The 57,470-nt window shown below is 71.9% G+C and carries 51 protein-coding genes, 1 pseudogene and 1 riboswitch (2 of these 53 cut by a window edge); of the genes and pseudogenes, 13 read left to right on the forward strand and 39 right to left on the reverse strand.

Translation table 11 applies throughout. The features are described from left to right. The 5 genes from ABZ990_RS03520 to ABZ990_RS03540 form a co-directional block, all read left to right on the forward strand. Nucleotides 1-490 carry the 3' portion of a glycerophosphodiester phosphodiesterase gene (locus ABZ990_RS03520; RefSeq protein ID WP_361224608.1) on the forward strand. It extends 200 nt beyond the left edge of the window, so only the last 490 of its 690 coding nucleotides appear in the window; its start codon lies off the left edge, out of view; it ends in the stop codon at nt 488-490. Continuing rightward, nucleotides 487-1,266 (forward strand): SAM-dependent methyltransferase, encoded by a 780-nt coding sequence (locus ABZ990_RS03525; protein ID WP_361224611.1) that lies wholly within the window; start codon nt 487-489, stop codon nt 1,264-1,266. Before ABZ990_RS03520 ends, ABZ990_RS03525 begins: the two co-directional genes overlap by 4 nt. Nucleotides 1,267-1,325: 59 nt before the next feature. Beyond that, the gene (locus tag ABZ990_RS03530) at nt 1,326-2,468 is read left to right on the forward strand and encodes a histidine kinase (protein WP_361225060.1); all 1,143 of its coding nucleotides are present in this window, start codon (nt 1,326-1,328) and stop codon (nt 2,466-2,468) included. Further along, a complete protein-coding gene (locus ABZ990_RS03535) occupies nt 2,465-3,184 on the forward strand; it encodes a response regulator transcription factor (RefSeq protein WP_361224614.1) in 720 nt (239 codons plus the stop codon). The genes ABZ990_RS03530 and ABZ990_RS03535 overlap by 4 nt, the downstream gene beginning before the upstream one ends. Before the next feature lie 99 nt (nt 3,185-3,283). Then, complete coding sequence (locus tag ABZ990_RS03540) at nt 3,284-4,492, forward strand: serine hydrolase domain-containing protein (protein WP_361224617.1); 1,209 nt, start codon at nt 3,284-3,286, stop codon at nt 4,490-4,492. Here the strand turns inward: ABZ990_RS03540 and ABZ990_RS03545 are convergent. From ABZ990_RS03545 to ABZ990_RS03560, 4 genes are all read right to left on the reverse strand, one after another. Then, a complete protein-coding gene (locus tag ABZ990_RS03545) occupies nt 4,458-5,009 on the reverse strand; it encodes a hypothetical protein (RefSeq protein WP_361224620.1) in 552 nt (183 codons plus the stop codon). The two genes, ABZ990_RS03540 and ABZ990_RS03545, sit on opposite strands and share 35 nt — an antisense overlap. A 109-nt stretch (nt 5,010-5,118) precedes the next feature. Further along, nucleotides 5,119-5,511, reverse strand: a complete 393-nt coding sequence (locus ABZ990_RS03550) for a hypothetical protein (RefSeq protein WP_361224622.1) — start codon at nt 5,509-5,511, stop codon at nt 5,119-5,121. Next, nucleotides 5,508-6,671 (reverse strand): spermidine/putrescine ABC transporter substrate-binding protein, encoded by a 1,164-nt coding sequence (locus tag ABZ990_RS03555; RefSeq protein ID WP_361225062.1) that lies wholly within the window; start codon nt 6,669-6,671, stop codon nt 5,508-5,510. Before ABZ990_RS03555 ends, ABZ990_RS03550 begins: the two co-directional genes overlap by 4 nt. Nucleotides 6,672-6,839: 168 nt before the next feature. Continuing rightward, the gene (locus tag ABZ990_RS03560; protein WP_361224624.1) at nt 6,840-8,276 is read right to left on the reverse strand and encodes a gamma-aminobutyraldehyde dehydrogenase; all 1,437 of its coding nucleotides are present in this window, start codon (nt 8,274-8,276) and stop codon (nt 6,840-6,842) included. A 192-nt stretch (nt 8,277-8,468) separates the two neighbouring features. On the opposite strand from ABZ990_RS03560, the gene ABZ990_RS03565 reads away from it, so the two are divergent. The 5 genes from ABZ990_RS03565 (at nt 8,469) to ABZ990_RS03585 (ending at nt 13,556) form a co-directional block, all read left to right on the forward strand. Further along, nucleotides 8,469-8,975 carry an Lrp/AsnC family transcriptional regulator gene (locus tag ABZ990_RS03565; RefSeq protein WP_361225065.1) on the forward strand — a complete coding sequence of 169 codons (507 nt, stop codon included), beginning with the start codon at nt 8,469-8,471 and terminating at the stop codon, nt 8,973-8,975. Next, on the forward strand, nt 8,960-10,348 hold the full coding sequence (locus ABZ990_RS03570) for an aspartate aminotransferase family protein (protein WP_361224627.1): 1,389 nt from the start codon (nt 8,960-8,962) through the stop codon (nt 10,346-10,348). Before ABZ990_RS03565 ends, ABZ990_RS03570 begins: the two co-directional genes overlap by 16 nt. 310 nt (nt 10,349-10,658) lie before the next feature. Beyond that, complete coding sequence (locus tag ABZ990_RS03575; protein ID WP_361224629.1) at nt 10,659-11,399, forward strand: ATP-binding cassette domain-containing protein; 741 nt, start codon at nt 10,659-10,661, stop codon at nt 11,397-11,399. Further along, nucleotides 11,381-12,472 (forward strand): hypothetical protein, encoded by a 1,092-nt coding sequence (locus tag ABZ990_RS03580; RefSeq protein ID WP_361224632.1) that lies wholly within the window; start codon nt 11,381-11,383, stop codon nt 12,470-12,472. The genes ABZ990_RS03575 and ABZ990_RS03580 overlap by 19 nt, the downstream gene beginning before the upstream one ends. Nucleotides 12,473-12,539: 67 nt before the next feature. Then, complete coding sequence (locus ABZ990_RS03585; protein ID WP_361224635.1) at nt 12,540-13,556, forward strand: hypothetical protein; 1,017 nt, start codon at nt 12,540-12,542, stop codon at nt 13,554-13,556. A 17-nt stretch (nt 13,557-13,573) separates the two neighbouring features. On the opposite strand, the gene ABZ990_RS03590 is transcribed toward ABZ990_RS03585, so the two are convergent. The 9 genes from ABZ990_RS03590 to rpsB form a co-directional block, all read right to left on the reverse strand. Then, nucleotides 13,574-14,593, reverse strand: a complete 1,020-nt coding sequence (locus tag ABZ990_RS03590) for an ABC transporter ATP-binding protein (protein ID WP_361224638.1) — start codon at nt 14,591-14,593, stop codon at nt 13,574-13,576. Then, nucleotides 14,593-16,209 carry an iron ABC transporter permease gene (locus ABZ990_RS03595; protein WP_361225068.1) on the reverse strand — a complete coding sequence of 539 codons (1,617 nt, stop codon included), beginning with the start codon at nt 16,207-16,209 and terminating at the stop codon, nt 14,593-14,595. Before ABZ990_RS03595 ends, ABZ990_RS03590 begins: the two co-directional genes overlap by 1 nt. A gap of 146 nt (nt 16,210-16,355) precedes the next feature. Further along, nucleotides 16,356-17,441 carry a thiamine ABC transporter substrate-binding protein gene (locus tag ABZ990_RS03600; protein WP_361225071.1) on the reverse strand — a complete coding sequence of 362 codons (1,086 nt, stop codon included), beginning with the start codon at nt 17,439-17,441 and terminating at the stop codon, nt 16,356-16,358. Nucleotides 17,442-17,533: 92 nt separating this feature from the next. Continuing rightward, nucleotides 17,534-17,655: riboswitch (TPP riboswitch) on the reverse strand. A gap of 130 nt (nt 17,656-17,785) precedes the next feature. Continuing rightward, entirely contained in the window at nt 17,786-18,898 is a 1,113-nt protein-coding gene (rlmN, locus tag ABZ990_RS03605) for a 23S rRNA (adenine(2503)-C(2))-methyltransferase RlmN (RefSeq protein ID WP_361224641.1), read from the reverse strand. Between the two features lie 109 nt (nt 18,899-19,007). Beyond that, nucleotides 19,008-20,192, reverse strand: coding sequence for a phosphatidate cytidylyltransferase (locus ABZ990_RS03610; protein ID WP_361224644.1), 1,185 nt, complete (start codon nt 20,190-20,192; stop codon nt 19,008-19,010). A gap of 388 nt (nt 20,193-20,580) precedes the next feature. Beyond that, a complete protein-coding gene (gene frr, locus ABZ990_RS03615; RefSeq protein WP_361224647.1) occupies nt 20,581-21,138 on the reverse strand; it encodes a ribosome recycling factor in 558 nt (185 codons plus the stop codon). Nucleotides 21,139-21,268: 130 nt separating this feature from the next. Continuing rightward, the gene (gene pyrH / locus ABZ990_RS03620; protein ID WP_361224650.1) at nt 21,269-22,033 is read right to left on the reverse strand and encodes a UMP kinase; all 765 of its coding nucleotides are present in this window, start codon (nt 22,031-22,033) and stop codon (nt 21,269-21,271) included. A gap of 160 nt (nt 22,034-22,193) precedes the next feature. Then, nucleotides 22,194-23,030 (reverse strand): translation elongation factor Ts, encoded by an 837-nt coding sequence (gene tsf / locus ABZ990_RS03625; protein WP_361224653.1) that lies wholly within the window; start codon nt 23,028-23,030, stop codon nt 22,194-22,196. A gap of 113 nt (nt 23,031-23,143) precedes the next feature. After that, a complete protein-coding gene (rpsB, locus tag ABZ990_RS03630) occupies nt 23,144-24,046 on the reverse strand; it encodes a 30S ribosomal protein S2 (protein WP_361224656.1) in 903 nt (300 codons plus the stop codon). Between the two features lie 253 nt (nt 24,047-24,299). Here rpsB and ABZ990_RS03635 point away from each other — a divergent pair, with 253 nt between their 5' ends. Then, entirely contained in the window at nt 24,300-24,887 is a 588-nt protein-coding gene (locus ABZ990_RS03635) for a M23 family metallopeptidase (RefSeq protein WP_361224659.1), read from the forward strand. A 490-nt stretch (nt 24,888-25,377) separates the two neighbouring features. Here ABZ990_RS03635 and ABZ990_RS03640 read toward each other — a convergent pair whose 3' ends face one another. From ABZ990_RS03640 to ABZ990_RS03740, 21 genes and pseudogenes are all read right to left on the reverse strand, one after another. Beyond that, nucleotides 25,378-25,938 (reverse strand): helix-turn-helix domain-containing protein, encoded by a 561-nt coding sequence (locus tag ABZ990_RS03640; RefSeq protein ID WP_361225074.1) that lies wholly within the window; start codon nt 25,936-25,938, stop codon nt 25,378-25,380. 57 nt (nt 25,939-25,995) lie between these two features. Continuing rightward, nucleotides 25,996-26,832, reverse strand: coding sequence for an RNA polymerase sigma factor WhiG (gene whiG, locus ABZ990_RS03645; protein ID WP_361224662.1), 837 nt, complete (start codon nt 26,830-26,832; stop codon nt 25,996-25,998). Between the two features lie 248 nt (nt 26,833-27,080). Then, nucleotides 27,081-28,373, reverse strand: coding sequence for a DNA-processing protein DprA (gene dprA / locus ABZ990_RS03650; RefSeq protein ID WP_361224665.1), 1,293 nt, complete (start codon nt 28,371-28,373; stop codon nt 27,081-27,083). After that, nucleotides 28,370-29,977, reverse strand: a complete 1,608-nt coding sequence (locus tag ABZ990_RS03655) for a YifB family Mg chelatase-like AAA ATPase (protein ID WP_361224668.1) — start codon at nt 29,975-29,977, stop codon at nt 28,370-28,372. Before ABZ990_RS03655 ends, dprA begins: the two co-directional genes overlap by 4 nt. Continuing rightward, nucleotides 29,977-30,435, reverse strand: coding sequence for a YraN family protein (locus ABZ990_RS03660; protein WP_361224671.1), 459 nt, complete (start codon nt 30,433-30,435; stop codon nt 29,977-29,979). The genes ABZ990_RS03655 and ABZ990_RS03660 overlap by 1 nt, the downstream gene beginning before the upstream one ends. 309 nt (nt 30,436-30,744) lie before the next feature. Further along, entirely contained in the window at nt 30,745-31,053 is a 309-nt protein-coding gene (locus ABZ990_RS03665; RefSeq protein WP_359880697.1) for a DUF2469 domain-containing protein, read from the reverse strand. A 55-nt stretch (nt 31,054-31,108) separates the two neighbouring features. Then, entirely contained in the window at nt 31,109-31,621 is a 513-nt protein-coding gene (locus ABZ990_RS03670) for an NUDIX hydrolase (protein ID WP_361225077.1), read from the reverse strand. Between the two features lie 128 nt (nt 31,622-31,749). Next, nucleotides 31,750-32,502, reverse strand: coding sequence for a signal peptidase I (lepB, locus tag ABZ990_RS03675; protein ID WP_361225080.1), 753 nt, complete (start codon nt 32,500-32,502; stop codon nt 31,750-31,752). A 204-nt stretch (nt 32,503-32,706) separates the two neighbouring features. Next, the gene (lepB, locus tag ABZ990_RS03680; RefSeq protein ID WP_361225083.1) at nt 32,707-33,675 is read right to left on the reverse strand and encodes a signal peptidase I; all 969 of its coding nucleotides are present in this window, start codon (nt 33,673-33,675) and stop codon (nt 32,707-32,709) included. Next, nucleotides 33,617-34,640, reverse strand: a pseudogene (gene lepB / locus ABZ990_RS03685) (signal peptidase I); the annotation flags it as partial. The gene lepB (ABZ990_RS03680) and the pseudogene lepB (ABZ990_RS03685), both read right to left, overlap by 59 nt. A 13-nt stretch (nt 34,641-34,653) precedes the next feature. Then, on the reverse strand, nt 34,654-35,598 hold the full coding sequence (gene lepB / locus ABZ990_RS03690) for a signal peptidase I (RefSeq protein ID WP_361224674.1): 945 nt from the start codon (nt 35,596-35,598) through the stop codon (nt 34,654-34,656). A 39-nt stretch (nt 35,599-35,637) separates the two neighbouring features. Beyond that, the gene (gene rplS, locus ABZ990_RS03695; protein WP_361224677.1) at nt 35,638-35,988 is read right to left on the reverse strand and encodes a 50S ribosomal protein L19; all 351 of its coding nucleotides are present in this window, start codon (nt 35,986-35,988) and stop codon (nt 35,638-35,640) included. Between the two features lie 127 nt (nt 35,989-36,115). Beyond that, nucleotides 36,116-36,937 (reverse strand): tRNA (guanosine(37)-N1)-methyltransferase TrmD, encoded by an 822-nt coding sequence (gene trmD / locus ABZ990_RS03700; protein WP_361224680.1) that lies wholly within the window; start codon nt 36,935-36,937, stop codon nt 36,116-36,118. After that, nucleotides 36,937-37,575: a ribosome maturation factor RimM gene (gene rimM, locus ABZ990_RS03705; RefSeq protein WP_361224683.1), complete on the reverse strand. Its 639-nt coding sequence runs from the start codon at nt 37,573-37,575 to the stop codon at nt 36,937-36,939. Before rimM ends, trmD begins: the two co-directional genes overlap by 1 nt. Before the next feature lie 76 nt (nt 37,576-37,651). Then, nucleotides 37,652-37,891, reverse strand: a complete 240-nt coding sequence (locus ABZ990_RS03710) for an RNA-binding protein (RefSeq protein WP_361224686.1) — start codon at nt 37,889-37,891, stop codon at nt 37,652-37,654. A gap of 2 nt (nt 37,892-37,893) precedes the next feature. After that, nucleotides 37,894-38,337, reverse strand: a complete 444-nt coding sequence (gene rpsP / locus ABZ990_RS03715; protein WP_361224689.1) for a 30S ribosomal protein S16 — start codon at nt 38,335-38,337, stop codon at nt 37,894-37,896. A 157-nt stretch (nt 38,338-38,494) separates the two neighbouring features. Next, nucleotides 38,495-39,088: a hypothetical protein gene (locus ABZ990_RS03720; protein WP_361224692.1), complete on the reverse strand. Its 594-nt coding sequence runs from the start codon at nt 39,086-39,088 to the stop codon at nt 38,495-38,497. A gap of 454 nt (nt 39,089-39,542) precedes the next feature. Further along, on the reverse strand, nt 39,543-41,471 hold the full coding sequence (ftsH, locus tag ABZ990_RS03725; protein WP_361224695.1) for an ATP-dependent zinc metalloprotease FtsH: 1,929 nt from the start codon (nt 41,469-41,471) through the stop codon (nt 39,543-39,545). 359 nt (nt 41,472-41,830) lie between these two features. Then, complete coding sequence (gene ffh, locus ABZ990_RS03730; protein WP_361224699.1) at nt 41,831-43,381, reverse strand: signal recognition particle protein; 1,551 nt, start codon at nt 43,379-43,381, stop codon at nt 41,831-41,833. Between the two features lie 144 nt (nt 43,382-43,525). Further along, nucleotides 43,526-45,013: an ammonium transporter gene (locus tag ABZ990_RS03735; RefSeq protein ID WP_361224702.1), complete on the reverse strand. Its 1,488-nt coding sequence runs from the start codon at nt 45,011-45,013 to the stop codon at nt 43,526-43,528. 398 nt (nt 45,014-45,411) lie between these two features. Continuing rightward, complete coding sequence (locus tag ABZ990_RS03740) at nt 45,412-46,881, reverse strand: hypothetical protein (RefSeq protein WP_361224704.1); 1,470 nt, start codon at nt 46,879-46,881, stop codon at nt 45,412-45,414. Between the two features lie 433 nt (nt 46,882-47,314). Here ABZ990_RS03740 and ABZ990_RS03745 point away from each other — a divergent pair, with 433 nt between their 5' ends. Beyond that, entirely contained in the window at nt 47,315-47,980 is a 666-nt protein-coding gene (locus ABZ990_RS03745) for a bifunctional DNA primase/polymerase (protein ID WP_361224707.1), read from the forward strand. A gap of 95 nt (nt 47,981-48,075) precedes the next feature. Here ABZ990_RS03745 and ftsY read toward each other — a convergent pair whose 3' ends face one another. The 5 genes from ftsY to ABZ990_RS03770 all read right to left on the reverse strand — a co-directional run bounded on the left by ftsY (nt 48,076) and on the right by ABZ990_RS03770 (nt 56,685). Then, nucleotides 48,076-49,320, reverse strand: coding sequence for a signal recognition particle-docking protein FtsY (gene ftsY, locus ABZ990_RS03750; protein ID WP_361224710.1), 1,245 nt, complete (start codon nt 49,318-49,320; stop codon nt 48,076-48,078). Nucleotides 49,321-50,053: 733 nt separating this feature from the next. Continuing rightward, nucleotides 50,054-51,487: a sugar porter family MFS transporter gene (locus ABZ990_RS03755; RefSeq protein ID WP_361224713.1), complete on the reverse strand. Its 1,434-nt coding sequence runs from the start codon at nt 51,485-51,487 to the stop codon at nt 50,054-50,056. A 201-nt stretch (nt 51,488-51,688) separates the two neighbouring features. Next, on the reverse strand, nt 51,689-55,312 hold the full coding sequence (gene smc, locus ABZ990_RS03760; RefSeq protein WP_361224716.1) for a chromosome segregation protein SMC: 3,624 nt from the start codon (nt 55,310-55,312) through the stop codon (nt 51,689-51,691). Between the two features lie 470 nt (nt 55,313-55,782). Then, entirely contained in the window at nt 55,783-56,001 is a 219-nt protein-coding gene (locus ABZ990_RS03765) for a hypothetical protein (protein ID WP_361224719.1), read from the reverse strand. A gap of 402 nt (nt 56,002-56,403) precedes the next feature. Continuing rightward, nucleotides 56,404-56,685, reverse strand: coding sequence for an acylphosphatase (locus tag ABZ990_RS03770; RefSeq protein ID WP_361224722.1), 282 nt, complete (start codon nt 56,683-56,685; stop codon nt 56,404-56,406). Between the two features lie 190 nt (nt 56,686-56,875). Here ABZ990_RS03770 and ABZ990_RS03775 point away from each other — a divergent pair, with 190 nt between their 5' ends. Next, nucleotides 56,876-57,470, forward strand: partial view of a CAP domain-containing protein gene (locus ABZ990_RS03775; RefSeq protein WP_361224725.1) — the 5' portion only. The gene runs 401 nt beyond the window's last position; 595 of the gene's 996 nt are visible here — the first part of the coding sequence; it begins with the start codon at nt 56,876-56,878; its stop codon lies off the right edge, out of view.

Raw genomic sequence — 57,470 nt, forward strand, 5'->3', positions numbered from 1 at the left:
GGTCACGGCGGACGAGTTGGCGGAGCTGACCTTCGACGGGGTGCCGACGCTGCGCGAGGCGCTGGCCGCCGCCGGGGAGCGGCGGCTGCTGCTCGATCTGCCGGGCGGCGACGAGCGGACGGTCCGCGCGGTCGCCGGCACGGTCGCCGAGTGCGGGGCGCGCGAGCGGGTGGCGTACTGCGCGGGCGGCGCGGCGATGCTGCGGGTGCGGGCGGTGGAGCCGGGCGCGGAGATCGCGCTGACCTGGAATTCGCTCGCCCCGCCGCGCCCGGTGCTGCTCGACGCGCTGCGTCCGAAATGGCTCAACTACCGTTTCGGGCTGGTCGGTCCGGACTTGGTCGCCCGTGTCCACCGGGACGGACTGCTGGTCTCGGTATGGACCCCGGACACGAAACGGAGCATGCGTAAGCTGATCATGAACGGGGTCGATTCGATCACCACCAATCGGGTCGACGCCCTCGCCGCCGTACTGCGAAAGGGCCGCACATGAACGACAGGATCCGCACCGACATCGCGCACAACGCCCGCGTGTGGAACTACTGGCTGGGCGGCAAGGACAACTATCCGGTGGACCGGGCGGTCGGCGACCAGGTGACGTCGCTGCACCCGAGCATCGGCGCGGTGGCGCGTGCGGACCGGGCGTTCCTGGGGCGGGTGGTGACGCGTCTCGCCGCCGAGGCCGGGGTGCGCCAGTTCCTCGACATCGGCACGGGACTGCCGACCGTCGACAACACCCACGAGGTGGCCCAGCGGGTGGCCCCGGACTCGCGGATCGTCTACGTCGACAACGACCCGATCGTGCTGACGCACGCGCGGGCGCTGCTGACCGGGTCGGCCGAGGGTGCCACGGAGTACGTGGACGCCGACGCCCGCGACCCGCGAGGGATCATCGAGGCGGCGGGCAAGACGCTGGACTTCTCCCGGCCGGTCGCGGTGCTGATGCTGGGCATCCTCAACTTCGTCCCGGACACGGACGAGGCGCGCTCGATCGTGCGGACGGTGATGGCGGCGGTGCCCTCGGGCAGCTATCTCGCGCTGACGCATCCGACGGAGGACCCCGAGGTGGGCGGCGAGGCGAACGCGGCGGCGATGGCGTTCTGGAACGCCAACGCGACCCCGCCGATCAAGGCCCGCGGCCGGGCGGACGTCGCCTCCTTCTTCGAGGGTCTCGACCTGCTGGAGCCGGGCCTGGTGTCGTGCGCGCGCTGGGGCGCGCCGAAGGCGGCGGACGTGGCGCAGTACGGCGCGGTGGGCCGCAAGCCGTAATGCGCGACGGGGGGACGGTACGGATACGGGCCTGGTGGGAGGCGCGGGGCCTGAACGGGATGCGGCGGAGGCTCGCCGCGTGGGGTGCGGCGCATCCGTGGGTGCTGGACGCCGGGATCGCGCTGCTCGTGCAGGCGGCGATGACGATGCCGTTCGTGGTGCCGCGCCCGCCCGAGCTGTCGCCGGCGACCTGGCCGGCGTACGGGCTGACGACGCTGACCGCGGTGCCGCTGATCTGGCGGCGGCGGGCGCCGTTCACGGTGCTCGTCGCGGTGCTTGCGACAAGCGGGCTCTACCGGCTCGCGCTGGAGGGGCCGGGGCAGCCGCTGCCGTACACGGTCCTGGTCTGTCTGTACACGATCGCCATGCTGTCGCCGCCCCGCGTGCGGTACGCGGCAGCGCTGATCGTCACGCTCGCGGTGCCGGTGTCGGTGTGGCTCAACACCCAGGAGCTGCGTGAACTGACCTTCTCCCTCTTCGTGTTCGGCGCGGCTTACGCGTTCGGCCGTCTCGCGGACGCCCGGCAGCGGGAGCAGCGGGCGGCGGCGGAGCGGGCGACCGCCCGTGAACGGGCCCGCATCGCACGGGAGATGCACGACATCCTGTCGCACGCGGTGAGCCTGATGATCGTGCAGGCGGAGGCGGGTCCGGTGGCGGTACGGGTGGCGCCGGAGCGCGCGGAGGCGGCGTTCGAGGCGATCTCGGCGGCGGGCCGGGACGCGATGGTCCAACTGCGAAGCATGCTGGGCGTGTTGCGCGAGGAGGGCCCGCGGGACGGAGCCGCCTCGTCCGCCGTGCCGCCGCGTGCGCCGCAGCCGGGGCTCGGTGAACTGCCGGAGCTGCTCGCGCGGGTACGGGGCGGCGGTCTCGACGTGGGGTACGCGGTGGAGGGCGCCGAGCGGCCGCTGCCGGCGGCGTTGGAGGCGACCGTGTTCCGGATCGTCCAGGAGGCGCTGACCAATGTGGTCAAGCACGCCCGGGCCCGGTCGGTGCGGGTGCGGCTCGATTACGGGCCGAAGGACCTCGCGGTGCGGGTGACGGACGACGGGCGCGGGCCGCGCGGCGGCGAGGCGTCCGGCGGGCACGGCCTGACCGGGGTGCGCGAGCGGGCGGCGGCGCACGGCGGCTGGGCGGCGGCCGGTCCGGGGCCGGACGGGCGGGGGTTCGAGGTGCGGGTGGTTCTTCCTTTGGAGGCGGGATGACGGTCCGGGTGGTGGTGGCGGACGACCAGGAGCTGGTGCGCAGCGGGTTCGCGCTGATCCTCGGCATGCAGGAGGACATCGAGGTCGTCGCGGAGGTCGGGGACGGGGCGGAGGCGCTGGAGGCGGTGCGGCGGCTGCGCCCGGACGTGGCGCTGCTCGACATCCGGATGCCCCGGATGGACGGCATCGAGGCCTGCCGGGCGATCAGCGCGGAGACGGACTGCCGGACGGTGATGCTGACGACCTTCGACACCGACGCGTATGTGTACGAGGCGCTGCACGCGGGGGCCAGCGGGTTCCTGCTGAAGGACGTACGGCGGGACGATCTGGTGCACGCGGTCCGGGTGGTCGCGGCGGGCGAGTCGCTGCTCGCGCCGTCGGTGGCCCGGCGGCTGGTGGAGCAGTACACGGCGGCGGCTCCCCGGCAGGGCGGCCCGGGGCGGGACGACGAGCGCCTGTCGGTGCTGACCGTACGGGAGCGGGAGACGCTGGTGCTGCTCGCGCGGGGGCTGTCGAACGCGGAGATCGCGGCGGAGCTGACGGTCAGCGGCCACACGGTGAAGACGCATGTGGGCCAGGTGCTGGCCAAGTTGGGGCTGCGGGACCGGATCCAGGCGGTGATCTGCGCGTACGAGACGGGCCTGGTCACGGCGGGCGATCCCCCGGTCGGGGGAGGCGGGGGCGCGGGTTCCTCCCCCGGGCGGGCGAGCCGATAGGGCGGTGAGGACCGCCGGTGCGGGCGATCCGCTCGGCGCCGCGGGTCGACAGGATGGAGCCATCGACAACGACGGCTTTCCCTTCAGGAGTTGACCTTCATGCGTGGCATCCGAATCCGCACCCTGCTCACCGCGGCCGTGGCCGTGGGCATCGCGGCCGGCCCGGTGGCCTTCCCCGCCGCGGCCGCCGGCCCGGCTCCCGCCGCCACCGCCCACAGCACCCACAGCACCCACAGCACCCAGGTTTCTGACCCCGCCGGGCCGGTGCTCGCGAAGGTGATCGCCGGACTGCCGTCGAAGGACGCGACGGCCGCACTGGTCCGGGTCGGCGGCACCGAGGGTGTCTGGCGGGGCTCGGCGGGGGTCCACGACCTGGAGTCGGGCCGCCCGGCCGATCCGGACGCCCGCTTCCGGGCCGGCTCGGTGACGAAGGTGTTCACGGCGGCGGTGGTCCTCCAGCTGGCGTCCGAGGGCCGGATCGATCTGGACCGCCCGGCCCGCGCGTACCTCCCGGACCTGATCCCCGCGAGCTACGGGACGGTGACGGTACGTCAGCTCCTCAACCACACCCATGGCATCCCGGCGGCCCAGACGCCCGGCGACACCGTCGAGGAGTGGTACGAGAACCGGATGGAGATCCGCGACCCGCGCGCCATGGTGCGGTCGGCGACCTCGCAGCCGCGCGAGTTCGCGCCCGGCACGGAGCAGCACTACCTGAACATCGGCTACACGATCGCCGCCCTGATCGTGGAGCGGGTGACGGGCGACTCGTACGAGCACCAGCTGAAGACCCGTGTCCTGCACCCGCTCGGCCTGCGGAACACCTACTCCCCGGGCACCAGCCCGCTGATCAAGGGGCCGCACAACCACGGTTACCAGACGATGCGTCTGGAGGACGGGACCGAGAGACTGCGGGACGTGACGGTGTGGAGCCCGACGGACGGCTGGGCGGCCGGGGACCTGATCTCGACGACGGCCGATCTGGAGCGTTTCACCCGGGCCCTGTTCGCGGGCCGGGTGGTGCGCGGGCCGCTCCTGGAGGAGATGTTCACCCTGCCGAAGGTGGCGGACCACACGTCCGGCGAGCCGGCGGCGTTCTCCGCCGGCCTGTCGATGAAGGTCCTGGGCGGGCGCGAGGTGTGGGGCAAGACCGGTGGCCGCTGGGGCTACAACACGGCCATCGCCTCGACCCGCGACGGCGCGCGGACCCTGGTCTACAGCGTCAACTCCACGGACGCGAAGGGCCAGGACATGAACCGGGTGGCGATGGGCCTCATGCTGGCGACGTTCGGTGCGCCGTCGTCGTGACGGCGGGGCCGGTCAGTGCTTCGAGGCGCTTGATCTGGCGGCGTACGACGAGCAGCGGCAGGATGCCGAACACGCCGAACGCCATGTCGATGACCGACCACCAGAAGGGGATGCCGCGGACCGGTCCGCAGATCAGGGCGAGCGGGATGACGCCGACGCAGGCGATCATGCCGAACTCGATGATCCAGATGTTGCGGACGGGGTCGCGGTAGGGGCCGTAGAAGGCGACGGCGATGACGAGGTGGGCGAAGGCCAGCCAGTCGGTGCCGTACAGCATGTAGGGGGCTTCGGCGTCGGTTCCCTCGATGCCCGTGCGGACCCGGGCGATCCACTCGGCGAGACCGGGGAAGGCGTCGCCGAGCGGAGCGGCCCAGGAGGCCAACGCCTCGTCGACCAGGCGGAGTTCGGTGACCAGCGGGAACGCGGTGGCCCCGCTGAGCACCAGACAGACGATGAAGACGACCAGCCAGACGCGAATGCGCGTGAGAAGGGCCCGAGGCCCGTTCGTGTCGCTCATGAAGGCAGCGTACGCCTCTCATGAACATGTTCAAAAGTGGGTGGCGATCTTCCGTCCCACGGTGTGCGGGACGGCGGTCGCGCACCGGGCGATCACCCCGTGCCGCGACTCACGGCGCCCCGCGCATCCCCCGCTCCAGAGCCGCCCCACCGGACGCGACCACGACCGGCCATCCGCTCGACTCCCGTATGTCCGCCGTGACTTGGGCGGCGGCGCTCGCCCGGTGGACGAGGAACGGGCCGCCGGGCACGACCAGGACGGCGCCCAGGCGGTCGAGGAGTACGGAGAGCAGGTCCATGACGCCGGCGCCGCCGAACCGGTGGAAGGTGACGCAGTCGGCGCGCACCGCCACCTCGGCCTTCCCGCCGCCCGATGTCCGGACGACGAGCGACTCGCCGTCCCGGGCCACCGTGCACGGGTCGAGCACCTCGCGCACGACGGCCCGGTCGAGCGGCACGGCCCCGCCGTCCGCGAGGCGCATGACGAAGACCTCGAAGCTCACAGCCCGACGATCGAGTTCCACCGCTTGGCGAACACGGCCCGCTCCTCGGCGGTGATGTCCCGGGCGATCGCCAGCCGCTTGCGCATCGCGTCGTCGGGGAAGATCAGCGGGTCCTCGGCGAGCGCGGCCAGTTCCTCGTCGCCGGAGTCGGCGAGGACGTCCCGGGCGGCGGGCACGGGGCACACGTAGTTGACCCAGGAGGCCAGTTCGGCGGCGACCTCGGGCTCGTAGTAGTAGTCGATCAGCGCCTCGGCGTTGGCCTTGTGCTGCGCCAGGTTGGGGATCATCATCGACTCCGCCCACAGTTCGGCGCCCTCCTCGGGCACGACGAACTCGATGTCGGGGTTGTCGGCCTGGAGCTGGATGATGTCGCCGGAGTAGGCCTGGCAGGCGAGTACGTCGCCGGTCGACAGGTCCTTGATGTAGTCGTTGCCGGTGAAGCGCCGGATGTGCTTCGTGTGGACGAGCTTCTCGATGCGGTCGCACAGCCGGTCGAAGTCGGCGCCGGTCCAGCGGGTGACGTCGGCTCCGTCGCCCAGCATGAGCAGCGCGAAGGACTCGTCGAGCCCGGACAGCAGGGTGACCTTGCCGCGCAGGTCGGGCGCCCACAGGTCCTGGGTGGAACGTATCTCCCGGCCGAGCTTCCTGCGGTTGTACGCGATGCCGGTGATCCCGGACTGCCAGGGCACCGAGTGGGTACGGCCCTGGTCGAAGGCGGGCGTGCGCAGCAGCGGGTCCAGGTACTTCGCGACGTTGGGCTGCTTCGCCCGGTCCATCTCCTGGACCCAGCCGAGGCGGACGAAGCGGGCGGCCATCCAGTCGCTGATGACGACGATGTCGCGGCCGGTCTCCTGGTGGTTCATCAGCGCGGGGCTGATCTTGCCGAAGAACTCGTCGTTGTCGTTGATCTCCTCCTTGTACTGGACGGAGATCCCGGTGCGCTTGGCGAAGGCGTCCAGGGTGGGCCGCTTCGACGTGTTCTTGTCGTCGGTGTCGATGTAGAGGGGCCAGTTGGCGAAGGTCAGCACCCGGTCCCGGGCGGACAGGTCGCGTCCGGCCCGGTCGGCCGGTGCGACGTACGCCGGAGGCACTCCGCAGCCGGCGAGGAGCGCCGCGGCGCCGGTACCGCCGATCCCCCGCAGCAGGGCGCGGCGGGGCATGGTCTTCCTGAGGGTCGCTGTCACGCGGACAGCTTCACGGCGGGTGCCGAGGCGGGGCAATGGACGCTCCGTCGACTCGAAGGGCGCGGCCCCGACACCCTGTCGATCAGGGTGTCGGGGCCGCGGGGGCAGAGATCCCCAGGCGGGGCCTGGGGAGGGGTGGTCGGCTCAGCCGAGCGACGTCATGACGTGCTTGATGCGCGTGTAGTCGTCGAAGCCGTAGGCCGACAGGTCCTTACCGTAACCGGACTTCTTGAATCCGCCGTGCGGCATCTCGGCGACGAGCGGGATGTGGGTGTTGATCCACACACAGCCGAAGTCGAGCGCCTTGGACATGCGCATGGCGCGCGCGTGGTCCTTGGTCCACACGGAGGAGGCCAGGGCGTACTCGACGCCGTTGGCGAACTCCAGGGCCTGGGCCTCGTCGGTGAAGGACTGGACCGTGATGACCGGGCCGAAGACCTCGTTCTGGACGATCTCGTCGTCCTGCTTGAGGCCGGAGACGACGGTCGGGGCGAAGAAGTAGCCCTTGTCGCCGACCCGGTGGCCGCCCGCCTCGACCTTGGCGTGGGCGGGGAGGCGCTCGATGAAGCCGCTGACCTGCTTCAGCTGGTTCGCGTTGTTCAGCGGGCCGTAGAGCACGTCCTCGTCGTCCGGCTGGCCGGTCTTCGTCTCGGCGGCGGCCTTGGCGAGGGCGGCGACGAACTCGTCGTGGATGGACTCGTGGACGAGCACGCGGGTGGCGGCGGTGCAGTCCTGGCCGGCGTTGAAGAAGCCGGCGACGGAGATGTCCTCGACGGCCTTGGCGATGTCGGTGTCCTCGAAGACCACGACCGGGGCCTTGCCGCCCAGCTCCAGGTGGACGCGCTTGACGTCCTTGGCCGCCGACTCGGCGACCTGCATGCCGGCCCGGACCGAGCCGGTGATGGAGGCCATCGCCGGGGTCGGGTGCTCGACCATGGCGCGGCCGGTCTCGCGGTCGCCGCAGACGACGTTGAAGACGCCCTTGGGCACGATCTGCCCGATGATCTCGGCGATGAGGACCGTCGAGGCGGGAGTGGTGTCCGAGGGCTTGAGGACGACCGTGTTGCCCGCGGCGAGCGCCGGGGCGAACTTCCACACGGCCATCATCATCGGGTAGTTCCACGGCGCGACCTGCGCGCAGACGCCGACCGGCTCGCGGCGGATGATGGAGGTCATGCCCTCCATGTACTCGCCGGCGGAGCGGCCCTCCAGCATCCGGGCGGCACCCGCGAAGAAGCGGATCTGGTCCACCATCGGCGGTACTTCTTCGCTCGCGGTGAGGGCGACCGGCTTGCCGGTGTTCTCGACCTCGGCGGCGACGAGTTCGTCGGCCCGCTCCTCGAAGGCGTCCGCGATCTTCAGCAGGACCTTCTGGCGCTCGGCGGGCGTGGTGTCGCGCCAGGCGGGGAAGGCGGCCGCGGCGGCCTCCATGGCGGCGTCGACGTCGGCCTGGCCGGACAGCGGGGAGGTGGCGTACACCTCGCCGGTGGCGGGGTTGGTCACCTCGATGGTGCGGCCGTCCGCCGCGTCCCGGAACTCCCCGTTGATGTAGTTACGCAGCCGGCGCAGCTCGGTGGTCACTGGCCACCCCTCCTGTCACGTTCCGTACCCCGCACGCCTTCGTGCGGTGTCCCGTTGGGCGGGATGGACGAAGCCTAGTCGGTCCACTGTCGCTTTCAACAGACCCAACGCCCAGTACCTACGGATTCAGTGCCCGATGACCCTCAAGACAACGAATTTCATCAGTTTGGGGTTGCCAGACCGCGCGGTTCGGTGCACAGTGAGGACGTGGCCAGTCGTAGCGCAGACTCGAGAACCGGAACCGGTTCGTCCCCGACGATCGATGCCGTCTCCCTGGCGATCATCGAACAGCTCCAGGAGGACGGCCGCCGTCCGTACGCCGCCATAGGCAAGGCCGTGGGCCTGTCCGAGGCCGCCGTACGGCAGCGCGTTCAGAAGCTGCTCGACCAGAACGTCATGCAGATCGTCGCCGTCACCGACCCGCTCACCGTGGGATTCCGGCGGCAGGCGATGGTCGGCGTGCACGTCGAGGGTGACCTTGATCCGGTTGCCGAGGCGCTGACGGCCATGGCCGAATGCCAGTACGTGGTGATGACCGCGGGCTCGTTCGACCTGATGGTGGAGATCGTCTGCGAGGACGACGACCACCTCCTGGATGTGATCAACAGACGCATCCGCACCCTCCCCGGGGTGCGCTCCACCGAGAGCTTCGTCTACCTGAAGCTCAAGAAGCAGACCTATATGTGGGGAACCCGATAGCCGTGAGCAACTCCCGCAGCGACCTCTCCAAGTCCGCCTACGACCACCTGTGGATGCACTTCACCCGCATGTCGTCGTACGAGAACAACCCCGTCCCCACCATCGTCCGCGGTGAGGGCACCTACATCTTCGACGACAAGGGCAAGAAGTACCTCGACGGCCTCGCCGGCCTGTTCGTGGTGCAGGCCGGCCACGGCCGCAAGGAGCTGGCCGAGGTCGCGCGCAAGCAGGCCGAGGAGCTCGCGTTCTTCCCGGTGTGGTCGTACGCCCACCCCAAGGCCGTCGAGCTGGCCGAGCGCCTCGCCCACGAGGCCCCGGGCGACCTCAACAAGGTCTTCTTCACCACCGGTGGCGGCGAGGCCGTCGAGACCGCGTGGAAGCTCGCCAAGCAGTACTTCAAGCTGATGGGCAAGCCCACCAAGTACAAGGTCATCTCGCGTGCGGTCGCCTACCACGGCACCCCGCAGGGCGCCCTGTCCATCACCGGTCTGCCCGGCCTGAAGGCCCCCTTCGAGCCGCTGGTCCCCGGCGCGCACAAGGTGCCGAACACCAACATCTACCGCGCGCCGCTGTTCGGCGACGACCCGGAGGCCTTCGGCCGCTGGGCCGCCGACCAGATCGAGCAGGAGATCCTGTTCGAGGGCCCCGACACCGTCGCCGCCGTCTTCCTGGAGCCGGTGCAGAACGCCGGCGGCTGCTTCCCGCCGCCGCCCGGGTACTTCCAGCGGGTCCGCGAGATCTGCGACAAGTACGACGTGCTGCTCGTCTCCGACGAGGTCATCTGCGCCTTCGGCCGCCTCGGCACCACCTTCGCCTGCGACAAGTTCGGCTACGTGCCGGACATGATCACCTGCGCGAAGGGCATGACCTCGGGCTACTCCCCGATCGGCGCGTGCATCGTCTCCGACCGGCTCGCCGAGCCGTTCTACAAGGGCGACAACACCTTCCTGCACGGCTACACCTTCGGCGGCCACCCGGTCTCCGCCGCGGTCGGCCTCGCCAACCTCGACCTGTTCGAGCGGGAGAAGCTGAACCAGCACGTCCTCGACAACGAGGGCAACTTCCTCTCCACGCTGCAGAAGCTGCACGACCTGCCGATCGTCGGCGACGTCCGCGGCAACGGCTTCTTCTACGGCATCGAGCTGGTGAAGGACAAGAACACCAAGGAGTCCTTCAACGCGGAGGAGACCGAGCGCGTCCTGTACGGCTTCCTCTCCAAGGCGCTCTTCGAGAACGGTCTGTACTGCCGTGCCGACGACCGAGGCGACCCGGTCATCCAGCTGGCCCCGCCGCTCATCTCGGACCAGTCGACGTTCGACGAGATCGAGCAGATCCTCCGCGCCACGCTGACGGAGGCCTGGACCAAGCTGTAAGCGAAGGTCCCGGACCGGGCTCGCCTCGGTCCCACGCGCGCCACGCCGCCCTCACGGCGTGACACCCCGGCCCGGACCTGCCGCCATCCGAGTGGATGACGGCGGGTCCGGGCCGTGTGCTGTCCGTACCACCCGATCCCAGTCCCTACGGTGCGAAGCGGTGCCCTGGCCCGGGGCCCGGCCCCGGGGTGCTCCCCACCCCGGTGACCCACCGGCCCGCCCGGTCGTTCCCCGTACCGGGGGGGTGCCCACCCACGGCACCGACCGGCGCAGACCGGCACCGACTGGCTCCGACATCGAGGTGTACACGATGGCCCCACCGGACAACGACGTGCTCTGGGCGCGTTCCCTGCGCTGCACCCTGGGCGGCCGCCAGGGCGCGACCGATGTGCTCACCGGCGTCAGCGTCAACGTGCGCGAGGGCGAGATCCTCGCCGTCGTCGGACCGCGCGGCAGCGGCAAGACCACCCTGCTGCGCTGCCTGTCCGGGCAGCAGGTCGCCCAGGAGGGCGAGGTCTGGTTCAACAGCGTGCCCGTGCACACCATGAACCGGGTCCAGCGCGACCTGCTCCACCGGGACCGCTTCGGCTGGATCGGCACCGAACCCGGCCTGGTGCCCGAACTCACCGCCTGGGAGAACACCGCCCTGCCGCTGATGCTGCGCGGTGTCCCCCGCCGCGCCGCCAAGACCGCCGCGGCCGAATGGCTGGAGCGCCTCGACATCGGCGCCTCGGCCCGCAGCCGTCCGCACGCCCTCACTCCCGCGCAGTGCCAGCGGATCGCCACCGCCCGGGCCCTGATCACCACCCCCGACGTGCTGTTCGCGGACGAGCCGACCGCCACCCTGTACAGCGGCGACGCCGCACAGGTGCTGCGCACCCTCACCGCCGCGGCCCGCACACACGGCATCACCGTGCTCCTGGCGACCCACGACCTCGGCGTCGCCGCCCTCGCCGACCGTACGATCGCGCTCCGCGACGGACGACGCGTCGGCACCCCGGCACCGGCCAACGGGGCGGAGGGCGTCACCGCGTGCTCGCTCTCCGTCTAGTCCGCGGGGCCCACCCGCTCGTCCAGCTGCGCCGTCTGCTGGTCGCCACCGCCGCCGCGGGCGTCGGTTTCCTGCTGCTGTGCGCCCTCGGGTACGCGGTCGGCCACCCCGCCCGCTCCTCGGACGCCGCGCTGCGGCTGCTGTGGTGCCTGCCGCCGCTCGTCGCCACCACGCAGCTGGCGGTGGCCGTGGCCCGTACCGACCCGAGCACCCGGCCCCGGCCCGGCCTGTCCGCGATCGGTCTCGGCCCCGGCCGGCTCACCGCGGTCGCCGCCACCTCCACGGCCGTCTCCTGCACCCTCGGCTCCCTGCTGGCCCTCCTCCTGTTCCTGCATCTGCGCGGCGACATCACCGGCCTCCCCTTCGACGGCGCCGCGTCCGGACTGCTCGCCGCGGGCAAACCGATGCCACTGGCCGCCACGCTCACCCTGCTCGCCCTCGTCCCCCTCACCGCCGCCACCGCGGCCGGACTCGCGCTCCGCCCGAACCGGCCCGCGCCCCCCGCCACCGGCCGCTCCGCCACCGCCGGGCTGCCCTGGGGCGTGGCGCTGCTCACCGGTGGACTCGCCGTGGAGACCTACGCGGCGCGCGGCGAGGACGGTGGTGTGTTCATCGGATGGTTCCTCACGGCGATCGGCCTGGCCATGACGGGCCCCGCACTCGTCCACGGGTGCGGCCGGCTGCTCCAGACGCTCCGTCCGGGCGCGCTGCGGCTGCTCGCCGGACGCGTCCTGATGACCGAGGCCCACCGCATCGGCCGCCCGCTCGGAATCCTGAGCGCGGTCGGCTCGGCCGGGGTGGCGGCGGCCGCGTACTACGGAGGGGCGGTCTTCGGCCCGCTCACCTGGCTGGGCGCGGTGCTGGTCGTCGGCTGCACCACGGCGACCCTGGTGACCGCGGCCCTCGAATCCCGCCGCTCCCGCGCCCGCACCACCGCCGCCCTGCTCCGCCTCGGCGCCCCGGCCTCGATGCTGCGGACGACGGCGCTGCTGCGGGCGGGCGTGCTGCTCGCGGTCTTCGTCCCGCTGACGTGGGTGGTGGGGACGCTGGCGGCGGCGCCGCTGCGGCGGTAGCGGGCACGGCTCCGACCATGGAAAATCCCGCGCGGGCCCGGGCCCGCGCGGGGCAGAATCCACGGCGATGGATGTGTTCGAGTGTACGAAGTGCGGGGCCGCGCTGACGGCGCCGGTCGCACGGGTCCCGCTTCCGCCGGAGGCCCATGGCGGTTACGGGCACGATGCCATGCCGCCGCTGATGGAGCCGGGGACGTACGCCGTGGATCCCCTGCCGTCGGGCTTTCCCTACCGTCTCTGGGCGGACGTCGAGAAGGCGGATGCCGAGGCCCAGGGGGTCTTCGCGCCGGTCCGCTCGGTGTCGTTCGGCCCGGCGGGCCGGATCCTGATCGCGCCGGGCGACACCCGCGGCACCGTGCTGATACCCGAGCACTCCGGCGACTCGTGCCTGGGGATGTGCGCCGGGGAGAAGCCGAACATGGCGTGCGCCGCGTGCGGATCCCTGGTGGCGTCCCGGGAGGACGACTGCGGGATGTGGCAGGCGGTCTGGATGGAGCCGGACGCGGTACGCCGGGTGCCGACCGGACGCCCCGCCCCGGCCCCCGTCTTCATCCCCCTCCCGCCGGAGAGCCCCGGCGGCGGGTGGAGCGACCGCTGGTCGGGCGCGGCGGGAGCGGCGCTCGCCCATCTGCTGGCCGCCTCCGGGGGTGACCGGGTGGAACTGCCGGGCGGGTACGCCGAGCTGATGTTCGCGCGAGTGGTCGAGGCGTTGCTCCCGTCGGACGGGCCCGCGCGCCGGGTGGGGGTGGCCGGACCGGGAGTGCCGGCCGACGGGAACCTGGACATCGCGCTCGTCCCGGCCGGCGCGCCCGACGCCGCCGGCGGCGCGCTGCCCGTACCGCTGCCCGACGGGGTCTGGGCCTGCCTCGCGCTGCCGGGGGAGACCTCACCGCTGCCCGCGACGGGCGTCCTGCCGGGCGGGGTGCTGCGGGACGACTACCCCGTGCCCGACCGCCCCGGGTGGCTCTTCGCCATCGACTACCGCGTGTTCTTTCGCACGCTGTCCCGGCTGCCGGAGGTCCGGCAGCCGTGGCTGCGCGCGCTGTACGACGAGCTTCGGTCGACGCACCCCTGGTGGTGGTAGCGCCCGGTGGCCGGCCGTCACCCGCCGAGAATCACCACGTCCTCCGCCTCGAACACCACGCCCGTCTCCGCGCCTTGGTCCGGCGCGTCCCGCAGGCCGAACTCGGCCTCCAGCGGCGGGCCTTCGGTCGGCCGGAGGGTGACGGCGACCCGGGTGCCCCGGAAGGTGCGGGCGGTGACCCGGCAGGCGAGGCCGTCGCCGGGCGGGGCGAGGCGGACGCCGGCGGGGCGGACGAGGAGGTGCCGTTCGCCCTGCGGGGAGCCGTCGGGGACGGGGATCTTGCCCCAGACGGTGTCGGCGGCGGCGCCGGTGACCGTGGCGGGGACGATGTTGTCGAAGCCGAGGAAGCGGGCGACGAACTCGTCCGCCGGCGCCCGCCATACGTCGAGCGGGGTGCCGGACTGGGCGATCCGTCCGTCGCGCATGACGACGATCCGGTCGGCGAGCGCGAACGCCTCGCCCTGGTCGTGGGTGACGGCGAGCACGGTCGTCCCCAACGTACCGAAGAGCGCGCGCAGTTCGACGACCAGCCGTTCGCGCAGACCTCGGTCGAGCTGGCCGAGCGGTTCGTCGAGCATGAGCAGCCGAGGGCGGGGCGCGAGGGCGCGGGCGAGGGCCACGCGCTGCTGTTCGCCACCGGAGAGCGCGGACACAGCACGCCGACCGGCGCCGGGCAGACCGACGAGGTCGAGCAACTCCTCGACCCGGGCGGCCTGTTCACCCTTCGCCACCCCGCGCATCCGCAGCCCGAAGGCGACGTTGCCGGCGACGTCGCGCTGCGGGAACAGCTGGTGGTCCTGGAACATCAGGCCCACACCGCGCCGGTGCGTGGGCACCGCCGTCTGGTCGACGCCGCCGAGCAGGACCCGCCCGCCGTCCAGCGGCTGGAGTCCGGCGACGGCCCGCAGCAGCGTCGACTTGCCGCTGCCGCTGGGCCCGAGCACACACACGATCTCGTGCTCGGCGACCTCCAGGTCGACCGCGTCGAGGACGGCCCGGCCGCCGAACCGTACCGTCGCACCGGCGAGCGTCAGCATCAGAACTCCCCCGTCGTCCGGTCGGAGCGCAGCCGTTCGAGCAGCAGCAGGGACACCGCGCACACCACCATCAGGATCGTCGAAAGGGCCATGGCCTGGCCGTAGTTGAGGTCGCCGGGCCGGCCGAGCAGCCGGGCCACGGCGACCGGCAGGGTCGGGTTGTCGGGGCGGGCGATGAACACCGTCGCGCCGAACTCGCCGAGCGACACCGCGAACGCGAACCCGGCGGCGATCAGCAGCGCCCGCCGCACCAGCGGCAGATCGACCTCGCGCCACGCCCGCCACGGCGACGCCCCGAGCACGGCGGCGGCCTCCCGCAGCCGGTCGTCCACGGCCCGCAGCACCGGCAGCATGATCCGTACGACGAACGGCACCCCGACCAGCGCCTGCGCGAGCGGGACGAGGATCCAGCTGGCCCGCAGATCCAGCGGCGGCTCGTCCAGGGTGATGAGGAACCCGAAGCCGACGGTCACGGCGGACACCCCGAGAGGCAGCATCAGCAGCGCGTCGAAGCCGCGCACCAGGCGCCCGGAGCCGCGCCGGGTGAGCGCGGCGGCGGCGAGACCGCCGATGGCGACGGCGATCGCGGTCGCGGCGAGCGCGTACTGGAGGGAGTTGACGAGAGTGTCGGTCATCGGCACGAGGAAGGTGCCGCTGTCGTCGACGGACTGCAGCGCCCGGTAGTAGTCGAGCCCGTACCCGTCCGGGGTGGCGAAGGAACGCTCGACGAGAACGGCGAGCGGGGCGAGGATCAGCAGCGCCACCGACAGCAGGACGCCGCCGAGCAGCGCCCGCTGCCCGGCGCCGCGCGGCCGGCGCGCGGTCCGCTCCGCCGGGACCAGCCGCAGCGCGGTCTCCCGGCGCCGCACCATCCGGGCGTGCACGGCGAGGATCGTGCCGACGGCCGCGAACTGCACGAGGGTGAGGACGGCGGCCGTGGACAGCTGGAGCCGGTCGGCGGTCTGCCGGTAGATCTCGGTCTCCAGCGTCGAGTACGCGGGGCCGCCGAGGATCTGCACGATGCCGAAGGAACTCGCCGTGAACAGGAACACCATGAGCGCGGCGGAGGCGACGGCCGGTCCGAGCGCGGGCAGGGTCACCCTCCGCCAGGCCCCGAACCGGGACGCGCCGAGAACCCGCGCGGCCTCCTCCTGGCGCGGGTCGAGCTGCGCCCACAGACCGCCGACGGTGCGGACGACGACCGCGTAGTTGAAGAAGACATGGGCGAGGAGGATCGCCCACACCCCGTTGTCGAGCCGCAGGCCCCACAGCTCGTCGAGCAGTCCGCGCCGGCCGGCCAGAGCGAGGAACGCCGTCCCCACCATCACGGTCGGCAGCACGAACGGCACGGTGACGACGGCGCGCAGCAGCCGTTTGCCGGGGAATTCGAGCCGTGCGAACACATACGCGCCGGGCAGCGCGACGAGCAGGGTGAGCGCCGTGGAGGCGACGGCCTGCCACAGCGTGAACCACAGCACGTCGAGGATCTCCGGCCGGGTCAGCGTCTCGCCGAACCCGCCGAACGCCCACGCGCCGTCCGGCCGGAGCCCGCGCCCCACGATGGAGGCGACGGGCCAGGCGAAGAACAGCGCGAAGAACGCGACGGGCAGCAGCATCAGCCCGAGCCGCGCCGCGTTGCCCCCACCGCCCCCGCGCCCCGGGCTCGCCGGGGCGGTGGGGGTGACCGGAATCTCCGGGGCCGCCGGAGCCTCGGAGGCCGCCTGGCTCTCCGGGCTCTCCGGGCTCATCGGCCTCTCCGGGGTTACTTCAGGACGAGCGAGGTCCACTGCTGAATCCACGGGTCGCGGTGGTCGGCGATCTTCTTCGGGTCCATCGTCTCCGGCTTGTCGACGACCGCGCCGTGCTCAGTGAACAGGGCGGGCAGCGTCGCGTCCTTGGCGACCGGGTTGACGAACATCTGGAGCGGCATGTCGTCCTGGAACTTCTTCGAGATCAGGAAGTCGAGGAGCGCCTTGCCGCCCTCCGGGTTCCGCGCCCCCTGGAGCAGACCCGCGAACTCGGTCTGCCTAAAGCAGGTGCCGGTGGACACCCCGGTCGGCGCGGTCTTCGGCCGCGGGTCGGCGTACAGCACCTCGACCGGCGGGGAGGAGGCGTAGGAGACGACGAGCGGGCGGTCGCCCTTGGCCTTCTTGCCGCCGGCGGAGCCGGAGAACTCCTGGTTGTAGGCGAGCTCCCAGCTGTCGACCGTCTTCACGCCGTTGGCCTTGAGCTTCTTCCAGTAGTCGGCCCAGCCGTCGTCGCCGTAGCGGGCGGCGGTGCCGAGCAGGAAGCCGAGGCCCGGGGAGGACCGCTCGGGGTTCTCGATCACCAGCAGATCCTTGTACGCGGGCTTCGCCAGGTCGTCGAAGGTCTGCGGCGGCGCGAGCTTGCGGCCCTCGAAGTACGCCTTGTCGTAGTTGACGCAGACGTCGCCGGTGTCGATCGGGGTGACCCGGTGCTCCGCCTTGTCGAGCTGGAGCGCGTCGGGAATCCGGTCCAGGCCCTTGGCCTCGTACGGGGTGAAGATGCCGTTGTCGAGGGCGCGGGACAGCAGGGTGTTGTCGACGCCGAAGAAGACGTCGCCCTGCGGGGAGCCCTTGGTCAGGATCTCCTTGTTGACGGCCGCGCCGGCGTCGCCGCTCTTGAGGACCTTGACCGTGTAGCCGGTCTGCTTCGTGAACGCGGCGAGCACCTCCTTGGAGGCGCTGAAGGAGTCGTGGCTGACGAGCGTGACGGTCTTGCCGGCCGTACCGGCCCCGTCCTCGGTGGTGTTCCCGCCGCACGCGGCGAGGGTGGTGACCCCGAGCGCGCTCACGAGCGCGACGACGGCCGGCTTCCGGCTGCTCATCTTGGTGTGCACTGGTTTTCCTCCTGGGTGTGACCAGGAAGAGACGCGGCCCTGCCCGCTCCGGGGATCCGGGCGCGGGCAGGGCGCAACAGCTCGAGTCTCGTCCGAACTTCCTACCCAGAATGACCTGGGCGAGGTTCAGAGGGTCTGCGGTCCCCCGGCCGTCGGCCGGTCACCGCACTCTCAGCGCTGTGGCGCTCCCCTGTCGGAATATGCAGATGTGTTCGAACCCAGCGTACTAGGCACGTTCCCCGCCGGGGCGGGAACCCGGACATGAGCCCGAGCCGGAATCCGGACCGGGGTTCGGACCTGGGGACCTGGACCCTGGCGGCCCGCGCGGGGGCTCAGCGCTCGGAGGCGGCGAGCTGCCCGCAGGCGCCGTCGATCTCCTGGCCGCGGGTGTCGCGGACGGTGACCGGCACGCCGTGGGCGGCGATGGCCTCGACGAAGGCCCTCTCGTCCTCGGGGCGGGACGCGGTCCACTTCGAGCCCGGCGTCGGGTTCAGCGGGATGAGGTTGACGTGCACCCGCTTGCCCTTGAGCAGCCGGCCCAGCAGGTCGCCGCGCCACGCCTGGTCGTTGATGTCGCGGATCAGCGCGTACTCGATGGAGATCCGGCGGCCGGACTTCTCCGCGTACTCCCAGGCCGCGTCGAGGACCTCGCGGACCTTCCAGCGGGTGTTGACGGGGACGAGGGTGTCGCGCAGCTCGTCGTCGGGCGCGTGCAGCGACACCGCGAGGCGGCACTTGAAGCCCTCGTCGGCGAAGCGGTGCATCGCCGGGACGAGACCGACGGTGGAGACGGTGATGCCGCGCTGCGACAGGCCGAGGCCGTCGGGCTCGGGGTCGGTGAGCCGGCGGATGGCGCCGACGACCCGCTTGTAGTTGGCGAGCGGCTCGCCCATGCCCATGAAGACGATGTTGGACAGCCGGGCCGGTCCGCCGGGGACCTCGCCGTCGCGCAGGGCGCGCATGCCGTCGACGATCTGGTGGACGATCTCCGCGGTCGACAGGTTGCGGTCGAGTCCGGCCTGGCCGGTGGCGCAGAACGGGCAGTTCATGCCGCAGCCGGCCTGCGAGGAGATGCACATGGTGACCCGGTCCGGGTAGCGCATCAGGACCGACTCGACGAGGGTGCCGTCGTGCAGCCGCCACAGGGTCTTGCGGGTGGTGTCGTCGTCGCAGGAGACGTGCCGGACCACCGACATCAGGTCGGGCAGCAGCTCCCCGGCCAGCTTCTCGCGGGAGGCGGCGGGGATGTCGGTCCACTCGGCCGGGTCGTGCGCGTACCGGGCGAAGTAGTGGGTGGACAGCTGCTTGGCGCGGAACGGCTTCTCGCCGATCGCGGCGACCGCTTCCTTGCGCTCGGCGGGCGACAGGTCGGCGAGATGCCGCGGGGGCTGCTTGGCCCCGCGGGGGGCGGTGAAGGTCAGTTCTCCGGGAAGTGGACGGGCCACGGCGGGCGTCTCCTCAAGACGACGAGGTCCGACGTCCCCACGGTGGCGGGGAGTACGAAGGGCCCGCGGCGACACGCCACAGGCCCTTCCAGCGTACCGCTGTCGTCCGTCAGCCGGTGCCCACGAAGAGCGCGAGCAGCAGCCACACCACCGGCGCCGACGGCAGGAGCGAGTCCAGCCGGTCCATGATGCCGCCGTGCCCGGGGAGCAGGGTGCCCATGTCCTTGATACCGAGGTCCCGCTTGATCATCGACTCGCCGAGGTCGCCGAGCGTGGCGCTGGCCGCGACCGCGAGGCCGAGCAGCAGGCCCTGCCACCAGACGCCGCCGTCGATGAGGAACTCCATGCACAGCGCGCCCGCCGCCATCGTGAAGCCGATGGCACCGGCCAGGCCCTCGCGGGTCTTGCCGGGGCTGATGCGCGGGGCGAGCTTGTTCTTGCCGAAGCGCCAGCCGACCGCGTACGCGCCGGTGTCGCTGACCACGGTGAGCAGCAGGAAGGTCAGCACCCGCCACGGGCCGTCGTCCGGGGTGAGCAGCATCGTCACGAACGTGGCCAGGAAGGGCACGTAGAACAGGGCGAAGACGCCCGCCGTGACGTCCTTCAGATAGCCCTCGGGCGGTTCGGTCATCCGCCAGACGAGGACGGCGAGCGCCGTGAGGGCGGTCGCCACCCAGGCGCCTTCGGCACCCCGCACGTATCCGGCGACCACCATGGCGGCGCCGCCGACGGCGAGCGGGATCAGCGGGGCCTTGATCTCCTTGCGTTCCTTCAGCCGGGAGGTCAGTTCCCACAGGCCGACGACGACCGCCAGGGCGACGACGCCGACGAAGACCGGCTTCCAGATGAAGAGGGAGGCGATGATGACGGCGCCGAGGCCGACGCCGACTCCTATCGCCGCGCCCAGGTCACGGCCCGCGCTCTTCTTCTGCCGCGGCTGCCGCCGGGGCGGGGGCGTGGCCGCCGGCGGCTGGGAGGGGCTGGACATGGGCTCCTGCGGGTGCTCGTGCGCCGGCGGCGTCTGGTCGTGGAACGCGGGCTGGTGGAACCCCGGCTCTCCGGGATCCGGCTCGGGCGGCGACGCGTGCGCGTAGGCCGGTGCCGGCTGCGCCGGATCGTACCGGTGTCCCGGCGCGTGGCCGGGCCCGGGTCCGTATCCGGGGCCGTATCCGGTGCCGTATCCCGGTCCGGGGACGTACCCCGACTCCTGGCCGTGGCTCCGTCCGTGACCATGACCATGACCGTAGTCGTGGTCCGAGCCGTGGCTCTGGTCCTGGCCGTAGCCGTGGGCCATGGCCTGGCCGTGGCGCTGTTCCGGTGCCCGGCCCGTTCCCTGGGCGGGTCCGTACGCCGGCCCCGGTCCCGTTCCCCGAATGACCCCCGGCTCCTCGGGGAACGCCGGACTCCCGGGGAATCCGGCTCCCTGCGGGAGACCGTGGCCGTGCGGAGCGGCGGGGGCCGCGTACGGGTGATCGGCCGCCGGGGGACCGCTCGGGTGAGCGGTCCCCCGGCCGTGAACGTCCTGGTCGTCGCCGGCGGGCGCCCCCGACACGACGGGCAGCTGCCGCGTCCGTGTCGTCGGGTGCGCCTCGTGGGCGTGGGCGGGACCCGCCGGGGCAGGCCCCTGGCCGGGCCCCGGTCGGCCGTATCCGGCCGGGGCCCTCCAGGATGAGTCGTTCACATCAGACCTCGAGGAGCTCGGCTTCCTTGTGCTTGAGCAGCTCGTCGACCTGCGCGACGTACTTCGCGGTGGTGTCGTCGAGCTCCTTCTCCGCGCGGCGGCCGTCGTCCTCGCCGACCTCGCCGTCCTTGACGAGCTTGTCGATCGTCTCCTTGGCCTTGCGGCGCACGGAGCGGATGGAGATCTTGGAGTCCTCGGCCTTGCCCTTGGCGACCTTGATGAACTCCTTGCGGCGCTCCTGCGTCAGCTCCGGGAAGACCACACGGATGATGCTGCCGTCGTTGCTCGGGTTGACGCCGAGGTCCGAGTCGCGGATGGCCTGCTCGATGTTGCGCAGCGCGCTCTTGTCGAACGGGGTCACCACGGCCATGCGCGGCTCCGGCACCGAGAACGACGCCAGCTGATTGATCGGGGTGATGGCACCGTAGTAGTCGGCCACGATCTTGTTGAACATCGCCGGGTGCGCACGGCCGGTGCGGATCGCGGCGAAGTCCTCCTTGGCGACCACGACGGCCTTCTCCATCTTTTCCTCGGCCTCGAGGAGGGTCTCTTCGATCACCACTTGCTCCTGCGTGTCGTCGCGTTGTGTCCTGCACGGTGTACGACCGGCAGGGCTCTGTCCATCCCCCTCGCGGGGACCGTCCCCCTCATGGGGGTCAGTCCCCTCGCGGGGTGGTTCCCGGTTCGGGTCAGGCCCGGGTGCCCTGGTCGCTCACGAGCGTGCCGATCTTCTCACCCTTCACCGCGCGGGCGATATTGCCTTCGGTGAGCAGCTCGAAGACGAGGATCGGAAGGTTGTTGTCCCGGCACAGGGTGATGGCGGTGGCGTCGGCGACCTTCAGGTCGCGGGACAGCACCTCGCCGTACTCCAGCGCGTCGAACTTGACCGCGTCCGGGTTCTTCTTCGGGTCGGAGTCGTAGACACCGTCCACGCCGTTCTTGCCCATGAGCAGGGCTTCGGCGTCGATCTCCAGGGCACGCTGGGCGGCCGTGGTGTCGGTGGAGAAGTACGGCATGCCCATGCCCGCACCGAAGATGACCACGCGGCCCTTCTCCAGGTGGCGCACGGCGCGCAGCGGGATGTACGGCTCGGCGACCTGGCCCATCGTGATGGCGGTCTGGACGCGGGAGTCGATGCCCTCCTTCTCCAGGAAGTCCTGGAGGGCGAGGCAGTTCATCACGGTTCCGAGCATGCCCATGTAGTCGGAGCGTGCCCGGTCCATGCCGCGCTGCTGGAGCTCGGCACCGCGGAAGAAGTTGCCGCCGCCGATGACGATCGCGATCTCCGCGCCGTCGCGCACGACCGCGGCGATCTCGCGCGCGATCGCGTGCACCACATCCGGGTCGACTCCGAGGCCGGTGCCTCCGGAGAATGCCTCTCCGGACAGCTTCAGCATGAAGCGGCCGGCCTTCTTACCGTTCTTGTCGTCGCCCTGGGCGGCGCCCTGATTCATGGAGATCTCCTCGTGCACATACGAAGAAGGCCATTGCCTGGGGTCCTTGCGGCTTCCCGTACGGCAATGGCCTCCTCGTCAGATCTGCGGCCGTCCCGCGCGAGCGGATACGGCTGCCTCAGACCCTACCGGGTCCGTTGTCCGTCGCGTACGGACGGACTCAGATGCCGACCTTGATGCGGCTGAAGCGCTTCAGGGTGACACCGGCCTCGTCCAGGATCTGCTGGACGGTCTTCTTGTTGTCAAGGGCGTACGGCTGACCGAGCAGCGTGGCGTCCTTGAAGAAACCGTTGAGGCGACCCTCGACGATCTTCGGCAGCGCGGCCTCGGGCTTGCCCTCGGCGCGGGTGGTCTCCTCGGCGACGCGACGCTCGGTCTCGACGACCTCGGCCGGGACGTCGTCCTTGGAGAGGTACTTCGGGGCGAACGCGGCGATGTGCTGCGCGACACCCTTGGCGACCGCGGCGTCTTCCTTGTCCAGCTCGACGAGGACACCGATCTGCGGCGGCAGGTCGGGCATCGTGCGGTGCATGTACGCGGAGACGAAGCCGTCGGCGTACTGCGCGAAGCGGTCGAGGACGATCTTCTCGCCGAGGTTGGCGTTGGCCTCGTCGACGAACGCCTGCACGGTCTTGCCGGCCTCGATCTCGGAGGCGAGCAGCGCGGCGAGGTCGGCCGGCTTGGTGGCGGCGACGTGGGCGGCCAGCGCGTCGGCGACGGCGAGGAACTTCTCACCCTTGGCGACGAAGTCCGTCTCGCACTTCAGCTCGACCAGGACACCGGAGGTGTTGTCGTCGGCGATGAGGGAGACCACGGCGCCGTTCTCGGCGGAGCGGCCCTCGCGCTTGGCGACACCCTTCTGGCCCTTGATGCGCAGCGCCTCGACGGCCTTGTCGACGTCGCCGGCGGCCTCGTCCAGGGCCTTCTTGCAGTCCATCATGCCGGCGCCGGTGAGCTCGCGGAGCTTCTTGACGTCAGCGGCGGTGTAGTTCGCCATGAGTCTGTTTCTCTCTCGAAGTCTGAAAGATCGGGCGGGTCCAGCGGGGGACGGCGGGGGCCTCGTGGGCCCCCGCCGTCGTCACCCGATGGTCCTCAGGGTCCTGAAGAGGATCAGGCCTGCTCGGCGTCCGCGGCCGGAGCCTCGGCCTCGGCAGCGGGGGCCTCGACAGCCTCGGCCTCGGCGGCGGGCGCCTCGGCAGCGGCCTCGGCCGGCTTCTCGGCCTCGTCGGCCTTCTTCTCACCCTCGAGCAGGTCGCGCTCCCACTCGGCGAGCGGCTCGCCGGCGGCCTTCTCGCCCGGCTTCGAGTCGCCGGTCGCGGCGCCGGAACGGGCGATGAGGCCCTCGGCGACGGCGTCGGCGATCACGCGGGTGAGCAGGGTGACGGAGCGGATCGCGTCGTCGTTGCCCGGGATCTTGTAGTCGACCTCGTCGGGGTCACAGTTGGTGTCGAGGATCGCGACGACCGGGATGTGGAGCTTGCGCGCCTCACCGACGGCGATGTGCTCCTTCTTGGTGTCGACGATCCAGACGGCGCTCGGCACCTTCTGCATCTCGCGGATACCACCAAGGGTCTTCTCCAGCTTGGCCTTCTCGCGGGAGAGGACCAGGAGCTCCTTCTTGGTGAGGCCGGAGGCGGCCACGTCCTCGAAGTCGATCTGCTCGAGCTCCTTGAGGCGCTGCAGACGCTTGTAGACGGTCGAGAAGTTGGTGAGCATGCCGCCCAGCCAGCGCTGGTTCACGTACGGCATGCCGACGCGGGTCGCCTGCTCGGCGATGGCCTCCTGGGCCTGCTTCTTCGTACCGACGAACATGATGGAGCCGCCGTGCGCGACGGTCTCCTTGACGAACTCGTAGGCGCGGTCGATGTACGACAGCGACTGGAGCAGGTCGATGATGTAGATGCCGTTGCGCTCAGTGAAGATGAAGCGCTTCATCTTCGGGTTCCAGCGACGGGTCTGGTGACCGAAGTGGACGCCGCTCTCCAGCAGCTCCCGCATCGTGACGACGGCCATGGCCATCTCCTTGGGTTTCTCGGTTGTTTTCCTGACGCCCCGACGCGCCATGCCACAAAGGACCGAAAGGCGCTGCCACCCGTCACGAGGACCGGTGGCGGGGCGTGCGAAGTCGACCCGGTGACCCGGGTCGCCATGGAAAGTGTACGGGACCGGGAGAGCAGCGGGTGACGGAGCTGTCCACAACCGGGTGGTTATCCACAGATTCCACTGTCGCCGGCCACGGCCCCGCCCGCTCGGGCACTCTCGAACCATGCACATCGTCACCGCGACGGCACTGTCCGTGATCCTGCCCTGGGCCCTGCCCCTGACCCGGCCTTTCCCCTCGCCACCCCATCCTCCGCCACCGCACCTGCTGCCCCTGACCGCACCCCCGCCCGCTCCCCCACCCGCTCCCGTGCCGCCGTGGCGCGCCTCCTGGCCGCTGGGACCACCGCGCCCCGAGATCGTGCGCGGCTGGGAACCGCCACCGGGCCCGTACGCGGCGGGCCATCGCGGTGTCGACCTGGCCGCACCGCCGGGCACCCCGGTCCACGCCCCGGCCGCCGGCACGGTCGCGTTCGCGGGACAGGTCGGCGGCCACGGCGTCCTCACCCTGACCCTCGCAGGGACGGGCTTGCCGCCCCTGCGCACCACCTACGGACCCGTGGACCCACTGCTCCCGGCCGGCGCCGCGGTGCGCGCGGGCGACGTCCTCGCGTACGTCACCGACGGCGCCCACTGTCCACGGACCTGTCTCCACTGGGGCCTGCTGCGCGGCGACACCTACCTGAACCCGCTGCGCCTCCTGGGCACGGGCCCGTCCCGCCTGCTGCCGCTCTGGAGCCGCGCCCCGGACTGATCGAACCGGCGCACGCACACACGCACGACCACAACGAAAAACGGTGGGAGGGGGAGGGGGGAGAGGGGGTGGGGGAGAGGGGGTGGGGGGCGGGGGGGAGGGGCCCCTCCCTGTGGCAACCGGATACGGGAGCCCGGCGCACGAGCCCGGTACGGGAGTCCGGTGCGGGGAGCCCCGCTCGGGAGCCCGCACGGGAACAGCTCAAGGAGCCGCTGCGGGTCCCGGAACAAATGCCGGTTCAGGCACCGGGCATCCTGCGGGCACCCCACCGAAACCGGCGCGGGCGCGCGCCGACTCCGGCCCGAGCAGCAGGGCCGGACGACGCAGACGAGCCGGGACAGGGCAAGACGCGCCGCCCCTCAGGCAGGGCCGAACGAAGATGGCGAGCCAGGGCGCGGCAGGCGCGCCGGCCCTCGGCCAGGACGGGGTGGGGCAGGGTGGGGCGGGGCAGGGACATGCCACCCCTCAGGCCACGGCAGAGCGGGGCGGCTCAGACGCCGCGGATACCGCCCAGGGCCATGGAGACCGCCGCGTCCGTGATGGCGGCGGGGTCCTCGGCGGCGCCGAGTTCGAGGCGGCGGACGGCGGCGTCCACGACGCCCTGGAGCAGCATGGCCTCCAGGCGCGGCCGGGGGCGGCCCAGGGCCGTGAGCGCGTCGACGATCATGGTGACGAGGCCGCCGTGGGCGGCGCGGATCTTCTCCCGGGCGCCGTCGTCGAGTTCGCTCGCGGAGATCGCGACGACCGCGCGGTGGCGCCGGTCCCCCACCAGTTCCAGCTGCTTGCGGACGTACGCCTCGACCTTGCCCTCGGCGGTGTCGGCGCCGGCCATGGCGACTTCGACCTCGGCGGCCCAGACGGGGAAGTCGACGGCGCACAGCTCCTCGACGACGGCCCCCCGGGACCGGAAGTACTCGTAGACCGAGGAGCGGGCCAGGCCCGTGCGCTCGGCGAGGGCGGGGAAGGTCAGCGCCTCCGTCCCGCCTTCGGACAGCAGGGAGCGCGCGGCGTCCAGGAGGGCGCCGCGCTGCATGGTCCGGTGCTCGGCCACGGAGGCCGCTCGAATCCTGGGCACGGATCCACTGTACGACCGGACGGACGCGAAGGGTCAGCGGCCCACGTCGGCCAGTTTGGCGCGGAGCTGGAGGACGGACTTGGTGTGGATCTGGCTGACCCGGCTCTCGGTGACGCCGAGGACATGGCCGATCTCGGCGAGGGTCAGGCCCTCGTAGTAGTAGAGGGTGACGACGGTCTTCTCGCGCTCGGGAAGGGTGTTGATGGCGCGGGCCAGGAGCCGGCGCAGTTCGCGGTCCTCGGCGACCTCGACCGGGTTGTCGGCGGCGGTGTCCTCAAGGGTGTCCATGAGGGAGAGCCGGTCGCCGCCCTCGCCGCCGACGTGCAGGAGTTCTTCGAGGGCGACCACGTTGGCCAGGGACAACTGGCTGAAGACAGTGTGGAGTTCTTCGAGCGGGATGCCCATCTCGTCGGCGACTTCGGCTTCGGAGGGGGTGCGCCGGAGTTGTGCTTCGAGGGTGGCGTAGGCGCGTTCGACGTTGCGGGCCTTCTGGCGGACGGAGCGGGGGATCCAGTCGAGGGCGCGGAGTTCGTCGATCATGGCGCCGCGGATGCGGGTGATGGCGTAGGTCTCGAACTTGATGGAGCGCTCGACGTCGAACTTCTCGATGGCGTCGATGAGTCCGAAGACTCCGGAGGAGACGAAGTCGGCCTGCTCGACGTTGGAGGGGAGGCCGACGCTGACGCGTCCGGCGACGTATTTGACGAGCGGTGAGTAGTGCAGGATCAGCTGTTCCCGCAGCCGTTCGTCGCCGGTGTCCTTGTACGAGCGCCACAGCTCGTCGAGCGTGGTGGGCGCGGGCGGTCGCACGGTGCCCCGGGCTGCTGGGGGCACCGCAGCGCGGTCAGACCCGGAGGTGTGCTGGGGCATGCGTTGCCTTGAGCCGTTCTGCTGTCGGGTGCGGAGGGGGCGGTTCGGGGGTCGGGCGGCGGGGGAACTTCGTGAGCGTAGCGTGAGTGCGCGGTCGCGGTGTGCGCACAGCGGTGGATGCGGCCGGTCCGGGTCGCCGTCGTCGTCCAGGTCTTCGACGGGGGGCCGTGGCGCGGGTCGGCCCCTCGGGTGCGGCCGGGAGAACTCGCTTGCTCATCGACGTCACCTTTTCACCCGAATGCTCCGGGTCAAGTACCGCCATGCCGGGCGTTCGAGGGTTCGGTTCGCCTGTTCGTCAACCGCCATTCGTCCTGCTGTCGTTCGACGAACCCGAGGGAGTGGAGTTCGTACAGTTTGGCGAGGGTGTGGTCGGGGTGGGTGCCGGCGCGGGTGGCGATGTCGGCGAGGGGCGCGGCGCGGTGGCCGGGGAGGGCTTCGAGGACGCGGGCGGTGTCGGGGGCGAGGAGGTCGCGGGGCAGGACGGGGCCCCGTCGGGGTGGGGCGAGTTCGCCGATGTCGCCGACGAGTTCGATGACGTCGGCGGCGTCGGTGACGAGGGTGGCTTCGCCGCGCAGGAGTTCGTGGACGCCCGCGGAGAGTCCGCTGGTGACGGGGCCGGGGACGCCCATGGTGTGGCGGCCGAGGCTCGCCGCGGCGCGGGCGGTGACGAGGGAGCCGCTGCGGTAGGGGGCTTCGACGACGACGGTGCCTCGGGTGAGGGCGGCGATGACCCGGTTGCGCAGGACGAAGCGGCTGCGGGTGGGGTGGCCGCCGGGTGGGAGTTCGCCGACGACGAGGCCCTGTTCGGCGACGCGGGCGAGAAGCTGGGCGTGGCCTCGGGGGTAGGGGACGTCGACTCCGCAGGCGAGTACGGCGACGGTGGCGCCGCCGGAGCCGAGGGCGCCTCGGTGGGCGGCGGCGTCGACTCCGTAGGCGGCTCCGGAGACGACGACCCAGCCGCGTTCGGCGAGTCCGGCGGCGAGGGTGGCGGCGACGTGGGCTCCGTACGGGGTGCAGGCGCGGGCGCCGACGACGGCGACGGAACGCAGGGCCCAGGTACGGAGGTCGGCGGGGCCGCGGACCCAGAGGCCGAGGGGGCGGGTGTCGCCGAGGTCGTCGAGTTGACGGGGCCATTCGGGGTCGCCGGGAATGAGGAAACGTCCACCGGCGCGGGCGATGTGGTCGAGGTCGCGTGCGGGGGCGGCGGTACGGGCGCGGCGGCGCCAGCCGGCGACGCGCCGGGGGCTGATGCCGGGGAACTCGCGCTCGGCGCTTGGTTCGTACGCCGGTCCTGGGCCCGGATCCGCGCCTGCGCCTCGGCCTGGACCTGTCTCCGGGTCCGGGTCCGCGCCGGTACCGGGGTCGGGGCCCGGACCGGGGAGCTGGGGCTGGTCCGGTGGCTCGGTGAGGAGGCGCAGGAGGTCGACGGGGCTGTGGTGGCGCAGGGCTCGGCCGGCGTGTTCGTCGCCGGGTTCGACGATGTGGGTGAGGGCGGCGCGGGCGAGGCGTTCCGCCTCGTGGTGGTGCCGGTTGATGGTCATGTCCGCTCCCCTGCGGCGGCGGGCACGCCTCGGGCGATGCCGGTGCGGAGTTCGAGGGCGAGCGCGAGGTCGTCGGCGGTGGGGCGGTCGTGTCCGGCGAGGTCGGCGGCGGTCCAGGCGACCCGGAGGACCCGGTCGAGTCCGCGGGCGGTGAGCAGCCCGCGTTCGAGGTCGTGTTCGACGGCGGCGAGGGCGCCCGGGGCGGAGTGGAAGCGGGTGCGCAGTGCGTGGCCGGGGATGGCGCTGTTGACGGTCCACGGGGTGTCGGCGAGGCGGACGGCGGCCCGGTCGCGGGCTTCGCGGACGCGGGCGGCGACGGTGCTGCTCGGTTCACCGCGGGGACCGTGGGCGAGGAGGTCCGAGCGGGTGACGGGTTCGGCTTCGACGCGGAGGTCGACGCGGTCGAGGAGCGGGCCGGAGAGCCGGGCCTGGTAGCGGCGGATGACGGCGGACGGGCATTCACAGCCGGTGCCGTGGCGGGTGTGGCGTCCGCAGGGACAGGGGTTGGCGGCGAGGACGAGGAGGAAGCGGGCGGGGAGGCGGACGACGCCGGCGGCGCGGGCGACGATGACATGGCCGGATTCGAGGGGCTGGCGGAGGGCGTCGAGCGCTTTGACGCTGAACTCCGGGCACTCGTCCAGAAAGAGCACGCCGTTGTGGGCGAGGGAGACGGCGCCGGGACGGGGCAGTCCGTTGCCTCCGCCGACCAGGGACTGCATGGTCGCGGAGTGGTGGGGTGCGCAGTAGGGAGGGTGGCGGACGAGGGGTTCGCCGGGCGGCAGGATGCCGGCGACGGAGTGGACGGCGGTGGCTTCGAGGGATTCCTGGCGGGTGAGGGGCGGCAGGATGCCGGGGAGCCGTTCGGCGAGCATGGTCTTTCCGGCGCCGGGTGGGCCGCTGAGGTAGAGGTGGTGTCCGCCGGCGGCGGCGATTTCGAGGGCGCGGCGGGCGGTGTGCTGTCCGGCGACGTCGGCGAGGTCGGGCCGGGTGTCGGCGGCGAGGCCGGTGCCCGCCCCGGCGCCGGGAAGGAGGAGTCCGGCGAGCATGGGGTCGGGTCGGCCTTCCTCGCGGGGTGCTTCGTCGGGGACGGGCTCGCCGGTGAGGACGGCGATGAGCTGGCGCAGGCTGCGGATGCCGAGGACGGAGACACCGGGGACCAGGGCGGCTTCACCGGCGGTCTGTTCGGGGACGACGACCTGGCAGTAGCCGGCCTCGGCGGCGGCGAGGACGGCGGGCAGGATGCCCCGGACCGGGCGGACCCTGCCGTCGAGGCCGAGTTCGCCGATGAGGACGAGGTCGGCGATGGCGTCGGGGTCGATGCGTTCGGCGGCCGCGAGCAGGGCCGTGGCCACGGCAAGGTCGAAGCCGGAACCCGCTTTGGGTACGGAGGCGGGGCTGAGCCCCACGGTGATCTTCTTCTGCGGCCATTCGGCCTCGGAGTTGACGATGGCGGCGCGGACGCGGTCGCGGCTCTCGCTGAGGCTCTTGTCGGGGAGTCCGACGAGGGTGAAGGCGGCGACACCGGGTTCGAGGTCGGCTTGGACCTCGACGACGACGCCTTCGACGCCGACGAGGGCGACGGAGCAGGTGCGGGCGAATCCCATCAGGCGATCCCCCGGGCGTGGGTGACGACGGGTGCGCCGCGGCGGGGCAGGACGACACCGACCAGGTCGATACGGACGGACCCCACACCCGCACCCGCACCCGCACGGGCACCGGTCGAGAGCCCACCGGCCGGATGTCCGGCCGGAGTTCCGCGCGTGGTGCCGGGCGCGGGCGGTGTGCCCGGGGGCGCGCCGTGCCGGTGGAGCCAGCAGGCGGCCAGGTGGCGCAGCCGTTCGGCCTTGCGCGGCGTGACGGCCGCCATGGGGTGTTCGAATGGGCCTTCGCGGCGGGTCTTTACCTCGCAGACGACGAGGGTGTCCCCGTCGCGGGCGACGATGTCGATCTCCCCGGTCCGGCCGCAGCGCCAGTTCCTGGCGAGGACGTGCAGGCCTGCCGTGGTGAGGGTGCGGGCGGCGAGTTCTTCTCCGTAACGCCCGAGTGCTTGGGTCGCGTTCATGCGGTACCACCTCCGGCACCGACTGTGACGCATTGTGACGTTGCGTGTGCGCGGCTGTGGACAGGTGGCCGGTTGTGGAAAACCTGGTCACTCACACGGGTGGACCGGGGCGGTGCTCGGCGACGGTGAGAACGGCGTACGGGCAGGCCGGACGGCCCGGTTCCGGCCCGGTTCCATCCCGGAAGCGTCGGGCCACCGGGCCGCCGGGCCACCAGATCCCCCGGTCACCAGGTCACCTGGCCAACAGGTCACTTGGCCGGACGGGTCACTTGGCCGGACGGGTCACCGCTCGCGCGGCCCCACCGCAGCTCAGCTGCCGGGGAGTTCGAGGTCGCTCTTGTTGAGTTCCTCGATGTTCACGTCCTTGAAGGTCAGGACGCGGACCTGTTTCACGAAGCGGGCCGGCCGGTACATGTCCCAGACCCAGGCGTCGGCCATGGAGACCTCGAAGAACACCTCGCCCTGGACGGAGTGCACCTGCATCTCGTAGTCGTTGGTGAGGTAGAAACGGCGCTCGGTCTCGATCACGTAGGTGAACAGGCCGACGACGTCGCGGTACTCCCGGTAGAGCTTCAGCTCCATCTCGGTCTCGTACTTCTCGAGGTCCTCGGCGCTCATGGCATGTTCCCCTTCAGCCGTGCGTCCCCCTATTGTGCGCCAGTCTCCCCTGTCCCTAAACGATTTCGGGGGCGAGGACGATCGGCGTACGCGGGGGTCCTTCGTCGAGCAGCCGCTGCAGCAGCTCGGCGAGTCTGTCGGGGTACACCGTCTCATGGGCCGCCGACAGTTCGGCGGAGGTCCACCAGCGCAGGCCGTCGACGCTGCGGACCTCCAGTTCGGTGAGAGCGGTGAGGGCGGTGGCGGTCTGCGTGGTGCGGGCCAGGTAGTACCACTCGTCCTGGTCCCAGCGGCGGCCGTCGAAGGGGAAGGAGCAGCGGCGGCGCCAGAGCACGGGGCCGAGCCGGACATCGGTGACCCCGGTCTCCTCGGCGAGTTCGCGCAGCGCGGCCTGCTCGTGGTTCTCGTCGCCCTCCAGGCCGCCACCTGGGGTGAACCACCAGGTCAGAGTGGGGTCGGCGGGTTCGTGGCCGTGCAGGAGCAGGATGCGGTCGGCGGGGTCGAGGAGGATGACCCGGGAGACCCTGCGGGCGCCCGCGGCACCACCCGTGTCCGGGTCCGCGCCCACGACCGCCCCCGGGCCGGTGCCGGCACCGGCGCCCGTCCCCGAGCCTCGGCCACTCGCGGCGCTCGCGGCGCCGCCTCCGGCGCCCGGACCGGAACCGTCCGGGAGCACGCCGTCCGCTGGTGACTCCGTCATGTCCTCACCACCCCCTCGCCGGGACGCCCCTCCCCCGTCGCCCTCTGCTTCGGGCCGAAGAGCTTGGCCAGCGGCCCGTACGCCGCCCCTGCCAGAATCAGTACACACCCTGCGACGACCGCGTAGAAGAGCGAGGCGACGGGTCCCGGCCGGGAGATGCCGCCGGGCAGGGCCTCGAAGCCGGTGGGCGGGGCCAGGACTCCCTTGGCGGGCCATACGACGGCGTCCACGCGCGCGGTGACGGCGGAGACGGCCACGGTGCCCTGGCCCGCCTCCTCCAGGTGCGCGCGGGAGTCGAGGGAGGTGCGCCGGTCGTCGCCGAGGAGGAAGAGTTTCCCGGCGGGGACGGTCACGGAGAACGGCTGCCCGGTCGAGGGCAGGGTGCCGGGAGCCAGGTACGGCTCGTCGACGGGGGTGCCGTTGACGGTGAGGCGGCCGCCCTTGCCGCAGCAGGCGACGGTGTCGCCGCCGACCGCGACGACCCGCTTCACCATGGGGACGTTCGCCCACAGCGGGTCGTCGAAGACGACGACGTCGCCGCGGCGGATGTCGGTGCCGTCGACGCGCTGGGCCAGGACCTTGGAGCCGACGTCGAGGGTCGGGGTCATCGAGTCCGTGGGGACGGAGTACGGCCGGTAGAGGAAGGCCGCGACGGCGAATCCGCCGAGGAAGAGCACGCAGCCGAGGGCCACGGCCAGTCCGGACAGCACGCTGCCGAGACGACCGTGGCCGTTGCCCGTACGGTTCACAGGACTCGTGCGGTTCGCGGGATTCGTACGGTTCACGGGGCTGCTCGTACGGTCGGCGCGCGGAGGGGCACTCGTACGCGAAGGGGCACTCGCGCGCCCCTCGCCGGCGCTCGTGGGCGGTGTGTCGCTCATGGGCATGGCACCTCGGATGGTCCGCCGGACCGTCCGTGCGACGGTCCGGGACGGCACCCTACCCGCGGGTCACTACTCGGCGGTATGGCCGACGGTGCGCTTCTTGCGCCGCCACAGCACCAGCGGCAGCGCTCCGGCGAGGCCCAGGGCGCCCGGGGTGGCGGCGGCCAGTGCCTTGTCGAGGCCGGGCTGGTCGTAGGTGGCCGGGATGGGCAGCGTGGACCAGCGGTTGACCGGCCAGGCGATGACCACGGCGCGGCCGACGACCTCGTCGTTGGAGACGGTGCCGCCACCGGGGAGTTCCATGTGGAAGCGGGAGTCGAGGGAGTTCTGCCGGTTGTCGCCCATGACCCAGATGCGGTCCTTGGGGACGTGCACCGGGCCGAAGGCGGGGTCGCAGGGCACGGTGCCGGGGCGGAGGTAGGAACTCTCGTCGAGCTCCTTGCCGTTGAGGACGACCTTGCCGCCCTCCTTGCAGGAGACGGTGTCGCCGCCGACCGCGATGACCCGCTTGATGAGGTCCTTCTCCTCGGCGGACGGCATGAGTCCGATGAAGCTGAGGACCTTCTGCACGGCGTTGGGCTCGGGGGTGTCGGCACCCTCCAGCCAGCCGCCCGGGTCGTGGAAGACGACGACCTCGCCGCGTTCGGGCTTGGAGCCGAACCACGGCGTGAGCTTGTCGACGAGGACCCGGTCGCCGCGCTGGAGGGTGTTCATCATCGAGTCGGAGGGGATGGAGAACGCCTGCACCAGGAAGGTCTTGATCAGCAGCGCGAGGACGAGCGCGATGCCGATGAGCAGCGGGAGTTCCTTCCAGAACGAGCGCGGCTGGTTCCGGTCCCGGTCACCGCCGCTCTCCTCGTTCTCCCGGTCCTCCCGGTTCTCCTGGCCCTCCCGGCCCTTCTCGCTCCCGCCGTCCTCGCCCTCGGCTCCGGGGCCGGGCTGCCCCGCGGGGTCGGAGGTCATGGCCGCCACCGCCGGGTCGGGCCGCTCCGGCCTGTCCTCGGGCTCGCCGTGTCCGGGTCGTGCGCCGACGGCCACATCCCCCACATTCCACTCCTCAGTCCATGCGATCGCCTGCCCCAGGACAGGGACAGGCCCACCACTCCCATAACGAGCAGAAGTTCCGCCGGGGTCGGGAGCCCGGGTATTCCGTTGACATGTCGCGGGGACACCGGGGACACAGTATGCGACACCCCGGGTGACGGCGCGGTCGCCGCCTGCGGCACGGAGTCGAAGGTCGAAGGCCGTTCCAGTCGCCGCCAGTGGCCGATCGGCCAGGCGATGACGACGGCCCGGCCGACGACCTGTTCCTCGGAGACGGTGCCGTGTTCCGGCTCGTCGAGGTGGTAGCGGGAGTCGGCGGAGTCGCCGCGGTGGTCGCCCATCACGAAGATCCGGCCCTTCGGGACCGTGACCTCGAAGGGGATCTTCGAGGGCGCGTTGCCCGGATGCAGATACGGCTCGTCCAGCGGGACGCCGTTGACGGTGATCCGGCCGTCTTCGCCGCAGCACTTCACGGTGTCGCCGCCCACCGCGACGACCCTCTTGATCAGGTCGCGCTCGTCGGCCGACGGCATGAGCCCGATGAAGGTCAGGGCCTGCTTGAGCTGCTTGACGCCGACCGGGTCGGCGGACGGGGCGGTCTCGTGGCCGAGCCAGTCGCCGGGGTCCTGGAAGACGACGACGTCGCCGCGCTGCGGCGTGGAGCCGAACCACGGGGTCAGTTTGTCGACGAGGACCCGGTCGCCGATCCGGATCGTCTGTTCCATGGAGCCGGACGGGATCACGAACGCCTGCACCAGGAAGGTCTTCAGGACCAGGGCGATGAGGACGGCGACCCCGACGAGGACCGGGATCTCCCGGACGGTGGAGCGCTGCCGGCGTCGCTGGACCTTGCGGGCGACGCGCCGGCGCTCGGCGCGGCCCGGTGGCGTACGGCTCTCGTCCTCGGCGCTGTCCGTACCGCCGGCCCCGCCGTCGTGTCCCCGGCCCCGGCCGGTCACGGGCCGGCCCCGGCTACCCACGACCACTCCCGGCACCGGCACCGGCGGTCCCGGATCCGCCGGTCCCGGATCCGCTGCCGTCCCCGTTCCCGTTCCCGTTCGCGTCCGTGCTTCCCGCGTGCCCGTGCCGGCTCGCCGTCCACGCGGGCACGGCGTCGAACGCGTCCGTACGGGGCACGGTGGACCAGCGGCCGAACGGCCAGCCGATCCAGTCGGCGCGCCCCACGACCATGTCGACCGGGACCATTCCGCCGCCCGGCTGGCCCAGGTGGTCACGGGAGTCGCTGGACTGGCTGCGGTGGTCGCCCATCACCCACAGGGTGCCGTCGGGGACCACGATGTCGAAGGGCACGCGGGACGGCTGGTCGCCGAACATCACGTATCCGGTCTCGCGCACGGGTACGCCGTTGACGCTGATCCGGCCGTCCTTGTCGCAGCAGACCACCCGGTCGCCGCCGGTGCCGACGACCCGCTTCACGAAGTCGGTCTCGTCCGGCTCGGCGAGGCCGAGGGCCGCCGCGGCAGCGTGCAGGGCGCCCGCGACCGGGTTTCCGGCGGGCTGTTCCTGGAGGAAGGATCCGGTGCCGTCGAAGACGACGACGTCACCTCGGCGCGGCTCGTCGCCGAAACGGTACGCCAGCTTGTTGACCAGGATCCGGTCGCCGACCTGGAGCGTGGGCTCCATCGAGCCGCTGGGCACCAGGAAGGGCTGGAGGACGAAGTGGCTGAACAGCAGCAGGAAGACCATGCAGGCGATGCCGATGAGTCCGGTGCGCCGCCAGGTCAGCGGCCCGGACGGCCCGGCGCCGCCCGCGTCGGGCTCTTCCGGGTCCGTACCCTCACGCTCCGGCGTACCGTCGCGGCCGGTCCCTTCCGGGCCCGGAACGCGCGCGGAGCGCGATCGCTCCTCCTCGTCGGAGGAGCGATCGCGCTCCGTGTGCTGTGCTGCGGTGTCCATCGGGGGCAGAGCTTATCCCGCCACCCTGTGGATCCCGGCTCAGTTGTCGCGCTTCTCCTTGATCTTCGCGGCCTTGCCGCGCAGCTCACGGAGGTAGTAGAGCTTGGCGCGACGGACGTCACCGCGGGAGACGAGCTCGATCTTCTCGAAGATCGGGCTGTTCACCGGGAAGGTGCGCTCGACGCCGACGGAGAAGGAGACCTTGCGGACCGTGAAGGTCTCGGAGACGCCCGAGCCCTGACGGCGGATGACGACACCCTTGAACTGCTGGATACGGGAGCGGCTGCCCTCGATGACGCGAACGTGGACGTTCACGGTGTCACCCGGACGGAAGGCCGGGACGTCGGAACGCAGGGAACCGGCGTTGATCTGGTCGAGCAGGGAGGCCATGGAGGTCTCTTTCCTCGCCGATGCCACAGGTCATCAGCGGTACGTACGAATGGTTTGGAGATGCCGCGGCCCTGGCGGGCGTCGTTCCCCCTGTGGCAGGGGCGCGCGCCGGACGTACGACAGCGCCCTATTCTTCCACGGCCTCGGGCCTGCGCCAAAATCGGCCGCCGGGCTCGGGGGCCCAGCCGAGGATGGAGAGGGTCTCGCGGTCCTTCTTGTCGAACGCGGCGGGGTCGCAGCGCTCGATGAGGTCCGGGCGGTTGGCGGCGGTACGGCGGAACGCCTCGTCACGGCGCCAGCGGGCGATCTTCCCGTGGTGCCCGCTGAGCAGGACGTCCGGGATCTCGCGCCCGCGCCACTCCGGCGGCTTGGTGTAGACGGGGCCTTCGAGCAGGTTCGCCATGGCGCCGGGGGCGAAGGAGTCGTCCTGGTGCGACTCGGCGTTGCCGAGGACACCGGGCAGCAGCCGGGCGACGGCCTCGGTGACGACGAGGACGGCGGCCTCGCCGCCGGCCAGGACGTAGTCGCCGATGGAGACCTCGTAGACCGGCATCCGGGTGGCGTACTCGTCGATGACCCGGCGGTCGATGCCCTCGTAGCGGGCGGGCGTGAAGATCAGCCAGGGCCGCTCGGAGAGTTCGACGGCGAGTTCCTGGGTGAAGGGCCGGCCGCTGGGCGTGGGGACGACGATGGCCGGACCGCGGGCGCCGGACTCGTAGCCGTCGGCGAGGGTCTGGTCGAGGGCGTCGCCCCAGGGGCCGGTCTTCATGACCATGCCGGGGCCGCCGCCGTACGGGGTGTCGTCGACCGTGTTGTGCCGGTCGTACGTCCAGTCGCGCAGGTTGTGGATGTGGACGTCGAGCTGACCGCGGGCGCGGGCCTTGCCGACGAGCGAGACGTTCAGCGGTTCGAGGTACTCGGGGAAGATCGTGACGACGTCGAGGCGCATCAGGACGCGTCCTCACCGGACGTACGACCCTCGGCGCCGTCGCCATCGCCGCTCTCGGCCTCCGCGTCAGCCTCGGAAGCGGCCTCCGCCTCGGCCTCGGCGTCGCGCTGCGAGGCGACGACGGCCTCGTGCTCGTCGATGAGCCCGGGCGGCGGGGCGATGACGGCGCGCTGGTTCTCCAGGTCGATCTCGGTGACGATCTCCGAGACGAAGGGGATCATCACCTCGGTGCCGTCGGGGCGCTCGACGATGAAGAGGTCCTGGGACGGCAGGTGGGAGATCTCCGTGATCACACCGATCTCGGTGCCGTCGGCGAGGACGACGTCGAGGTCGACCAGCTGGTGGTCGTAGTACTCGTCCTCCTCCTCGGGCAGCTCGTCGGGGTCGACGTCGGCGATGAGAAGGATGTTGCGCAGGGCCTCGGCCCCGTTGCGGTCGGTCACACCCGCGAAACGGAGCAGCAGCCGGCCGCTGTGCACCCGGCCGGTCTCGATGGTGAGCGGCCCGGCGGAGGCCGGGTCCGTGTGCAGGACGGCGCCGGGTCCGAGCCGCAGCTCGGGCTCGTCGGTCCGCACCTCGACGGTGACCTCGCCCTTGATGCCGTGGGCACGGCCGATCCGAGCGACTACCAACTGCACTGGTGAACTCTCCTGTCGTACGGCAACGGGCCGGGGAGGGCGGCATGCCCTCCCCGGCCCGTGCCGGTGTCACACTTCAGCGGGCCTGGTCCACGTCGACGAGGTCGACTCGGATACCACGACCGCCGATGGCACCCACGACGGTGCGCAGCGCACGCGCGGTGCGGCCGTTGCGGCCGATCACCTTGCCGAGGTCTTCGGGGTGGACCCGGACCTCGAGAACGCGGCCGCGACGCAGGTTGCGCGAGGCTACCTGCACGTCGTCGGGGTTTTCGACGATGCCTTTGACGAGGTGCTCGAGAGCCTCCTCGAGCATGATCAGGCCTCGGTCGACTCGGTGGACTCGGCCTCGGCCTCGTCCGCCTTCTTGTCGGCCTTCTTCGCCTTCGGGGTGATGGCCTCACCCTTGGCGTCGTCGCCCTCGAGAGCCTTGGCGAACTCGTCGAAGGTGGCGCGCTTGGCTTCCTTGGTCGCCGGGGCGAGCAGCGGCTTCTCCGGGGCGGGGAGGCCCTTGGCCTTCTGCCAGTCGCCGGTGAGCTTCAGGATGGCGAGAACCGGCTCGGTCGGCTGGGCGCCGACGGACAGCCAGTACTGCGCACGCTCGGAGTCGACCTCGATACGCGACGGGTTGTACGTCGGGTGGTAGAGGCCGATCTCCTCGATCGCGCGACCGTCACGACGGGTGCGGGAGTCGGCGACGACGATGCGGTAGTGCGGCTGGCGGATCTTGCCGAGGCGCTTGAGCTTGATCTTGACTGCCACTGGAGTGGTGTCTCCTGAACTTGACGTGGTAGGGCACCGGACGGGATGCCACGTGGGGTTGTGGTACCCGAGTGCCCGATGGACGCGTCAGTCGGAGGAGAGAGGGGTCCTGTGCGACTGTCGAGTACAGCTAGCCATTGTGCCACACGTGGCGGGGTCAGCTCGCGGCGCCCACGGTCTCCGGAATCCGGAAGGGCTTGCCGCAGCCGCCGCAGACGATCGGCGCCTGGGCGAGTACCGAGGGCACCACGCGTACGTTGCGCCCGCAGTCGCAGACGGCCTTGACCCGCACGCCGCCGCCCGAGGAGCCGTGCCGGGCGGCCGGTCCGCGGAAGGAGCGCTTGGTGTCGGCGGCGGTCGCGACCATGTGCGCCTTGAGCGCGCGCTGGAGCCGCTCGATGGTGGGCCGGTAGCGGCGGCGGGCCTCGGCGTTGAGCGTGACCAGAGAGAAGCCGCTGCTGGCATGCGGCTCCTCGGGGTGGTCGAGGCCCAGCTCCTCGGCGATCGCGAGGAATCTGCGGTTGTGGTAGCGGCCGGCGCGGGAGGTGTCGCGGACACCTCTGGCGGCGGCGATGCCGTGGACTGCTTCGTGAAGCAGTCGTTCGAAGGAGAGTTCGGCGCCACAGGCGGACGACGACTCTCCGATCAGGGACTCGGGCGCGGCAAGGTCCGGCAGCTCGGGGTGGTTCCGTTGAATGTCGGACCACGCCTGTGCCAGCTCTGCGGCGAGAACAGGTGGTGTCGTGCTCACGTCGGATACAACGAGCCGGACGCCTTCCGGGTTCCATTCCGGGGCAACTCAAATATTTTGCACGTACCCGTCAGTCGGTACGGATGTGTGGGGGCCGGTGCGTTCGACGCATAGGCAGGCGCATACACCCTGGCGCGCGGGCATGTCACGCGCGCCGGGCAGGCGTGGAAGGGACAGTACCGCTTCTCTGCCCGACTTCGGGCACCGGTCTCGCACCTCCGCGGGAAGCTGGCCGGATACCGTCCTGGGACGTCCGATTTCCGGACGCCGCCGCCCGCGATCAGGGGCCGGTGACCAGGGGCGCGCCCGGGAATCGTGACCAGGAACCGCGATCGGGGACCGCGATCGGGGACCGCGATCGGGGACCGCGAAACGTGGTCGGCCGCCGCACCGAAGAAGGCCGACGGCGGGCGGCAACCCCTCCCCGCCCCGTCCTGCCCCTCCCTGCCCCCCCTCAGGGGGTGTCCTTGGCGAGCCGGGGGATGCCGGCCGCCCGGTAGGCCGCGGCCTCCTCCAGGGTCTCGTTCTCCAGCAGGGCCGCGGCGAGGGCGTCGAGCTTGTCGCGGTGCTCGTGCAACTGGCGTACGGCGCTCTCGTAGCACTCGTCGACGATCCGGCGCATCTCGGCGTCGACCCGGTCGAGGGTGGCGGGCGCGGCGGAGAGCCCGTACGCCTGCTGGGCGTCGGCGGGGATGGCGGTGAGGCGGCCGACGCGCTCGCTCATGCCCCAGCGGCCGGCCATGCCCCGGGCGATGCTCGTGACCTGCTCCAGGTCGCTCTCGGCGCCCGTCGTGACGACGCCGAAGACCACCTGCTCGGCGGCCATGCCGCCCAGCGCGCCGATGATCCGGCCGCGCAGGTACTCCTCGGTGTAGGCGTACTTGTCGCCCTCGGGGGTGGACAGGGTGACGCCAAGCGCGCGGCCCCGGGGCACGATGGTGATCTTGCGGACGGGGTCGGCGCCGGGCTGGAGCATGCCGAGCAGGGCGTGGCCGCTCTCGTGGTACGCGGTGCGGCGGCGTTCCTCGTCGGGCATGACGAGCGGGCGTTCGGCCCCGAGCTGGACTTTCTCCAGGGCGTCGGAGAGGTCGGACTGGGTGACGGCCTGCTGGCGGCGTTTGACGGCGAGCAGGGCGGCCTCGTTGGCGAGGTTGGCGAGTTCGGCGCCGGTCATGCCGGGGGTGGTCTTGGCGACATGGGCCAGGTCGACGTCGCGCGCGAGGGGGATCTCGCGGGTGTGGATCCGCAGGATCGCCTCGCGGCCGCCCCGGTCGGGCGGGTTGACGTGGACGACCCGGTCGAAGCGGCCGGGGCGGGTGAGGGCCGGGTCGAGGACGTCGGAGCGGTTGGTCGCGGCGAGCACGATGACGCCTTCGGAGCCGGTGAAGCCGTCCATCTCGGTGAGGATCTGATTGAGGGTCTGCTCGCGTTCGTCGTGGCCGCCCATGCCGGCGCCGCCGCCTCGGGCGCGGCCGATGGTGTCGATCTCGTCGATGAAGATGATCGCGGGGGCGACCTTGCGGGCCTCGGCGAAGAGTTCGCGGACGCGGGAGGCGCCGACGCCGACGATCATCTCGATGAACTCGGAGGCGGAGGCGGAGAAGAACGGCACGCCGGCCTCCCCCGCGACGGCGCGGGCGAGGAGGGTCTTGCCGGTTCCGGGCGGTCCGGCGAGCAGGACGCCACGGGGCATCTTGGCGCCCATCGCGCGGTAGGCCGCGGGGTTCTTCAGGAAGTCGACGACATCGTTCAGTTCCCCCTCGACCTCGTCGATGCCGGCGACGTCGTCGAAGGTGGTGCGTTTGCCGCCTTCCAGCTCGACGGGTTTGGGCGGGGCCTTGCGGCCGAGCATGCCGCCGCCCGCGCCGCCGAACCCGGTGCTCATCCGGCGGGCGATGAACACCCACAGCAGGACCAGGAGCAGCATCGGGGCGAGCGAGAGGAGCAGGTTGGAGAGGAAGCTGCGTTCCTCGACGACGGGTTTGGCGGTGACGGTGACGTGCTGCCGGGTGAGTTCCTCCCACAGCTTGTCGTCGGCGAAGGCCGGGCGCTGGGTCTGGAACTTGGTGTAGTCGCCCTTGCCGTCGTCGGGGACGGGCTGGGCCTTCTTCAGCTCGCCCTGGATGGCGTCGCCCTTGGAATAGATCATGGAGACGTTGCCGGCGGCGACCTGTTTGCTGAACTCGGTGTACGAGATGGTCGCCTCGTCGCCGTGGTTGAAGAAGGACAGGACCAGGTTGGTGACGAGGTAGACGATGAGGGCGACGAGGATGACGGCGCCCCAGCCGCCGGGCATCTTCCGCCGGGGCGGCGGGGGCGGCGGTGCCCCTTCCGAGCGCCAGGGCTGGTCGGTCCGGTCGCGCGGGGGTACGGGGTTGGCCACGGGTGTCTCCTCGGGGCCTGGGTCCGGTCTCTTCGGGTCGTGCCGGGCTCGCGGGGCCCCGCCTCGCACGGAGGACGGGCCCGGGGTCCGGCAGTGGCCCCAGTATCGGCGAACCGGGCGTTTCCGGCATGACGGGCGGCGCGGACGGGCCGGGCGGGCCGGGCGGGCCGGACGGGCCGGACGGGCGGCGCGGTCCGCGCGAGCGGCCGGGGGCGCTGCCGGGGCCCGGGGTCGGCTCCCGGGTACGCCGAAGGGGCCCGGCGCGGTGCCGTACCGGACGTGTCCGGTCTCGTACCGCTCCGGGCCCCTTCGCGAAGAGAGCCGGGTGACGCGCGCGCCCGTCGCGGGCGCCGGGCGCGTCAGCCCATGAACTTCTTGAACTCGTCCGGCAGCTCGAAGTCCCCGGCGTCCTGGCCGGCCGGCAGCCCGAAGGCACCGCCGGACTGCGCCTGCTCGCGCTTGACCTGGGCGGCCTGCTCCTCGGCCTTCCGCTTCATCGGGTTGCCGCTCTTGCGCTTGCCCTTGGCCTGCTTGATCTGCTTCTTCTGCCGGCCGGCGCCGCCGCCCATGCCCGGCATCCCGGGCATGCCCGGCATGCCGCCGCCCTGCGCCATGCGGGACATCATCTTGCGGGCCTCGAAGAACCGCTCGACCAGGCCCTTGACGGCGCTGACCTCGACACCGGAGCCCTTGGCGATACGGGCACGGCGCGAGCCGTTGATGATCGTCGGGTCCTGGCGCTCGGCCGGGGTCATCGACTTGATGATGGCGCCGACGCGGTCGACCTCGCGCTCGTCGATGTTGTTGATCTGCTCCTTCATCTGGGCCATGCCGGGCAGCATGCCGAGGAGCTTGGAGATGGAGCCCATCTTGCGGACCTGCTCCATCTGGGCCAGGAAGTCGTCGAGGGTGAAGTCCTGGCCCTTCTTGGAGGCCAGCTTCTCGGCGACCTTGGCGGCCTCCTCCTGGCTGAAGGTCTGCTCGGCCTTCTCGATGAGCGACATGATGTCGCCCATGCCGAGGATGCGGGACGCCATGCGGTCCGGGTGGAACGCGTCGAAGTCGTCCAGCTTCTCGCCGTTGGAGGCGAACATGATCTGCTTGCCGGTGACGTGCGCGATGGACAGCGCGGCACCACCGCGGGCGTCGCCGTCGAGCTTGGACAGCACCACGCCGTCGAAGCCGACGCCGTCGCGGAATGCCTCGGCGGTGTTGACCGCGTCCTGACCGATCATGGCGTCGACGACGAAGAGGACCTCGTCGGGCGACACGGCGTCGCGGATGTCCGCGGCCTGCCGCATCAGCTCCTGGTCGATGCCCAGGCGGCCGGCGGTGTCGACGATGACGACGTCGTGCATCTTCGAGCGGGCGTACTCGATGGAGTCCTTGGCGACCTGGACCGGGTCGCCGACGCCGTTGCCCGGCTGCGGGCCGTAGAAGCCGACGTTCGCGCGGTCGGCGACGACCGAGAGCTGGTTGACGGCGTTGGGGCGCTGGAGGTCGCAGGCGACGAGCAGCGGGGTGTGGCCCTGGCTCTTGAGCCAGACGCCGAGCTTTCCGGCGAGGGTGGTCTTACCGGCACCCTGGAGACCGGCGAGCATGATCACGGTCGGCGGGTTCTTGGCGAACCGCAGCCGGCGGGTCTCGCCACCGAGGATGGAGACCAGTTCCTCGTTGACGATCTTGATGATCTGCTGGGCCGGGTTGAGCGCCTTGGAGACCTCGGCGCCGAGCGCGCGCTCCTTGACGCTCTTGATGAAGGCCCGGACGACCGGCAGCGCCACGTCGGCTTCGAGCAGGGCGATACGGATCTCACGCGCGGTGGCGTCGATGTCCGCCTCGGACAGGCGACCCTTGCCGCGGAGGTTCTTGAAGGTCGCTGCAAGGCGGTCGGAGAGGGTATCGAACACGGCGGTCGCGGATCCTCGGTGTCGTGGGCGGGCGTACGGACTGTCCTCCAGGGTATCCGGCCGCTCGATGTCCGTGTCCGCGCCCGCCGGATCCGGTGCGCCCCGACCGTCCGGGAACGCCCTCCGGGGTGGCGGGCGCGGGCCTCAGGCGTCGACTTTCTCCCTTTTCTCCCCTGCCGTCTCCCTCTCCTTCTCCCCTTCCGGGGCCATCCCGCTCGGGGCCGCAGCAGCCGCGGGTGTCACGGAGAAGGCGGGGGCGGAGCCGGCGGCGGGCGCCGGAGCGGGACGTACGGTACGGCCCTCAGCGCCCCCATCCGCACCGGCCTCGTCCGCCAGGTCCGCCGGGTCCGCCGGGTCCGGCTCGTCGAGGACGTACGCGCGCTCGGCGTGCTCGGCCCGGTCGATGCCGTTGATCTCGTCCGCCTCGGGGACCCGCATCCCGATCGTCCGGTGGAGGACGAGGGCGAGCAGCGCGGAGACGAGGAGCGAGTAGGCGAAGACGGTGAGGACGCCGAGGGCCTGGATGCCGAGCAGTCCGGGACCACCGCCGTAGAGGAGGCCGCGGGCGTCGGACTGGACGCCGCCGGTGGCGAAGAGGCCGACGAGGAGGGATCCGGCGATGCCGCCGACGAGGTGGACGCCGACGACGTCGAGGGAGTCGTCGTAGCCGAACCGGTGCTTGAGCCCGACGGCCATGGCGCACAGCACTCCGGCGATCGCGCCGATGGCGAGGGCGCCGAGCGGGGAGCAGGAGCCGCCGGAGGGGGTGATGGCGACGAGCCCTGCGACGGCGCCCGAGGCGGCGCCGAGGCTGGTGAAGGCGCCGTGGCGGAGTTTTTCGTAGCCGAGCCAGGCGAGCATGGCGGCGGCGGTGGCGACCTGGGTGTTGACGAACATGACGGCGCCAACGCCGTCGTCGTTGCCGAGCCAGGATCCGGCGTTGAAGCCGAACCAGCCGAACCAGAGCAGTCCGGCGCCGAGCATGACGAGGGGGAGGTTGTGGGGGCGCGCCGTCTTGTGGGGGAAGCCGGTCCGCTTGCCGATGACGAGGATCACGCCGAGGGCGGCGGCGCCCGCGTTGATGTGGACGGCGGTGCCGCCGGCGAAGTCGATGACGCCGAGTTCGTACAGCCAGCCGCCGCTGCTCCAGACCCAGTGGGCGACGGGGAAGTAGACGGCGGTGACCCACAGCGCGACGAAGAGGGCCCAGGCGGTGATCTTGACCCGGTCGGCGAGGGCTCCGCTGATCAGGGCGGGGGTGAGGACGGCGAACATCAGCTGGAAGACGGCGAAGACGTACACGGGGATGGTGGAGCCGTGCCACAGCTCGGTGAGGCCGATGCCGCCGAGGCCCGCGTAGTCAAAGGACCAGCCGACGAGGGAGGCGGTGTCGGTACCGAAGGCGACGCTGAAGCCGTAGAGCACCCACAGGACGGTGACGATCCCGAGGCTGACGAAGCTCATCATCAGCATGTTGACGGCCGACTTCACGCGGACCATGCCGCCGTAGAAGAAGGCGAGTCCCGGGGTCATCAGCATGACCAGAGCGGTGCACAGGAGCATGAAGCCGGTGTTGGCGGCGGACAGCGCGGGTGGGTCGGCGGCGGCCAGGGGGGTGAGGACTGCGGTCATCGGCGTCTCCTCGTCTCGTCGCCGATGACGGCCGGGCGCGTACGGGACGTACGGGCGGGGCGGGGTCGCCAAGGGCGGTGGCGGTACTGCGCCCGAGCGTGACGCGGGCCGGTTTCCGGCGGTGCCGTGCGGTGTTTCGCGGCGGTGACGGGGGTGGCGGGTGTGTTACGCGACCGTGAACGGCCGGGCATATGCCCGGATCGGGGGCGTGCGGCCTGTCATATGCCCGGATCGCGCACTCCGCGCGGCCTCCCCCACCACCCCGCCAAGGGACCCCGCCCATGGGCCGGCCGCGTCGGTCGTCCGTGTGTCCTGTGCGGCGGGGGAGCCGAGTCGGGCTTACGGGACGGCCGGCGCGGCCGGTGTCTGCGGGGAGGGCGGCGCGGGGCGCCGCGGTCTCAGACGGCTTCCGCCGCCTCGGGGAGGAGGGAGGTGAGCCGGTCGGTGAGCCGGACGACCTCGGCGACGTGCCCGAAGTCGCGGGCCGCGGTGTCGACGGTCTTGCGCAGCCGGTTGTTGAGCCGCTCGGAGCGGACCTTGCGGGCGATGCCGAGGGCCTGTTCGGCGAAGACGGCGGACTGTTCGGGCTCGCGCTTGAGGAGGTGGACGGTCGCCATGCCGACGAGGTTGAGGGCGTAGGACCGCTGGCGTTCGGGGTCCTTCCCGAAGAGTTCGACGGCTCGTTCCATGACGGGTTCGGCGAGCGAGGCGTACGTCGGGGAGCGTCCGGCGACATAGGCGAGGTCGCGGTAGGAGTGGGAGTTCTCGCCGTTGAGTTCGGCCTCGGAGAAGAAGCGGATCCAGTCGGGGTCGGGCTCGCCGTCGAGTCCGGCGTCGGCGAAGGTGTCCTCGGCCATCCGCACGGCGCGGCGGCACTTGGCGGGCTGGCCCATGTTGGCGTAGGCGCGGGCCTCCATCGCGTACAGCATGGACTGGGTGCGCGGGGTGGCGCAGTCGCGGCTGCCGTACTGGGCGAGGTGGATGAGTTCGAGGGCGTCGTCGGGCCGGCCGAGGTGGATCATCTGCCGGCTCATCGAGGAGAGGATGTACGAGCCGAGGGGCTTGTCGCCGGCTTCCTTGGCGGCGTGCAGGGCGAGCACGAAGTACTTCTGGGCGGTGGGCTGGAGTCCGATGTCGTAGCTCATCCAGCCGGCGAGTTCGGCGAGTTCGGCGGCGCAGCGGAAGAGGCGTTCGGTGAGCTCGGGGCGCTGGGGTTCCTGGAGGAGGTCGGTGACCTCGTGGAGCTGGCCGACGACGGCCTTGCGGCGCAGTCCGCCGCCGCACTGGGCGTCCCACTGGCGGAACATCGCCGTGGTGGATTCCAGCAGGTCGAGTTCGGACGCGGACAGGCGGTGGCCGCGCCGTTCCTCGGCGGGGGCGGCCGGGATCTCGCCGGGCGGGGTGGGGACCAGCCAGCGCTGCATGGGTTCGACGAGGGAGGGCCCGGCGGCGATCTGGAGCGAGGAGCCGAGGAAGCCTCGGCGGGCGAGCATGAGGTCGCTGCGGGAGAACTCGCTGAGCAGGGAGACGGTCTGGGGGCCGGCCCAGGGCAGGTCGACGCCGGAGACGGACGGGGTCTGGTGGGCGGTGCGCAGGCCGAGGTCCTCGACGGCGACGACGGAGCCGAAGCGTTCGGAGAGCAGTTCGGACAGGATCCGCGGGATGGGTTCGCGGGGCTGTTCGCCGTCGAGCCAGCGGCGTACGCGGGAGGTGTCGGTGGAGATGTGGTGGGCGCCCATCTGACGCGCCCGGCGGTTCACCTGGCGTGCCAGCTCGCCCTTGGACCAGCCGCTGCGCACGAACCAGGAGCCGAGTCTCTCGTTCGGGCGCTTGCCGGCAGTCGTACCGTCCGCGCCGTTGCCGTTCACTGGAACGCCCCCATCTGCCCGCCTGCCGTCACGCTCGGATCCCCTGCCAGGATGCCTTGTCTTCCGGGCCCCGTCCGGCGTTTGCCCTCCTTCGAACAGAAGCAGGATTAGCGCGGGCGGGCGGTCGCTCGTGGTCGATGGCCCGGGGGTTCGCGTACCGAAGGTAATCCTACGATCACCCCCTCGGACATGGCGCTTAGCGAAACGCCACCATTCGCCACCCCTTCGATGGAACGCGCCGCGCGCCGGACGCGATTCACTTGACATGCGACGGACCGGAGAGGCGCATCGCAGCGCCCGGAGGCGCGCGCCCGGCTCCGCACCACCCGTATCGCACCGGCGCGCCTCGACCATCTCGTAACAGGGCGTGGCATGACGTGACAGCGGACATCCGGTCCGTAACCACCGGCACGTCCGACCCGTTGGAGGGGGCATGGGTTTCACGATCGGCGGCATTCGTGAGATGCGGTCCGGCTCACGTCGCCGCGTACGCACCACGGAGTGCACTGCGGTGGCCGAGTACACCGGACTGTGGGGCTGGGACGTGGTCCCGGGGGCGCGGGCGGATCTGGCCGGGCACTGCTCGTGCGGGGATCCCGGCTGTACGGCCCCGGGGGCACATCCGCTCTCCTTCGCCGAGCCGGTTCCGGCGGGCGCGGGTCTCGACGAGGCGGCCGGGATCTGGTCGCGTCATCCGGGGGCGGCGATGCTGCTGCCGGTGGGCCGGGCCTTCGACGTGCTCGACGTGGCCGAGACGGCGGGCCGGCGGGCGCTGATCCGGCTGGAGCGGATGGGGCTGCCGCTGGGGCCGGTGTGTGTGACGCCGACCGGCCGGGCGCGGTTCTTCGTGGCGCCGGGCGCGGCGGCGGGGCTGCCCCGGCTGCTGTACCGGATGGGCTGGGACGACGCGGATCTCGATCTGCACTGTCTGGGTCCCGGTGCCCATGTCACCGCTCCGCCGTCGGATCTGGGCGGGCTTGGTCCGGTGCGCTGGCTGCGTCCGCCGACCCTGGACACGGCGGGCGCTCCGCCCGAGGCCCGGTTACTGCTCGGCACGCTGGCGTACATCTGCCACCGCACGGGCCGCGCCACCCGCTGACACGGCGCTTGGCGCTGGTCCGCAGAGACATATGGGTGAGGCCCCGCCATCGGCGGGGCCTCACCCATATGTCTCTGCGTGTCTCTACGTGTGGTTCAGGAAGCGTCGCCGATGAGCGCGTCGACGAACGCGCCCGGCTCGAACGGCGCCAGGTCGTCCGGGCCCTCGCCGAGTCCGATGAGCTTCACCGGGACGCCCAGCTCGCGCTGGACGGCGATGACGATGCCGCCCTTGGCGGTGCCGTCGAGCTTGGTGAGGACGATGCCGGTGATGTCGACGACCTCGGCGAAGACGCGGGCCTGGATCAGACCGTTCTGGCCGGTGGTGGCGTCGAGGACGAGCAGGATCTCGTCGAGCGGGCCGTGCTTCTCGACGACTCGCTTGACCTTGCCCAGCTCGTCCATGAGGCCGGTCTTGGTGTGCAGCCGGCCGGCGGTGTCGATGAGGACGACGTCGGCCTTCTCCGCGATGCCTTCCTTGACGGCGTCGTACGCGATCGAGGCCGGGTCGCCGCCCTCGGGGCCGCGGACGGTGCGGGCACCGACGCGCTCGCCCCAGGTCTGGAGCTGGTCGGCGGCGGCGGCGCGGAAGGTGTCGGCGGCGCCGAGGACGACGGACTTGCCGTCGGCGACGAGGACGCGGGCGAGCTTGCCGGTGGTGGTGGTCTTGCCGGTGCCGTTGACGCCGACGACCATGACGACGCCGGGGACGTCTTCGGGGCTCTCGGTCTTGACCGTGCGGTCGAGCTCGGGGCCGAGCAGGGCGACGAGCTCTTCGCGCAGCAGGCCGCGCAGCTCGTCGGGGGTGCGGGTGCCGAGCACCTTGACGCGCTCGCGGAGGCGGTCGACGAGTTCCTGGGTGGGCGCGACGCCGACGTCGGCGGTGAGGAGGGTCTCCTCGATCTCCTCCCAGGTGTCCTCGTCGAGGTGTTCGCGGGACAGCAGCGTGAGCAGTCCCTTGCCGAGCGAGTTCTGGGAGCGGGCGAGTCGCGCGCGGAGCCGTACGAGGCGGCCGGCGGTCGGCTCGGGCACCTCGATGGCGGGCGCGGCGGGAGCCTCCGGCTCGGGCGCCGGCTCGGGCTCGGGCTCTTCGGTGACGGGCGCCGCTTCGGCTTCCGCCGTCGGGAGGCCGACTTCTTCGACGGTGCGGCGTGATTCGTCCCGCGGCGCCTCCGCCTCGTCGCCGACGTGCGGCTCTGCGGGGGGCGCGGTGATGGTCGGCGCGGTGGACGGCGGCTCGGCCGGCGGCAGCTGCTTCTTCTTGCGACCGCTGATCACGAGCCCGCCGGTCACGGCTACCGCGACGACGACAGCGATGACTACAGCAAGGATGAGTTCCATGGTCCGTCCAGTATGCGTGACATTCGACGCCCTATGCGGGGGTCCACGGGGGGCGCGGCCCCTGACCGACACTGGCTGCCCCTGCCCCCGTGAGTGCGGGCCGGGCACCCGGCGCCGTGCCTGATTGCGGGCCTACTCCGGGGGCACTGTGAGTACGGGCCCACCGTGCCGTCACGCCCACGTGCGGGCCTCTGCCCCCTGTGAGTGCGGGCCGTGCACCTGACGAGGCCAGAACTACCGGGCCGCCCTATGGCCGAGTGAGCCGAAGGGGTGCGTCGGGGGAACAGTGCCGAACGCGCACAGGCCCGCGAGGAACGAGTGGGCCGAGCACGATCGGTGCTGTGAGTCCGACTCCAGCACCCCGGAGGCGAACCGAGGCACAAAAAAGGCCAACGTGAAGCAAACAACATGCGCCCAGGCTTGCCGCCGCGCTCACGTGCGGGCCGCACACCTGCCGTCTCGTACCCGTGCGGGCCCAGCCCAAGCCGTCGCGCTTACGTGCGGGCTTCGCCCCAGCCACCACGCTTACCTGCGGGCTTCACCCCCGCCGCCGCGCTTACGTGCGGGCCGCACACCTGCCCCCGCCCTCACCCACGGGCCCAGCCCCAACCGCCTCGCTTACGTGCAGGCCAGGCACCAGCCGCCACCCTCCCCCACGGGCCCAGCCCCAACCGCCACACTCACCCGCAGGCCCGCCCCCGCTCACCGCCTCGATCGACGTACAAGAACCCCCTCAGCCCATCTCCTCCAGCGTCTTCCCCTTGGTCTCCTTCACGAAGAGGAGCACGAACGGGATCGAGAGCACCGCGAAGCACGCGTAGATGATGTAGGTGGCGGACAGGTTCCACTGGGCGAGGGACGGGAAGCTCGCGGTGATGGCCCAGTTGGCGATCCATTGGGCGGAGGCGGCGACGCCGAGGGCAGCGGCGCGGATGCGGTTGGGGAACATCTCGCCGAGGAAGACCCAGACGACGACGCCCCAGGAGAGGGCGAAGAAGAACACGAAGACGTGGGCGGCGATGAGGGCGACCGCGCCTTGGGGGCTGGGGAGTTTGCCGTGGACGAGTTCGGCGGAGAAGGCCCAGGCGACGAATCCGAGGGCGATGGCCATGCCGGTGGAGCCGACGAGGGCGAGGGGGCGGCGACCGACGCGGTCGACCAGAACCATGGCGATGGCGGTGCCGATGATGTTGATGATCGATGTGGTGAACGAGTAGAAGAACGAGCTGGTCGGGTCGATGCCGACGGACTGCCAGAGGGTGGCGGAGTAGTAGAAGGCGACGTTGATGCCGACGAGCTGCTGGAAGACGGACAGGCCGATGCCGACCCAGACGATGGGCAGGAGGTTGAAGCGGCTGCCGGCGGGGCGCAGGTCTCGGAAGGTGGATTTGTGTTCGCTGCGCATGGCCCGGTCGATCTCGGCGACGCGGTGGTCGAGGTCGACGCCGTGGCCTTCGACTTCGGAGAGCACCTTCTTGGCCTTGTCGATGCGGCCGGAGGCGATGAGGTAGCGGGGGGACTCGGGGATGGCGAAGGAGAGCATCCCGTAGAGCAGGGCCGGTACGACCATCACACCGAGCATCCACTGCCAGGCTTCGAGGCCGCCGATCTTGCCGCGCTGCTGGCCGTTGGCGAGCTGGAGGATGCCGTAGTTGACGAGCTGGGAGATGGCGATGCCGATGACGATGGCGGCCTGCTGGAAGGAGCCGAGGCGGCCTCGGTAGGCGGCGGGGGCGACCTCGGCGATGTAGGCGGGGCCGATGACGGAGGCCATGCCGATGGCGAAGCCGCCGACGATCCGCCAGAAGGCGAGGTCGTAGAGGGCGAAGGGGAGCGCGGATCCGACGGCGCTGATGGTGAAGAGTCCGGCGGCGATGCGCATACAGCGGATGCGGCCGATGCGGTCGGCGATCCGGCCGGCGGTGGCGGCGCCGATGGCGCAGCCGATCAGGGCGATGGCGATGACCTGGGCGAGGGTGGCGGCGCCGATGTTGTAGCGGTCGCGGATGGCTTCGACGGCGCCGTTGATGACGGAGCTGTCGTAGCCGAAGAGGAAGCCGCCCATGGCCGCGGAGGCCGTGATGAAGATGACGTGTCCGATGTGGTCGGGGTGGGCCGACCGTCCTTCGGGGGGCGGCGGAGGCGGGGCCTCGGCGGTGCTGGTCACGGGTCTCCTCGGAGCTCCGGCGGCGGCGTGGCCGGTGCGGTGGGGTCGGTGCGAGTCCTTCCAGTGGCGCACAACTTGCCGTCCCCCACCACTTGAAGGCCGCCCACCGCCCCGCCCGTACCACCGTCCCGCCGGCCCTCAGCGCAGCCGCCCCTCTACGCAGCCGCCCCTCTACGCAGCCGCCCGTCGCCCCGCCGCCCCTCAGCGCAGCCGCTGGCTGATGACCTTCGAGACGCCGTCGCCCTGCATCGACACGCCGTACAGCGCGTCGGCGACCTCCATCGTCCGCTTCTGATGGGTGATCACGATGAGCTGGGAGGACTCCTGGAGTTCCCGCATGATGCGGATCAGCCGCTGGAGGTTGGTGTCGTCCAGGGCCGCCTCGACCTCGTCCATGACGTAGAAGGGGCTGGGCCGGGCCTTGAAGATGGCGACGAGCAGGGCGACGGCGGTCAGCGAGCGTTCGCCGCCGGAGAGCAGGGACAGCCGCTTGACCTTCTTGCCGGGCGGGCGGGCCTCGACCTCGATGCCGGTGGCGAGCATGTCGTCCGGGTCGGTGAGCAGGAGGCGGCCCTCGCCGCCGGGGAAGAGCCGGGAGAACACGCCTTCGAACTCGCGGGCGGTGTCGCGGAACGCCTCGGTGAAGACCTGTTCGACGCGCTGGTCGACTTCCTTGACGACCTGGAGGAGGTCGGTCCGGGTCTTCTTGAGGTCGTCCAGCTGCTCGGAGAGGAACTTGTGGCGTTCCTCCAGGGCGGCGAACTCTTCCAGGGCGAGCGGATTCACCTTGCCGAGTTGCTGATACGCCCGTTCGGCGGCTTTGAGGCGCTTCTCCTGCTCCGTACGGACGAAGGGACGCGTACGACCGGGCTCCGACCCCTGCCCACGGTCGTCGCCCGAAGTGTCAGCCCCTCCCTCCAGCACCCCGTCCCCGTCCCCGTCACCCGGCGACGCCGGTACGGGCTGGTCGGGGCCGTACTCCTCGACCAGGACGGCGGCTTCGACGCCCAGTTCCTCCAGGGCGCGGGTCTCCAGTTGTTCGATCCGCAGTCGTTTCTCGGCGCCGAGGACCTCGCCGCGGTGCACCGAGTCGGTGAGTTTGTCGAGTTCGGTCTTGAGGTCACGGCCGCGGCCCCGGGCGTCGGCGAGTTCCTTCTCCCGGACGGCCTTCGCGGCGTCGGCGAGGGTGCGTTCCCGCTCGGCGCGGGTGACGGACACCTCGATGTGGGCGAGCAGCTGGCGGGCGCCGGAGGCGACGGCGCGGGCCACATCGGCCTCGTGGCGCAGCCGGGCGCGGCGTTGCTCGGCGCGGGTGCGGGCGTCGCGTTCGGTGCGGGCGGCGCGGTCGAGGGAGTCGGCGCGGCCGGCCAGGCCCTTGACGCGTTCCTCGTGGGTACGGACCTGGAGGCGGGCCTCCATTTCGGTCTGGCGCGCGTTGGAGCCGTCGATGGCGAGCCGATCGCGTACGGAGGTGTCGGGTTCGTCCTCGGCGGGGGTCTCCTCGGCCGTGAGGAGCCGTTCGGCGAGTTCTTCGGCGTCGGCGAGCGCGCGTTCGAGGGCTTCTTCGGCGCGGGCGGCGGCCGCGGTGGTCCGCTCGGCTTCGCCGGCGGCGCCGCGGGCCTGTCCGGCGAGCCGGCCGAGCTGCTGGGCGACGGCGGACTTCTCGTGGTCGGCGGCGCGGCGCTGTTCGGTCAGTTCGTCCAGGAGGCGGGCCGCTTCGTGTCGGCGTTCGGTCGCGGCCTCGTGGGCGGCGGCCGATTCGGCGCACCGGACGTCGAGTGCGGCGAGTTCGGCGGCGGCCTCGTCCACAGATGCCTGGACTTCGAGGAGGCTGGGCGCTCCGGCGGAGCCGCCCTGGGCGAGGTGGGCGCCGAGCAGGTCGCCCTCGGCCGTGACGGCGGTCAGCGCGGGGCGGGCCCGCACCACGGTGACGGCTTGGTCGAGGTCGTCTACTACGACGACGTCGCGGAGCAGTGCCCGTACGGCGCTCAGGAGCGCGGCGGGCCCGGTGACGAGTCCGGCGGCGGGCAGCACGGCGACGGAACCGATGGCGAGCGGCTCCGTGGAGCCCTCCACGAGATCGAAACCGGCACCCGCACCCGCACCCGGATCCGGGGAGGCCAGGAGCAGGGCGGCCCGGCCCGCGTCCTGTTTGCGGAGCAGGCGCAGGGCGTCGGCGGCGGTGGCCGGGTCGGTGACGGCGAGCGCGTCGGCGGCGGCGCCGAGGGCGGCGGCGAGCGGGATCTCGTGGCCGGGGGTCACGGTGAGGAGGCCGGCGGCCGGGCCGAGCAGGCCGGCGAGTCCGGCGGTGAGGAGGGTGTCCGTGCCGTCCTTGCGGCGCAGGCCGAGGGCGAGGGCGTCGTGGCGGGCGCGGGTGGCGGCGCGGGCCCGGTCGGTGTCGGCGGCGTGTTCGCGGGCGGCGGTGAGCGCGGTCTCGGCGTCGGCGAGGGCACGGCGGGCGGTCTCGTGGCGCTCGCCGAGTTCCGTGCCCCCGGCGTCGAGCCCGTCGACCTCGGCCTTCAGCTGCTCGTACTCCTCCTGGGCATGCGCCGCTCGCTCCCGTGCCTCGTCGCGGGCGTCGGCGAGCCGGTCGATCTCGGCCTGGGCGGAGCCGGCGCGCGAGCGGGCGGCGGCGACCTGGCCGTGCAGCCGGGCGAGTCCTTCACGGCGGTCGGCGAGGGCGCGGGCCCGGTCCTTGAGGCGGCGTTCCTCGGCGGCGAGGGCCTGTTCGAGTTCGGCGCGGTGGGCGACGGTGTCGTCGAGGGCGCGGGCGGCGGCCTCCAGGGCGGCTTCGAGTTCGGCTTCCTGTTCGCGGACGCGGGCGGCTTCGCGTTCGAGGTCCTCGGGGTCGCGTCCGCGCCGTTCCTCGGGGGGTTCGGCGGTGGCGCTGGTGACGCGGGCGTCGGCGAGGGAGACGGTGCCTCGGGCGCGTTCGGCGAGCTGCGACAGCTCGTACCAGGTCTGCTGGGCGCGCTGGAGGCGGGGCGCGAGGCGGCGGGTGGCGTCCTCCAGTTCGGCCTCGCGGGCGAGGGCCGCCTTCAGGGCGGCCTCGGCGGTCTCCTTGCGGGCGAGCAGGGCGGTCTCGTCGGCGATCTCCGCGGCGAGGGCCCGCTGGAGGTGGACGAGGTCGTCGGCGAGCAGCCGCAGCCGGGCGTCGCGGAGGTCGGCCTGGATGACGGCGGCGCGGCGGGCGACGGCGGCCTGCCGGCCGAGGGGCTTGAGCTGGCGGCGGAGTTCGTCGGCGAGGTCCTGGACGCGGGCGAGGTTGGCGCGCATCGCGTCGAGTTTCCGCAGCGCCTTCTCTTTGCGCTTGCGGTGTTTGAGGACGCCGGCGGCTTCCTCGATGAAGGCGCGGCGGCCCATGGGGTCGGCGTGCAGGACGGAGTCGAGCTGTCCTTGGCCGACGATGACGTGCATCTCGCGGCCGATGCCGGAGTCGGAGAGCAGGTCCTGGATGTCGAGCAGCCGGCAGGTGTCGCCGTTGATCTGGTATTCGCTGCTGCCGCCGCGGAACATGATCCGGGTGAGGGTCACTTCGGCGTAGTCGATGGGCAGCGCGCCGTCGGAGTTGTCGATGGTCAGGGAGACCTCGGCGCGGCCGAGCGGGGGGCGCCCGGTGGTGCCGGCGAAGATGACGTCCTCCATCTTGCCGCCGCGCAGCGACTTGGCGCCCTGTTCTCCCATGACCCAGGACAGGGCGTCGACGACGTTGGACTTGCCGGAGCCGTTGGGCCCGACGACGCAGGTGATCCCGGGTTCGAATCGCAGGGTGGTGGCGGAGGCGAACGACTTGAATCCGCGGAGCGTCAGGGCCTTGAGGTGCACGTCTGCGGACTTTACCCGTGGTCCCGGGTTTCACCCGGGAACGCCCAGGGCACACCCTCCCCCAAGGACTGTGGCGACCCTGGCGGTCCGCCCTCGGTCCGCCCGCCGGACGGACGGGGGTCCGGGGCGAGGGTCCGGGGCAGGGGGCCGCGGCGGGGGTACGGAAGCGGTGAGCCGGGGCGTACGAGAGCCCCGTACAGAATCGGCGTACAGAACCAGAATCGGCGTACGGGACCCGCGTACGGCAACGGCGTGGCATGCCGATGCGTACGGGAACCAGGAGCGGTTCACGAGGCCGCGTACCGAAGCCGGGCCGAAGCCGGGCGCGGTCCGCGTGAGCGGGGCACAAGCGAGAAGGGACGCCGGGGCGCCCCTTGGGTGTGCGGCTGTGCGCGGTGACGCGAGTCCAGTCGTACCGTGAGCCGGCGGGGGAGGGTGTTCCTCATCCGGCCCTGTGGGGCTGGGACACCTCAGGTGAGCGCGGGCTCGGCCTTGGTGACGTCGAGTTCGATGCTGTCCAGCAGCGAGTCTCCCTGGTGCTGGGCGACGGCAGCGGACAGCGTGTCGTTTTCGGACTGGATCCGAACCAGCTCGGACTCGAGGTCCTGGACACGCTGCTGAAGCCGTCGCATCTCGGCGAGGAGTCGCGGGTCGGAACCGCCGACGTAACCGAGAAGCGCCTTTGCCATGATGGATGGTCCTCCACACTGAGTGACCGACCGAAGCGGTGTGGGTCGTGAGGGATTCGCACCCGCGGTGCTCGGCCGTGCTGTTGTGGTGCCGGTTCTCACGGTCGAACAGCTAAGGTGCGCGGGGCTTTCAGCGTCTCACCAAAAAGTTTGACGGTCAACACGATCACGCCCGGGACCAAGGGACCACCGGGGGGCTCGCGGCCGTGGCGATCACGGCGGTGCCTCGCTTCTCGGTGCCCGGGGGGCGTGTAGATCATCCTTACCCGTACGGCGGGGCACGGCAACCCCGCCTCGGCAATCACCTGGATGTTCTCACTCTGCGTCACACACCGTCATCGGGGCGCCCGAGGCCGTTCGGGGGGTGCGGGCGGCGCGTTTCCGCATGATCGGGAGGGGTTCTCAGCGGATCGCGAAGGTCTCGTAGATGCCGCGCGGCGTGGCCCAGATCTCAGTGACGCCGTCGACCCGGCCGGGCGTGTCGCCGGATCGCAGCCAGTCGAGCAGGCGGTGGCAATTCTCACGCGAGCCCTCGGCCACGATCTGGACCCGGCCGTCGTCCAGGTTCAGGGCGAAGCCGACAAGCCCGCCGATCTCCAGTGCGTTTGCCCTGGTGAACCAACGGAAGCCCACTCCCTGTACCCGGCCGCGCACCCATGCGGTCATCCGCACCTCGTCATCCATGGCTGCACGCTAGCGGGCGGATCACGGAACGAGCACGTCAGCCCCCTCATGTCATGGCGTACAGTCCCGACGGAACGGGGCTCACCCGTTCGGCCGTGTCCCCCTTCGACCGGCTTGAGCGGATCCACAGAAGCAAAGATCGGCGGCGAAGGCCGGCGGAGAGCGCAGTCCAGTCAGGGAGGCTGAACGGATGGGACGCCATCGCGGCATACGACGCGGCGCACCGGTGCGGACCGGGCTGCTCGGTGTCTCCGTGGCGGTCGTGGCCGGCGCGATCGCCGTCGCCACGGGGCTGGTGCCCGGCGGTGAGGTGTTCACGTTCGGCAGTACGAGTGCGGACGGGCGTCAGGCGGCGCAGGCCGGACAGGCCGCGCAGGCCCCACGGCTGACGACGCAGGGCGGCGCCTCCGCGAACGCGGAGAGCCCGACGGGTCAGCGCACCGGCGCTCCGGTCGCGAGCGGATCGGGGGACGCTTCCCCCACTCCCCCGGCGTCGCAGCCCAGCGCGCCCGCGAAGCCCGCCGCTCCGGCGAAGCCCTCCCCCTCGAAGGCCGCGCCGTCGCCTGAGGCCCCGGTGTCCGAGGCGCCGAAGCCCGCCACGCCGAAGCCCCCGCAGACCGCCGCCCCGGTGGCGCCCGCGAAGCCCGAGGCCCCGAAGCCGGTGCCCGTCCCGGTCGCTCCCGCACCGCCGGAGCCCGCCGAGAAGCCCGCGCCCCAGACCCCCGCCCCGGTCCCGACGCCCACCCCGACGCCTACGCCCACACCCGCGCCGACCGCTGCCGCCG

The sequence above is a fragment of the Streptomyces sp. NPDC046203 genome (assembly GCF_040646255.1).
Taxonomy (GTDB): Bacteria; Actinomycetota; Actinomycetes; order Streptomycetales; family Streptomycetaceae; genus Streptomyces.

Coding starts and splice junctions, on each gene's coding strand:
- ABZ990_RS03525 (WP_361224611.1), top strand. CDS start 487: ATGAACGACAGGATCCGCACCGACATCGCGCACAACGCCCGCGTGTGG.
- ABZ990_RS03530 (WP_361225060.1), top strand. CDS start 1,326: ATGCGGCGGAGGCTCGCCGCGTGGGGTGCGGCGCATCCGTGGGTGCTG.
- ABZ990_RS03535 (WP_361224614.1), top strand. CDS start 2,465: ATGACGGTCCGGGTGGTGGTGGCGGACGACCAGGAGCTGGTGCGCAGC.
- ABZ990_RS03540 (WP_361224617.1), top strand. CDS start 3,284: ATGCGTGGCATCCGAATCCGCACCCTGCTCACCGCGGCCGTGGCCGTG.
- ABZ990_RS03545 (WP_361224620.1), bottom strand. CDS start 5,009: ATGAGCGACACGAACGGGCCTCGGGCCCTTCTCACGCGCATTCGCGTC.
- ABZ990_RS03555 (WP_361225062.1), bottom strand. CDS start 6,671: ATGCCCCGCCGCGCCCTGCTGCGGGGGATCGGCGGTACCGGCGCCGCG.
- ABZ990_RS03575 (WP_361224629.1), top strand. CDS start 10,659: ATGGCCCCACCGGACAACGACGTGCTCTGGGCGCGTTCCCTGCGCTGC.
- ABZ990_RS03585 (WP_361224635.1), top strand. CDS start 12,540: ATGGATGTGTTCGAGTGTACGAAGTGCGGGGCCGCGCTGACGGCGCCG.
- ABZ990_RS03590 (WP_361224638.1), bottom strand. CDS start 14,593: ATGCTGACGCTCGCCGGTGCGACGGTACGGTTCGGCGGCCGGGCCGTC.
- ABZ990_RS03595 (WP_361225068.1), bottom strand. CDS start 16,209: ATGCTGCTGCCCGTCGCGTTCTTCGCGCTGTTCTTCGCCTGGCCCGTC.
- ABZ990_RS03600 (WP_361225071.1), bottom strand. CDS start 17,441: ATGAGCAGCCGGAAGCCGGCCGTCGTCGCGCTCGTGAGCGCGCTCGGG.
- ABZ990_RS03610 (WP_361224644.1), bottom strand. CDS start 20,192: ATGGCCCACGGCTACGGCCAGGACCAGAGCCACGGCTCGGACCACGAC.
- pyrH (WP_361224650.1), bottom strand. CDS start 22,033: ATGAATCAGGGCGCCGCCCAGGGCGACGACAAGAACGGTAAGAAGGCC.
- tsf (WP_361224653.1), bottom strand. CDS start 23,030: ATGGCGAACTACACCGCCGCTGACGTCAAGAAGCTCCGCGAGCTCACC.
- rpsB (WP_361224656.1), bottom strand. CDS start 24,046: ATGGCCGTCGTCACGATGCGGGAGCTGCTGGAGAGCGGCGTCCACTTC.
- ABZ990_RS03635 (WP_361224659.1), top strand. CDS start 24,300: ATGCACATCGTCACCGCGACGGCACTGTCCGTGATCCTGCCCTGGGCC.
- whiG (WP_361224662.1), bottom strand. CDS start 26,832: ATGCCCCAGCACACCTCCGGGTCTGACCGCGCTGCGGTGCCCCCAGCA.
- dprA (WP_361224665.1), bottom strand. CDS start 28,373: ATGACCATCAACCGGCACCACCACGAGGCGGAACGCCTCGCCCGCGCC.
- ABZ990_RS03655 (WP_361224668.1), bottom strand. CDS start 29,977: ATGGGATTCGCCCGCACCTGCTCCGTCGCCCTCGTCGGCGTCGAAGGC.
- ABZ990_RS03660 (WP_361224671.1), bottom strand. CDS start 30,435: ATGAACGCGACCCAAGCACTCGGGCGTTACGGAGAAGAACTCGCCGCC.
- ABZ990_RS03665 (WP_359880697.1), bottom strand. CDS start 31,053: ATGAGCGCCGAGGACCTCGAGAAGTACGAGACCGAGATGGAGCTGAAG.
- lepB (WP_361224674.1), bottom strand. CDS start 35,598: ATGGACACCGCAGCACAGCACACGGAGCGCGATCGCTCCTCCGACGAG.
- rplS (WP_361224677.1), bottom strand. CDS start 35,988: ATGGCCTCCCTGCTCGACCAGATCAACGCCGGTTCCCTGCGTTCCGAC.
- trmD (WP_361224680.1), bottom strand. CDS start 36,937: ATGCGCCTCGACGTCGTCACGATCTTCCCCGAGTACCTCGAACCGCTG.
- ABZ990_RS03710 (WP_361224686.1), bottom strand. CDS start 37,891: ATGCTCGAGGAGGCTCTCGAGCACCTCGTCAAAGGCATCGTCGAAAAC.
- ABZ990_RS03735 (WP_361224702.1), bottom strand. CDS start 45,013: ATGACCGCAGTCCTCACCCCCCTGGCCGCCGCCGACCCACCCGCGCTG.
- ABZ990_RS03745 (WP_361224707.1), top strand. CDS start 47,315: ATGGGTTTCACGATCGGCGGCATTCGTGAGATGCGGTCCGGCTCACGT.
- ftsY (WP_361224710.1), bottom strand. CDS start 49,320: ATGGAACTCATCCTTGCTGTAGTCATCGCTGTCGTCGTCGCGGTAGCC.
- ABZ990_RS03765 (WP_361224719.1), bottom strand. CDS start 56,001: ATGGCAAAGGCGCTTCTCGGTTACGTCGGCGGTTCCGACCCGCGACTC.
- ABZ990_RS03770 (WP_361224722.1), bottom strand. CDS start 56,685: ATGGATGACGAGGTGCGGATGACCGCATGGGTGCGCGGCCGGGTACAG.